Below are 56,417 nucleotides of genomic sequence, written 5' to 3'. Positions count from 1 at the left end.
TGCCATCCGCGGCGAGGACCGCGATGGCCGTGCCCGCGAGCACGACGATGGGCGTCACCAGGATGGCGACGGCGCTCATCTTCATCTCGAAGGGCTCGATCTTCTTGCCGAGGTACTCGGGCGTGCGGCCGATCATCAGGCCGGCGATGAAGACGGCCAGGATCGCGAAGACCAGCATGCCGTACAGGCCGGTGCCGACGCCGCCGAAGACGACCTCGCCGAGCTGCATCATCACCAGCGGCACGGCGCCGCCGATGGGGGTGAAGCTGTCGTGCATCGCGTTGACCGCGCCGCAGGAGGCGGCGGTGGTCACGACGGCGAACAGCGAGCTGGCCGAGATGCCGAAGCGCGTTTCCTTGCCTTCCATGTTGCCGCCGGCCTGCAGCTCGGTGGCCTGGATGTCGACGCCCTGCGCGGCGACCAGCGGGTTGCCGGCCTGCTCGGCGGGGGTGGCGACCAGCACGCCGGCGATGAACAGCACGCTCATCGCGGCGAGGATCGCGGCGCCCTGCCGGCGGTCGCCGACCAGTTGGCCGAAGCTCAGGCACAGCGCGGCCGGGATCACGAAGATCGCGACGATCTGCAGCAGGTTGGTGAACGGGGTCGGGTTCTCGTACGGATGCGCGGAGTTGGCGTTGAAGAAGCCGCCGCCGTTGGTGCCCAGCATCTTGATGGCTTCCTGCGACGCGACCGGGCCCATCGCGAGCGACTGCTCCTGCGTGTGCTGGTTCTCCATCACGGGCTCGCCCTTGGCATCCTTCAGCGGCTGGCCGTCGGCGCCGAGCTTGGGCGTCTGGTAGTCCTGCGCTTCGACCGTCTGCACGGTCTTGTAGCCGTCGAAGTTCTGGATCACGCCCTGCTGGACGAAGACGACCGCGATCACGATGGACAGCGGCAGCAGCAGCCACAGCGTGCAGCGCGTCATGTCGGCCCAGAAGTTGCCGACGTGGCCGGACAGGCGCGAGGCGAAGCCGCGGATCAGCGCGAACACGACCGCGATGCCGGTGGCGGCGGACAGGAAGTTCTGCACCGTCAGCGCGAGCATCTGCGTGAGGTAGCTCATCGTCGACTCACCGCCGTAGCCCTGCCAGTTGGTGTTGGCGACGAAGCTGATGGCCGTGTTGAAGGACGAGTCCGGGCTGATGGCGCCCATCCCCTGCGGGTTGAACGGCAGCACGCCCTGCAGGCGCTGCAGCGCGTAGACGACGATCACGCCGATGAAGTTGAAGATCAGCAGCGCGATGGCGTACTGCTTCCAGCCCATGCCTTCTTCCGGCTTGACGCCGGCGAGGCGGAAGATCGGGCGCTCGATCGCGGCGATCCAGCCGGGCATCTGCCCTTTGGCGAGCGCGGTGATCCAGCGGGCCAGCGGCCACGCGAGCAGCAGCGTCACGGCGAGGTAGAGGGCCAGGTTGGCCCAGGCGAGGTTCGTCATGTCAGAACTCCTCCGCCCGCCACAAGGCGACCAGGAGATAGACGAACAGACCGGCGGAGATCAGCCCGGTCAACCAGTAGAGCGCGCTCATGGCTTGGCCTCCAGGCGATGGCTGGCCACGGCCAGGCCCACCGCCACGAGGAACAGCACGACGCTCAATCCGAGAAAGAGTGCATCCATTTTTTTGGGGTCCCATGCCCCCTCCATGAGGGCGTGATGGGATGGATGAACTCTAGGAACGGGGGCCTCAAGGGCCTGTAGAAGCTCGGGGCGGGGGTATCAAGATTGCATAAAGATCTCCCGTCATCCCCCGCCGGCGGCGCGTCAATACCCCGCCAGGGGGCACATGTTTCAAGATGAAGCGGTTGTGACGTTGTCCACACCTGAGCGGGAAAATCCGGAGTTGCGGTTATTGCATAGCGAATCCGTCAACGCCGTCACCGAAGATCCTCGCCTTTCCAAAAGCGTCAGGAAGTCAGCCCCATGAACCGCCGCCACCTGCTTCAGAACTTCGCCGCCCTCGCCGGTGCCGGCAGCCTGCCTGCCTTCGCCGACAACTCGCGCATCGTGCTGGGCCAGTCCGCGCCCTTCAGCGGCCCGGCGAAGGAACTGGGCGAGCAGTTCAAGGAAGGCGCGATGCTGGTCTTCGACCAGGTCAACCAGCGCGGCGGCGTGAACGGCAAGCGCATCGAACTGCGCAGCATGGACGACGGCTACGAGCCCGAGCGTTGCGCCGCCAACACGCGGCGCCTGATCGAGGACGGCGTCAACGCGCTGTTCGGCTACGTGGGCACGCCCACGACGCTGGCGGCGGTGCCGCTGCTGACGGCGGCCAAGATCCCGCTGGTGGCGCCGTTCACCGGCGCGGAGGCATTGCGCACGCCGTTCAACCGCTTCCTGTTCCACATCCGCGCGTCCTACAACGACGAGGCGGCGGAGATCGTCAAGCAGCTGACCTCGGTGGGCATCACGCGCGTGGCGGTCTTCTACCAGAACGACGCCTACGGCCAGGCCGGCCTGGCGGCGGTGACCACGGCGCTCAAGCAGCACAACCTGGCCCCGGTGTCGCAAGGCACGGTGGAGCGCAACTCCGTGGACGTGGCCGCGTCGCTGACGGCGGTGATGGCGGGCAAGCCCGAGTGCATCGTGCAGGTGGCGGCCTACAAGTCCTGCGCGGCCTTCATCCGGGGCGCGCGCAAGGCCGGCTTCCTGGGCAACTTCTACAACTTCTCGTTCGTCGGCGCGCAGGCGCTGGCGTCGGAGCTGGGCAAGGACGCGCGCGGCGTCGTGGTGTCACAGGTCGTGCCCTTCCCGTTCTCGGGCCTGACGCCGATCGCCGGCGAATACCTGCAGCGCGCCAAGGCCGCGAAGGTGGACGTGAGCTACACCGGCATGGAAGGCTTCGTCGCCGCCAAGACGATGGTGGAAGGCCTCAGGCGCGCCGGGAACGACCCGACGCCGGCCAACATCATCAACGGCCTGGAAGCACAGAGCCAGCTCGACCTGGGCGGCTTCTTCATCAGCTTCTCGGGACAGCGCCACGCCGGATCGCGGTATGTGGACATGACCATCCTCACCGAGGATGGCAAGGTCCGGCGCTGACGGGAACGGCATCGTCAAGTTCGGTCGCGGGAGCGGCCAGACCCGGACGACTTCCGGGCGTGCGCAGCATCGACCCGATCCCCGGGTCGCCTTCTGCACGGCAACTGCAAGCGCGACAGCAGCGTGATCGGCATCCCGGTCGTTCGCGCTGACCATGCGTTCCCATCATCAGAAGCTCAAGTCCAGGCCGAGCATCGTGCCCAGGCTGAAGGTCAGGACCACCAGCCCGACGACCAACAGCACGAAGACAGCGGCCACGATGGCGCTCGTGCGCAGCACCGCGCGCTGCTTCTCCGCCCCCTGCTCCCTTTTCGCTTTGTCGTAGTGCCACTTGATGGCGAAAAACATGCCGATGCACAGCACGCTGGCCTTGAACGCGATGAAGACGGTGGGGACCCATTCCATGACGTCACTGTGCGCTCGGCGGCATGAAAAGTACAGATTCAGAATCCTTTAAAAACACCGGATCAGATGGACATCCGGGAGAGAACTCACGGTGAAAGGGATGTAGCCGATACAGTGCAGCCGTTCCGCGCAACGGGCCATATCAGCACCCCACCTCATGAAGCGCTACGAAGTCCTGGCCGATGACCTGGCGGCATCCATCGCCGCGGGGCAGCTGCGTCCCGGAGACCGCCTGCCCTCGGTCCGCCAAGCGAGCAAGGACCGCGGTGTCAGCCCCTCCACCGTCTTCGAGGCCTACTACCTGCTGGAGGCCCGCGGCCTGATCGAGGCGCGGCCGCGGTCCGGCTACTTCGTCAGCCAGGCGGCGATCCCGCACCCTGAGCCCCACGCGTCGGATCCGCTGGCCGAGGAGCGAAGCATCGAGGTGTCGGAGCTGGTGTTCCAGGTACTCGGGCTGTCGCGCAAACGGGCCGTCGTGCCACTGGGCTCGGCGTTTCCGAGCCCGACCCTGTTCCCGCTGGACAAGCTGGCCCTGGCGCTTGGCAAGGCCGCGCGCGGGCTGGATCCGTGGCGCACGGTCGAGGACCTGTCGCCGGGCAGCGCCGAACTGCGGCGCCAGATCGGCCTGCGCTACCTGGGCGCCGGGTGCAAGGTCGATGCGGACGAGATCGTCGTGACCAACGGCGCGATGGAGGCCCTGAACCTGTGCCTGGAGGCGGTCACGAAGCCGGGAGACCTCGTCGCCATCGAGTCGCCGACCTTCTATGGCGCCTTGCAGGCGCTGGAGCGCCGCGGGCTCAAGGCGGTCGAAGTCGCCACCCATGCGCGCACCGGCGTCGACGTGGCGGCGCTGGCGGCCGTCCTCGATCGCCACCCCGTCAAGGCGTGCTGGCTGATGCCGAATTTCCAGAACCCGTTGGGCAGCCTGATGCCCGATGCCGCCAAGGCGGCGCTGGTGGCGCTGCTCGCCGAGCGCGAGATTCCGCTCATCGAGGATGACGTCTACGGTGAGTTGTATTTCGGATCACGCCCCCGGCCCGCGAAGGGCTGGGACAAGGCTGGCCTGGTGCTGCACTGCAGTTCCTTCTCGAAATCGCTGGCGCCCGGATTCCGCGTCGGCTGGGCGGCCGCGGGCCGGTTTGCCCGGGATGTCAGCCGTCGCAAGCTCATGAGTTCATTGGCCACCCCGGTGCCGATGCAGGAGGGCTTGAGCGAATACCTCAGTCGCGGCGGCTACGACCGGCACCTGCGGCAGCTCCGGCAAGCGCTCGTCACGAACCGTCAAGCCATGCTGAGGACCATCGCCAAGTGCTTTCCTCCAGGCACCCGCGTCACGCAACCGGAGGGCGGCTACTGCGTCTGGGTCGAGTTGCCCGCCGAGATCGACGCGCTGGAATTGCACCGGGTCGCCCTGTCTCATGACATCAGCATCGCGCCGGGGCATCTGTTCTCGGCCGATCACCGTTTCACGCACCACCTGCGGCTCAACTTCGGGCATCCCGACAACGCGCAGGTCGAGGGCGCGCTGAGGACCTTGGGCCAGATTGCCAAGGCGCTCGTGCGCTAGCGCTTCTCCTGTCGGACGAGGACGTTCGGCAGGCATGCGTGCCGGGAGAGAATCCCGGCCCATGACCGACGCCCAATACACGACCCTGCCGCAGTGGCCCAACGCCTACCCGGCCAGCGGCGCCAGCGCCACGCTGAAGCTCCACAACGAGGACTTCATCGTGACCGAACTGCCGCTGCAACTGCCCTCCGGCGAGGGCGAGCACATCTGGCTGGACATCGAGAAGAACGGTGCCAACACCGCCTTCATCGCCCTGCAACTGGCCGATGCCACCGGCGTGCAGGAAAGGGACGTGGGTTATGCCGGCCTCAAGGACCGTTACGCCATCACCCGTCAGTGGTTCAGCATCTATCTGCCCAAGGGCGAGACGCCAGACCTGACCCTGCTTCAGCACCCGGAATTCAAGGTGCTGAGCCAAAGCCGCCACGTGAAGAAGCTGCGCCCCGGTGATCTGCAGGGCAACCGCTTCCGCATCGTGCTGCGTGACGTGACCGGCGACCGCGACGCCATCGAGACCAATCTCAAGTCCGTGGCGGCGCATGGCGTGCCCAACTACTTCGGCGCTCAGCGTTTCGGCCACGACGGCGGCAACGTCGAGCAGGGCCGGGCCATGCTGGCGCGCGAGATCCGCGTGCGCAACCCGAAGAAGAAAGGCATCTACCTGTCGGCGGTGCGCTCCTTCGTCTTCAATGAGGTGCTGGCGCTGCGCATCCGGCAGGGACTCTGGGGCAAGACCCTGCCCGGTGACGTGATGGACGAGGCGGGCCGGCCCACCGGACCGCTCTGGGGACGCGGCCGCGTGACGACGACCGATGAGGCGCAGGCCCTGGAGAACGGCGTGGCTGAACCTCACGCCACCCTGTGCGACGGCATGGAACACGCCGGTCTGGATCAGGAGCGCCGCTCCCTGGTGGCGAGCCCGGTGGACATGACATGGGAATGGCTGCAAGCCGATCAACTGGTGCTCACGTTCTCCTTGCCCGCGGGGAATTACGCCACGTCCGTCCTGAACGAAATCCTCCGCACCACGGAGCCTGAGCGGCATACGGAGAACGAGCCTGCGGCTGTGGAATGACGGTTGGGGGTCTTCACGCCTCGTCGATGGCCGATGAACGCTCAGACTGCATGCGCAAATATTGGGCCGAAATCGTTAACGATCCGCACTCAACACATTGAACGCTGTGAGCCGCGCCCTCGTCCTTTTTGTTTGGCTGGCCCTGGCTGGGAGCTCGCTTCTCGGCCTTGCCGTGGTCGGTACAGGAGCGCTCATGGCCGGCGATGCTGGGGCGATACGGATTGGCGTTTTCCTGTGGGTAATGGGCACGGCAGGTGCATTCGTTGGGATGTTCTTTGCCCTGCGGCGAGCTTCATGGGCCGCAGTTGTTTGTGCCTTGCCCGCGCCCTTCTGTTTGGCCCTGCTTGCCAGTCATTTCGTTCTGGGCGTAAGAACATGGTGATGCGTTCCCACTGGCCCTCGCAGCGGAGATGTACGGCGCTGATTGCATTTCAACGCTGAACGACGGCGAGGCAGCCCGACTTCTAGATGCGTTTGGCCAGTTCCACCGCGAAGAACTCCGTCACCTGCCGCACCCTCGCCGAAATGAACTTCCGGTTCGGCCAGATCAGACTGACATCTCTCTTCTCGCCGATGAATTCATCGAGGACGGTGACGACGCCCGCCGCGCGCAACTCGCGGGTCAAGGAGGCGCCATGGAACATCCCGATGCCCACGCCCGCCTGCACGGCCGAGAGGATGGTCTCGACGGTGTTCGATGAAAGATTGCCGCTCACCCGCACGTTGAATTTCCCGCCCGGTCGCTCGAAGGCCCAACTCTCGATCCCGTTGAAGACGATGCAGTTGTGGTTGACCAGATCTTCGGGCGTCATCGGCGTTCCGTGCTGCTCGAAATAGCGACGAGATCCCGCGCACACCAGTGAACTGGTGGACACGCGCTTGACCACGGCGTCCGGGCTGAAGGCGGGACTGATCCGGATGGCCAGATCGACGCTTTCCGCCAGCAGATCCTGCACACCGTCCGCCAGCTTGAGATCGAGTCTCAGTTTGGGATGACGCGCCAGCAGTTGCGGGACAAGCGGCAGAACGTGCAAACGCCCGAAGGTGACCGAGGTGGCGATCCTCACGAGCCCGGACAGCTCCAGTGTGCTGCTCATCAGCTCGCCATCCGCCTGCGCGAATTCGTCGAGGAGCGGTTTCGTCCGTTCGTAGTACTTCCGTCCGTGGTCCGTCAACGTGACGCTGCGCGTGCTGCGATTGAGCAACTGCACGCCGAGACGCTTTTCGAGGGCGCTCACGGACTTGCTGATGACGGATTGAGACTCACCGATCCGTCGCGCAGCTGCCGTGAAACCGCCGGCGTCCACCACCGCCACGAACGCAGTGAGTTCCTGAAATCTGTCCATCGGCGCCTGTCTGTCGCTGCCTGTCCTGCGGCTGGACCCAAGCGGCTCCACGCCTCGCTGATTTATTCCAATATGGAATATCAGTTAGTAATTTTCAGCCAATTATCGACGCCGATCAAGCTAATTAGCATGACGTCCATGCCGCCAAAACGCAGCGAAACGACGCTCATGGCGCGGTCGCACAGGCTCCGGCGGCATGTCTACCCCGAGGAGGCTCGACGCGATTGGCCCGGGCCCTCCCTTGACCACTGAAAGAAGAGAAATCATGACTGCAGCACATCATCATCAAGACGCCACCTTGGCCCCGTCGTCCACCCTGGCGGGAAAGAAAGTCGTCGTCGTGGGCGGCAAGACGGGCATCGGCTTGGGCGTGGCGGGTGCCGCGCACGCTGCGGGGGCGACGGTGATCGTCGCCAGTCGTCGCATCGCGTCGCCCGAAGAGCGACCCGACCTCGCCAAGTTCTCGCAGGTCAGCCTGGACATGCGCGACGAGTCGTCGGTCAAAGCGGCGTTCGACAGCATCGGACCGTTCGATCACCTGGTCGTCACCGCGGCGCCGGACCTCGGTAGCTGGGGCGCTTTCATGGATGCCGACATGCACGGCGTGCGCAGCTACATGGAGGGCAAGTTCCTGGGCAGTTGGGCGAGCGCTCGCCATGGCGCGCCGCAGCTGGGCGCCGGTGGCTCCATCACCTTCTTGACGGGCGGCATGGCCGCTCGCCCCAAGGTGGGTTTCGCGGCCGTGACCTCGGCCTTCGCCGCCGTGGAGGCGTTGTCAGGATCGCTGGCGCTGGAGCTCGCACCGACCCGCGTGAACACGATTCGTCCGGGCTTCATCGACACGGACATGTGGAGCTTCCTGCCGGCCGAGCATCGCGACGGCCTGCGCAAGAAGGTGGCAGAGACATTCCCGTCGCGGCGCGCCGGCAAGGCGCATGACATCGGCCACGCTGCGCTGTTCCTCATGACCAACCCCTATGTGACGGGCACGGTGATCGAGGTTTCCGGCGGCGAAAACCTGGTGCCCAGCGTGTCCTGAACAGGGCGCGCCGGCCACCACCAGGCAAGCCGCCGAAGCCCGGATGGCGAGTCTTCGAACTCAACCTGACACGGCAGCGCCGCCATGCCTTTCAGTAGCGAAACTACGGACAGAAACAACTCCTCAGTTTCTTTACCAGGGGCAAACGGCGCGACTTGGTAGTTTTCCTACGGAATTCTGGCGAGAGCGTGTCTAAAGTCGAGCCACTTTCCGACCCCGGAAAGCCGGCCATGGCATGCAGTCGAATGGCCCGAACCAGCCGCCCCGCGACGAGGGCGGCGGCCTATCAATAACGGAGACAACATGCCCCAGCTGCCCTTCTCGAGCCGCAGGCTCGCCCACGCCCTGACCGCCGCCGCCAGCATCGCGCTTGCCGCCTTTGCCGGCCCCGCGCAGGCGCTCAACCCGAACGCCACGTCGGTGCAGATGTTCGAATGGGCCTGGCCTGACATCGCCACCGAATGCACGCAATGGCTGGGCCCCAAAGGGTTCGGCGGCGTGCAGATCTCGCCGCCGGGCGCGTCCAAGAACGCCAACGGCTGGTGGGGCGTGTACCAGCCCGTCAACTACGCCAACCTGACCAGCCGCATGGGCACGCCCGCGCAGCTGCAGAGCATGATCAACACCTGCCACGCGGCTGGCGTGCGCGTCTATGCCGACATCGTCGTCAATCAGATGGCCGATGGCAGCGGCACGGCCACCGACGGATCGACCTGGAACGCCGCGACGCTGAGCTACCCCTTCTTCAGCGCCAGCGACTTCCACGCCAACTGCACCATCAACGACGCCGACTACAACTCGCCGGCCGGCCGCAGCAACGTGCAGAACTGCCGCCTCGGCGGCCTGCCCGACCTGGCGACCGAGAGCAGCTACGTGCAGGGCCAGATCGCCAACTACCTGAAGGCCCTGCTGGCGCTGGGCATCGACGGCTTCCGCATCGACGCGGCCAAGCACATGCCGGCCGGTGCCTGGACGTCCATCATGAGCGCCGTGAAGGCGACCTACCCCACGACGCTGCAGGGCGAGAACATCTGGGTCACGCAGGAGATCATCAACGACGGCGAAGTGGACCGGCCCAGCTACTTCCCCATCGGCACGATCAACGAGTTCCAGTTCCCGTACGCGATGCGCGACGTGTTCCGGGGCAACAACGGCAACACCCTGTCCAGCATCCCCGGCATCATGGGCACGTGGGGCAACTGGGGCGGCAGCTGGGGCTTCATCCAGCCGCAGAACGCCACGGTCTTCGTCACCAACTGGGACACCGAGCGCAACGGCAGTTCACTGAACATCAACAACGCCGCCAGCAACGACGCCGCCAACCAGCGCTACACGCTGGCCAACATCTTCATGCTGGCGCAGGGCTATGCCGAGGCGCAGCTGTACTCCGGCTTCAAGTTCAGCAACACCGACGCCGACCGCCCCACGACCAGCCCCTACAGCGGCGGCGTGCCGCAGATCAACGTGGTGTGGGACTTTGCCCACCGCTGGACGCCGCTGGCCAACATGGTGGGCTTCCGCAATGCCAGCATCGGGCAGGCGCAGCAGAACTGGATCGTCGGCGACAACGGCAACCAGGTCGCCTTCAGCCGCGGCAACGTCGGCTTCGTCGCGCTGAACAACAGCGGCAGCGCCTGGACCCGAGGCTTCGCCACCGGCCTGCCCGCCGGCACGTATTGCAACGTCATCAACGGCACCAAGAACGCCGCCGGCACCGGCTGCACGGCCGACTCGGTGACCGTGGACGGCAGCGGCAACGCCAGCTTCACGGTGCCGGCCAACAACAGCGGCAGCACGCCCGCGGTGGCGATCTACACGGGCCAGAAGATCAGCGGTGGTGGTGGCACCGGCAACTGCGCCGTGACCTTCACCATCGCCAACGCCAACACGGTGGTCGGCCAGAACCTCCGCGTGGTGGGCAACGTGACCGGCCTGGGCGCCTGGGCGCCGGGCTCGGGTTTCGCGCTGACCATCCAGGGCTCGGGCGCCAACGTGCCATGGACGGGGACCGTCAACGTGCCCGCCGGCACGGCGATCCAATACAAGTACGTGAAGTGGAACGGCTCGACCGCCGTCTGGGAAAGCAACCAGACCACCAGCAGCGGCAACCGCGAGTTCACGAGCTGCGCGAGTGGCTCCCAGGCCCGTTCTGACGGAAACTTCAAGTTCTGAGTCCGCTCGAAGGTTCCAGACAGGGAGGTCCCATGGCAGCGGGAAGTCAACGGGCGCCATGGGCGCACTGGCCAGCCGCGGCGCTGGCGCTCGTTGCCCTCCATGGCAGCGCCCAACCAGCGGCGGGCACGTCCTACCGCGGCATGGCCGAGGCCTCGGCGGCGGTCATGCTCGACGAGCGTCACTTCGCAGTGGCAGAGGACGAGTGCAACACCTTGCTCGTCTATGCGCGCGGCCAGTCCCAGCCGATCGGCTCCGGACTCGACCTTGCCGAGTTCCTGAAGACCGGGGACAAGGCCTCCGACATCGAGGGCGGAGCCATCATCGGCGACATCGTCTACTGGATCTCGTCGCACAGCCTGCCGAAGTCCGGCAAACCTCGCGACTGGCGCAAGCAGTTCTTCGCCACCCGGGTCGCCAAGGTCGACGGCACACCGTCCCTGGTCGCGCACCTGCACCCGTACACCGGCCTGCTCGACGCCATGATCCGGTCTCCCGAGTTGAGCGAGCTTCAACTCGCCGCCGCAGCGAAGGAACTGCCCGAACAGCCCGGCGGCCTCAACATCGAAGGGCTCGCGACCTGGAAGGGCGACGGCCTTCTGATCGGGTTCCGGAACCCGCTGGTCAAAGGGAAGGCGCCCCTCGTGCCGCTGAGGAACCCCGCTGAATTGATCAAGGGAGAGGGCATCCCGGCCAAGTTCGAGAGGCCCATTCTTGTCGACCTCGGTGGCCGAGGCATCCGCAGCATCGACAAGGTGGGCAACACGTACCTGATCGTCGGCGGGCCGGTCGCAGACACAGGCAGCTTCGCCCTGTTCCGCTGGTCAGGCGATCCCGCCAAGCGGCCCGAGAGGGTGCTCAAGTTGCCTGCAGGCTACTTCCCCGAGGCCCTCCTCCCGGTCCCTGGATCCAAGCAGGTCGACCTGCTCAGCGATGACGGATCAAAGCAGCCCGAGGCCACCTGCGGTTCAACCGACAAGGCGAAGCAGCAGTTCCGCACGCTGCGCGTCGCGGTGCCGTAGCCAACGAGGCTGGGGCACCGCTGATCCTCTGCGCCGCAGCGCGATCACAATGGCTGCGTTGTCCGCTCTACCGTTCCTTTCCCATGCTCAACTGGCAGCTCGACGATCCCACCGAGACCGCGGCGGCGAACAGATACACCTTCTACAAGCCGTCGCCGGAAGTCCTCGCCAAGGTCTCTGTCGGCGAGGTCGTGAAGCTGATCTTCCGAGGCCATGGTGACGACGCTGACGACGTCTATGTCGAGCGCATGTGGGTGCTCGTGGACGCTGTCCACCCTGACGCGTGTTTCGAGGGTCGGTTGGACAACGACCCGCGCCACATCCGGGGTCTCCAGGCTGGCGATCCGGTGAGCTTCGAGGCGCGACACATCATCAATACCGAGCACCGCGATCCCCACGACTTCACCGCCAGGTTCATCAAGCGCGCCTTCGTGACGAACCGGATTCTTCATGACGGCCAGGCGATCTGCTTCCTCTATCGAGAGTCACCGGACGAAGACCAGGACAGCGGCTGGCGGTTCACGGCCGGCGACGAGACGGACGAGTACATGGAGGACACCGGCAACATCGGCTACGTGTCCCTGGGCGCCGTGCTGTCGAGGGACGATTCGGTCCTTCACCTTCTGGACGAGCCGGCGGGCTCGGCGTTCAAGCGTGATGGCGCATCGGGGCTTTTCGTTCCGGATTCGCGAGGCTGATCCTTTGACCCACGCGAGGTGAATTCCCCTCACCTCGCGGCCTCTGGAACTCGCTCTCAAGACGCGACCTTCCTCCGATCCTCATCCACCGCGCGCTCCACCACGCCGAGCATTCCCAGGCCCTCGCGCAGCGACTCCTTCACTGCGTTGGCCACGTGCTTGGCCGGATCGCCCTCCGCGCAGTTGTCGGAGAGCATGGACAGCATCGACGCGCCGCTCACCAGCAGTGCGCGCAGGTTGGCCAGCGCCGAGCCCATCGTCAGATCCGCGCGCAGGCAAATCGCATCGGAGCCGAGTCGCGGTCCGAAGATCTGCGGCTCGGTCATGCCCCAGTCGTGTTGCAGGTGGATCAGCGTCTGCTGATCGCAGCCCGCGAGCGGATGGCGCTGGCGCATCGGCTTGTCGGACTCGTCGATGCGTGCTTGTTGGAAACTTCCCATGTCGTCGTACCCCGGTCAATGTTGGACACCACCGGCTCCGACGTTGAAGGCGACATGCCTTCGGATCGACCGGAGAGGTGGGCGAGATGTCAAAAGCACGGCAATGACGTGATGGCCGTCCTCGCGGAGAGGCCCATCTCGCCCATGATCGAGAGATCAGGGACGCGGACACCGATCGCAGGATCGGTGTCGGAATTGCACGGCGCTTTTGAAACACCGGAGTCCATGCTGCGACCGATCGGGACTTCGTTCTCTGATCTATATCAAAGACTTCTGGCGGTTCGTTCCATAGAGGGAATTGGGGGGATGGGCTCCTACCTTTGAGGGTCAGGACTTGTCAGTGAGGTCTGGAGGCCCACGCAACTCGTCTCAGGTTGACGTCCCCGCGGTCTCGCCGGTGCGCACTCTGGGAATCTCGTCATCCACATTCATCGCCGCATGAGCTGATACGTCCATGGTCACTAAACTTCGGCTTGCGAGCGCCTGCCCCGGGTGGCAGGCGAAACGCGACGTTCAACCGGCCGCCGCGGCCATCTCGCCGCCTGGGGTTTTCATGTCCGATGACAGCGACATCGTGCACCGAAGGGTGCGGAACCAAGTGATGTTCTGGCTCCAGAGGGTCGTCGATATCAGGCGCGACCCAACGCCTGTCGACCTCAACGAGGTGATCAACCAGTGGTACGACTGGAACGTCGAGGAGTTGACCGACGTCCAACTCTATGGCGAGCCGGCTTACACGGCCAAGGAAGCGCTGGCTGCAGGTGAGGTCCGAGAAGCGGTCGAGCGGTTCTGCGCCGCTACGCCTCAAACGATCCAGGATTCAGAGGCAGCCTTCGGCTTGCGGGAGTGGCAACACCTCGAAGCCGCGGCGACCCACGCCTTGGACGTGATGCGTGTTCGCGGGGTATTGCCCGAGTGAGGCCACGAGCGTGTGCAGGCCCGATCCGCGGGAGCGATGGTCCTGTTCATCGAAGAACAGGTGCTTGACCGAGGTAGGCCGAAGCACACAGTTGCTCATCGAAAGCGGTGCGACCTCGTGTGACCTTCGACCGCGAGGTCCACCCCCGGCCTGCTGAGCCCTCACCACTATCATTCGCCTCCTCGATTCCCCCGATCCATGCGCCTCGATCGTTTCTTCACCTGGATATGCACTGCCGGGTTTGCCGGCACTGGCGTGGTCTATGGCGTCGCCCTGCTGCTTTTGCTTGTGGACGGGCGAATGGTCGAGTTCAGCAAGCTGTCCACAGGACGCTCATATACCTGGGCCGACTCGCCAGGGATGCTGATCGTCAACACGCTGGCGCACGCCACCCTCCTGAGCGTCCTGTTCCTGTTGGCGAGAATAATCTGGCGGACACAGCCGGACGTCCATGCACGCAGGCGACGACCATCCCACGCGATGAAAGGGCGCCAGTGGGCAGCACTGTCCTTCATGGCGTTCACGCTCATCGCAACCTGCGTCGTGGCGAAGCTTGGCCTGCCAACGGGCGCGATGCGTCGCCCTGCCCTCGTTGTCATCTGGCTGCTCTGGTTAGGGACTTGTACGCTGGACCCTCTCTGGGCGCTGATGACGGGTCAGATCGGCACGGAATCGGATCGCATAGTGCGGCGATCCGACGATCCAAAAGACTTCTGGCGTCGCTGGATCAAGACCGCCGCCTGTTTCGCGTTGGTGCTGGGTATCGCCACCATGGTGTGCTGGAGCAAGTGGTAAGCGCTTGGGCCCACGTCTCCGGACGCCCCTCACATGCTCGCCAGCACGATCATCAGGCTGTAGACGAGGATCGCGCCCCCTGCGATGAAGAGCAAGGCCACCGTGCGCCAGGCCGCGCCCGCCCAGCTGAGCGCGTAAGTGCCGCGCAGCTGCGCGAACATGTGCAGCGGCGGCACCACCGTCGCGAGCAAGACCGCCATGCCGGCGAGCCCGAAGTACCCGCAGATCGCCACAGCGCTCATCAGCAGCGCCATCGCCGACAACGAATAGAGCGAGAACACGGCATGGTCGAACATGCCGAATCGGCGTCGAGTCACCAGCAGCAGCCACAGGAACGGCAGCGAGATCGGCATCAGCAGGAATGCGAACTTGGCCGCCGCGCCCTTGATCTTGTAGAGCGCGAGTTCCTTGTTCTCCAGCGCATGCTTGAGCTTGCGCTCGAAGACCGGCATCCCTGACGTGCCTTCGATCTGCAGCATCGGCCCTTGCGCCTGGCTCAGCGCGCGGTCGATCCGGCCGTCGATGCCGGGCGCGGAAAGCCACGGCAGATAACGCGCGAGCGAGGCTCGGACCTGCTGCGCGGCGGCACGCGCGGTCTCGGGATCCTTCGCGGCCTGCTGAGGGTCCAGGAACAGCTGCGCCTGCTCGATCCCGGCGACCTCCTCCCGTTGCTCGGCAATGGCCGACTCGACGCGGCGGCGCGACGTGTCCCCTGCCGGCAGTGCGGCGAGTTGCGCTTCCAGCTCGCCCAGCTTCGCGCGGCTGGCCTCCAGTGTCTGGTTCAGCTTGGCCATCTGTTCCGGGTTCAGGGTGCCCCCCAACGTCACGGTCGGGCTGGTCAGCGAGAACACGAGGAACATCAGGAAGAGCAGGAACAGCAGCAGCGCCAGCGGCGAGACGTAACGGACGCGTCGGCCGTCGATGTACTCCCGGGTCAGCTTGCCCGGCCTCAGCAGCAGCATCGGCACGGTCCGCCAGGCCTTGGTCTCGAAATGAAGAATGCCGTGCAGGAACTCCTCCGCCAGATGCGCCAGCGAGCGGTGGACATGAGCCGCCTGGCCGCAGCGGTGGCAGAACGCGCCTTGCAGCGGCGCGGTGCAGTTGGCGCAGGCCCCGTGCGCATGCCTGGAGGCCTCGGCCTCGGCCTCGACCTCGGCACCGCCGACGATCTCCCGAGCAACGGCGGCTCCCACCAGCATCTCGCCGGCCGCCTCGACTTGGATACTCATGACTCCCTACCCCGACGAGCGCCGCGACGCGCGGCTACGGCGCGGAGTATCTCCTCCGCTCCCCTTCCCGAATGGTCGGCAAAACCCGCCGTCGACGCCCCCCAACGCCCTGGCCGCACTCGTTGCCCGGCGGCGCGCGTTGAGACTAGCCAAGAGTCATTTGCGCCCACCCCGCCGAGCGGGCAACATGGGCCGCTCGCCGCCGGACTTCTCCGCGGCGCCCTGCAGGGAGCTTCACATGGCACGTGCCGTCGTTCCTGGTCCGATCGGGTTGGACGTCGCTCGACTGATGTCCGATCCGGGCACGAAGTGGATTGGCGACTCGCCCCGCCCCGGGCCGATCGGCCTGGACGCGTCCGCGGGCGACAACTGGCTGCTCGTGGCCGCGGACTTCACGCCGCCGGCCAGCGCCCCGTACGTGCCCGCGCCGCAGAAGCCCCTCGCCACGCCCGATGGCGCCGCCCGCGGGCTCACCACCGGCGAGATCGCGATGGCGCGCCTGCTCTTCAAGGATGCGCTCGACTACACCGCCATCAAGGTCCACAAGGACGAGTACCTGCCTTTCGGCCTGCAGCCCGACGACACCGCCATGACGCCCAATGGCGAGATGTACTTCAACAAGAGCTACTTCAAGGAAGACTTCTCCCAGGGCGAAGACGGCGACAAGCACTGGTTCATGCACGAGATGGTCCACGTGTGGCAACACCAGCTCGGCTATTGGGTGCGCCTGCGCGGCGCGATCCGGATCGGCCTGTCCTACCAGTACGAGTTGAAGTCCGGGCAGACCCTGGGCGACTACAACATGGAAGCCCAGGGGGACCTGCTCGCCGACTACTTCGCGCTCAAACACCTGGGTTCGTCAGATGCCATGAGCCAGAAGCAATACGCCAAGAGCCTGCCCCTTTTCGAAGAGGTGCTCCAGACCTTCATCGCCAATCCTGCCGACAAGGCCAACCTGCCCTGAGCCCATGACGTCCATGAAGTCGATGAAACCGCTGAAGCCGCTTCTGCTGCTCGCGCTGTCCGCCTGGATCTGCTCGGCCTGCGCCACGTCCCGCCGCGGTGAGGCCGAGGTCCGGATGGAAGGCGGAAAGCCCTGCTTCACGCTCACAGCCAAGGAAGCGAAGCGCGATCCCGGCGTGAGACTGCAGACGGTGATCGTCTCCGATGCCTCTTCCAAGCCGGTGGCCAAGGTCTGGTCGTTGAGCGTGGATCCTGCGCAGGGCGCACCGATGTCGAACGCCAGTTGCATCGCCTATGGCCAGGTGCCGCCCGGCGCGGAGACCAACACGCCGCCGGCCCCCTTGCAGCCCGACCGCGTCTATCTGGTCTATCTGAACGGCCGCCCGTCGGATCCGTCCGATCCGACGCATGGCTACGGCACCAAGTTCTGCCTCGCCGCCGACGGCGCGCAAGGCCAGCGGCTCGTCCCGCTGAAACCCGGCTCCCGCGAGTGGATCGACGAGGTTTGCCGCTGAGGCTTCGGAGAGCAGCTTCGCTGCATGACTGCCGAGAGCCCGCGCGCTTGGCGCGCCCCTCACCCCGACCCTCTCCCGCAAGCGGGAGAGGGAGCAAGAGGCGCAGCATGAGTTCTCAGCGCATCACCTTCGCCAGGTGACTCGCCATCATCCCCGCCGCGATGCGCGCGACCTCCTTGGGCTTCAGGCTCTCGTCGAAGAGCATCTCCACCGTCGCGTAGATCAGCTCCACGACGATGCGGCTCGCGAGCTTGAGTTCCGCGCGCTTCGCCCCCGGCAAGGCCTTCACCAGCAACCGCGTCTGCGCCTCGGTCACCGCCGCGTGCGAGGTCAGCCGCACCTCCTGCAGTGCGGGCACGGCCCGCATCGCCCGCATGATCCACACGCCCGCCGGGGTGTCGCGCGTCGCCGCGTAGGTGTCCAGCAGCAGCCCCGCCAGCGCCTCTTCCAGCGCCGGCACGCCGCGCTGGACCACCTCCACCGACATCCACTTCGCCACGCATTCGTTCTGGCGCTGCATCAGGCGCTGCCCAAGCTCGAACAGCAGCGCGTACTTGTTCGGGAAGTAGCGGTACAGCGCCGGCGGCGACAGCCCCGCCCGCATGCAGACCAGGTTGGTGGAGAGCCGCTCCACGCCCACCTCGATCAAGGTCTGCGCCGCCGCCTCCAGGATGCGCTCGTAGGTCTCCGTGGCGCGCTGCTGCGCGGGCAGCTTCTTGGCGGCCAGCGTCGGCGCCGTCACGGCATCCGGCGCGGACTCGGTGTCCGTCTCGGTGCCGGCCCCGAGCGCGATCGCCGCCCCCACCGGGAGGGCTGAAGCCGGAGCAGGTTCGGAGGTCTTGCGGCGCGAAGCAGGCATGGGCATGGGCGGGTGTGGGCTTTGCGGGATTGTTCCAGGGTTGGCGAGCACCCCGGAACGATAGCCATGACTATAAGATCTCCAGCCATCTTCCAACGCATGGTTTGCGCCGAGATGAGCACACTCCCCTTCACGGCTCCGGCCGCGGCTTCGACCAGCACCCGTGGCGCGCAGACGCTGGCGATCGCCGTCGGCTCGGTGGCGCTGCTGATGCTCGGCCTGCAGCCGCTGCTGCTGGGCGCGCTGCTGGAAGCCGGCCATGTCACCCTGGAGGGCGTCGGCCTCGTGGCCATGGGAGAGATCGTGGCCCTGGGCCTCGGCGTCCTGATCGGCGATCTGGCGCTGCCGGTGCGGTCGCTGCGCGTCATCACCGTCATCGCCGCGTTGTCCGCCGCGGCGCTGGACCTCGTGACCATGCGGGTCGCGGGCGATCTGGCGGTGGGACTGGTCCGCGCCGGCGCCGGCCTCACCGAAGGCCTCATGGTCTGGAGCACGACCGCCGTCATCGTCAGGGCCGCCGTGCCCGAGCGGCTGGCCGGGCTCTTCTTCGTCGTGCAGACGCTGGCGCAATCGCTGCTCGGCCTCGCGCTGGCGCATCTCGTCATTCCCGCGCACGGATGGCCGGGCGGCTTCGCGGTGCTCGCCGGGCTCTGCGGTCTGGCCGCCCTGCTCGCCCTGCTGTTCGCGCGGCCGCTCGGCCCGCTCACGCCCACGGTGAGCCAGGTCGGCATCGGCATGACCTGGACCCGGCCGCGCATCGGCACGCTGCTGGTCGTCTTCCTGCAGCTCGCCACGCTCGGCGCGCTGTGGGCCTATGCCGAGCCGCTCGGCACCCGCGCCGGCTTCTCCGCGCTGGCCGTCCAGACGCTCATCGCCGCGGGGCTCGGCATGCAGGTGGTCGGCGGCAGCGCCGGCACCTGGCTCGTGCGGCGCCTGCCGGTGCGGCCCGTGCTGCTGGGATGCGCCGTCGTGCTCGGGCTCTGCGCCCTCGGCATCGCGCGAACCGGGCCAGGCGGCACTGCCGTCTTCGCCGCGCTGTGCGGCCTGTTCACCTTCACCTGGCTGTTCATGCTGCCCTTCCAGATGGCGCTCGCCTTCCGGGTCGACGGCAGCGGGCGTGTCGCGTCCCTGGTGCCCGCCGCCCAGCTCTTCGGCAGCGCATTCGGGCCGCTCATGGCCTCGCTGGTCGTCACCGGCGACGAGATCGCGCCGGTGCCCTTCGTGGCGGCGGGCTTCGCGGCGCTGGCGATCCTGGCGCTGCCGCTGGCGCGCGCGCCCGCCCGGCCTTTGGCGGATTGATAGAAGGCCTCAGCACTTCCACCGCCGCTGGCCCTCACCCCCACCCTCTCCCGCAAGCGGGAGAGGGAGTCCGACCGGCTCGACTCGCGGCGCTGGCTCCTCTTGCCCCCTCTCCCGCTTGCGGGAGAGGGTGGGGGTGAGGGCCAGCAGCCTGCGCAGTCAGCAAGAAGGCTTCAGCTCTGCCACAGCGACCGACGACCGCAGTCCGCCAGGGTTTCTCCGCAAATCAAATTAGATAGTCATCGCTATACCATAGCCATCACTATCCAAATGACGCGAGGGCAAGCCCCTCCGGAGAGGACGCGATGGCATCTCGACAGGCCCCTTCTCGACGAACCGCAGTCGCGGCACTCTTTGCCGCGCTGATCCCGTGCCTGTCAATGGCCGCCGGCCCGGACGACGCCAAGGGCCGATGGCTGAGCGCCGACGGCGGCGCCGTCATCGAGTTCAAACCCTGCGACGACAAGCCGGCCGCGCTGTGCGGCCGCATCGTCTGGGACAAGGACGCGGGCAAGGCCAACGACACCTGCGGCATCCAGATCGCGCAGCTGGACCGCTACGAAAACGAGGCCTGGCGCGACGGCTGGGTCTACGACCCGCGCGACAAGAAGAAATACAAGGGCGCGCTGCGCGTGAAGAGCGGCGACCTCTACATCCGCGCCTACATCGGGACCGAGATCCTCGGCCAGACCGAGCAGATGAAGCGCGTGGCGGAACTGCCCGCCTCGCCCGTCTGCAAATCCTGAACACCTGAACGCCCGAACGCCTGAACGAGGAGACCCGAGATGACCCGCACGACCTCCGCCTTCCTGCTCGCCGCCGCCGTCGGTGCGCTCTGCCCCTTGACCGCCCGCGCCGACGAGACCGGCACCGCCACGATGGGCGTCGAGACCGAAGTGAAACTGCTCTCCGACCTGCGCAACCGCGGCGTGTCGGATTCCGGCCGCAAGCCGTCGCTGCAGCTGGGCGTGCAGCTCGCGCACGAGTCCGGGATCATCGGCCTCGCGCAACTCTCCACGGTCAGCAAGAAGGCCTTCACCGACGGCGACGGCGTCAACCTGCTGCTCGGCACCGGCTACCGCTTCGGCGATCCGGACGGCTGGCACTTCGGCGTGGGCCTGGCCAAGGAGTTCTTCCCCGGCGCGAAGTTCGACGCGCCGCACGGCATCGACATGGAAGCCGGCGTGCCGGTGGACTTCCGCCGCACCCGCTACGACACCGCCTACGCCGTGCTGGAGATCGGCTGGGGCAAGCTCGAAGGGCGCGTCCTCAACGTGCTCTCGCGCACCTACCGCGGCGCGGACACCGGCGGCGTCTGCGGCCAGATCCTCGTCGCCGCCGTCGATCCCACGCCGGCGCTCGAGTGTTATGCGCGCGGGGACCACAACTCGCGCGGCAGCCTGCTCTACGACCTCACCTACCGCCATCCGCTCACACCCACCACCACGCTGAACCTGCACGCGGGCACGCAGAAGATCCGCCACTTCAAGGAGGCGGACTTCAGCGACTACTCGATCGGCATCACCCATCAGCGCTGGGGCCTCAACTTCACCGCCGAATGGGTCGCCACCAGCACGCATCGGCCCGAACTCTTCATGATCCCCGACGGCGACGGATGGAAGCGCCAGGACAACAACACGCTGGTCGTCTCCGTGTCGCGCAAGTTCTGATGACATCGTCGGTCCCTTCGTCCCCATCGTTCACCTCGCCGAACTCGCCGCTCGTGCTGGCGGTGGACCTCGGCACCAGCGGCTGCAAATGCGCGCTGGTGAGCCTGGACGGCGAAGTGCTGGCCTGGGCCTTCCGTCCCGTTCCGTTGATCGTCGACGGCGCGCGGGCCGAGCAGGACCCGGAGGCCTGGTGGCGGGCCTTGCTCGAGGCCGCCGGCGAAGTGCTCGCGCCCGACGCGGCGCGGCGGCGGCGCGTGACGGCGGTGTGCTGCTCCACGCAGACCGAGGTCACCGTCTGCCTGGGCCACGACGGCCGCGCGATCGGTCCGGCCTTCAGCTGGCTGGACGCGCGCGGCGCCGCCGCGATCAAGCGTCGCCTGCGCGGGCGCTGGCTCAACATCGAGGGCTACGCGCCGCACAAGCTCTGGCGCTGGCTGCGGCTCACCGGCGGCGCGCCGTCGCTCAGCGGGCGCGATGCCGCCGGCCACATGGCGTTCATCCGCGATGAGATGCCCGCCGTCCACGACGCCACGCGCTGCTTCCTCAACGCGCTCGACTACCTGAACTACCGTCTCTGCGGGCGACTCTGCGCGACACAGGATTCCATCCTCACCAGCTGGGTCACGGACAACCGCGATCCCTCGCGCATCCGCTACGACGACCGGCTGATCCGCGGCCTGGGACTCGACGCCGGCAAGCTGCCGCCGATCGTGCGCTCCACCGACGTGCTGGGCCCGCTGCTCCCCGACGTCGCCGCGGCGCTGGGACTTGCCGCCTCCACGCCGGTCGTGGCCGGCGCCGTCGACACCTCCGCCGTCGCGGTCGGCGCCGCCGTGTCGGACTTCGAGACCCACCTGTACCTGGGCACCTCGTCGTGGCTGGGCGCGCACGTGCCGGAGATGCGGACCGACGTCCGCCACAAGATCGCCGCGGTGCCTTGCGCGGTCGACGACCGCTATCTCGCGCTCGCGCTGCAGTCGACGGCCGGTGCCAACCTGTCCTTCCTGCGCGACCGCATCCTGTACCACCCCGACGAGCTGGCCTCCGACGAGGAACACCCCGCCGTCTACGAGCTGCTCGACAAGATCGCGGCGCGCGTGCCGCCGGGGTCGCGCGGGCTGATCTACACGCCGTGGCTCTTCGGCGAGCGCACGCCGGTCGACGATCCGTTGCTGCGGGCGGGATTGATCAACCTCTCGCTGGAACATTCGCGGGAGGACATCTTCCGCGCCTTCCTGGAGGGCGTCGCGCTGAACACGCGCTGGATGATGGAGCCCTTCGCGCGGCTGCTGGGGCGCTCGCCCGGCACGATCGCGGCGGTGGGCGGCGGCGCGCAGAGCGACGTCTGGTGCCAGATCTTCGCGGACGTCACCGGCCAGCCGATCCGGCAGCTCGAGCATCCGATCCAGGCCAACGCGATCGGCGCGACCTTCCTCGCCGGCATCGGCACCGGCGCGCTGCGCTTCGGCGATCTGGCGACGCTGCGCCGCACGCGCCGCATCTATGAGCCGGCCACCGCGCTGAGCCGGCTCTACGGCGACAAGTTCGAAGCCTTCAAGGAAGTCCGCGTGCGCCTGGCGCCGCTGTACCACCGGCTCAACCGGGTGCCCGCGACGGACGCGGTGGCCGGCGTCAGGACCGCCCCGGCGACAGGAGCCGCGACATGAAGCACGAGGTCGAGCGACGGCACGTGGTGGACCTCTGCCTGCGCCTGTCCGAGCGCGGCTACTTCGCCGGCACGGGCGGCAACCTGATGCTGCGCATCGATGACGAGCTCGTCGCCGTCACGCCGTCGGCCACGGATTACCTCGTCATGCGGCCCGAGGACGTCTGCGTGCTGCGGCTGTCGGACCTGGCCGTGGTCGACGATGCGCGCACGACCGCGCGCATCGACGCGAGCACTGACGCGAGCACTGACGCGAGCATCGATGCGAGGAGCAGCGCCCGCAAGCCCTCCGTCGAGACCGCCCTCCATGCCCGGGTGCTGCGCGCCAGACCGGACGTCGGCTGCAGCATCCACACGCACCAGCCGCTGGCGAGCGCCTGCGCGCTGATCGGCCAGCCGCTGGTCGTGCCGGAGGCGCTGCAGCGCTGGCTGGGCGCAGAGGTGCCGGTCGTCGGTTATGCGCCGTCCGGCACCGCCTGGCTGGCGGGCAAGCTCGCCAAGGCCGTCCGCCCAGACCGCCAGGCCTACCTGCTGCGCAACCATGGCATCCTGTGCTGCGCTGCGGACAGCGCCACCGCGCTCGAAGCCGTCGAGCGCCTCGAGACGCTCGCCCGCGACCTGCTGGCGGCGCGCATCGACGAACGCGTGCGCCGCGAGCCCGGCCTGCGGGCCAGGCTCGCCCCGGTGCGCGATCTGCTGCTTCATCTCAAGGGACCGTGATGTCTACGCTTGCTTCCGCCCCCCCCACCTCGCCCACCGCCGCCGGCATCGCCGCGCCCGCGCAAGGCGAGCGACACGCCGCTTCGCCATCCGGCGCCCTGCCGCCGGACGCGCCTGCCGTGCCCACCTGGCCGGACACGCACGCGCTCTACGAGCGCTTCGCGGCGCTCGTGAACCAGCCGATGCGGCCGATCCGGCCGGACGCGATGCCCAAGGTCCTGCGCTGGTTCGACGATCACTGCGCCGGGTCGAAGCGCCTGGCGGAGCAGGCCGCCACCGTGATCCCGGGCGGCGTGCAGCACAACCTCGCCTTCAACCATCCGTTCCCGCTGGCGATCACGCGCGCCGAGGGCGCGCACCTCACCGACATCGACGGCAACCGCTACATCGACTTCCTGCAGGCCGGCGGGCCGACGCTGCTCGGCAGCAATCCGCCGGCGGTGCGCGCGGCGGTGCACGCGCTGCTCGACGACTGCGGCCCGGTCACCGGCCTGCTGCACGAGTACGAGGTCAAGCTGGCCGAGCTCGTCTGCCGCCACATGCCCGGCGTGGAGATGCTGCGCATGCTGGGCTCCGGCACCGAGGCGGTGATGGGCGCGGTGCGGCTGGCCCGCACCTTCACCCGGCGTCAGCGCGTCATCAAGATCGGCGGGGCGTATCACGGCTGGAGCGACCAGCTCGTCTACGGCATGCGGCTGCCGAAGACGGGCCGCATGGAAGCGATCGGCATCCCGCGCGGCGCCACGGCGCACACGCAGGAGTGCCTGCCCAACGATCCCGAGGCCCTGCGCCGGCTGCTGCGCTGGAACCGCCTGCGCGGCGGCACGGCGGCGGTGCTGCTGGAGCCGTTCGGGCCGGAGAGCGGCACGCGGCCCGTGCACCGCGAGTTCAATGCGCAGGTCCGCGCGCTCTGCGACGAGTTCGGGGCGCTGCTGATCTTCGACGAGGTGGTGACCGGCTTCCGCGCCGGCATGGGCGGCGCGCAGGCCTACTTCGGCGTGACGCCCGACCTGACGGTGCTGGGCAAGTGCCTGACCGGCGGCTACCCGATGGCGGGCGCGATCGGGGGGAAGCGGGAGATCATGATGTCGCTCGTCGGCGGGATCGGGACGACCTCGCGGCGCGCGTTCGTCGGCGGGACCTTGTCGGCGAATCCGCTCAGCTGCGTGGCGGGCTATCACTCGCTCCTGGAGGTGGAGCGCACCAACGCGCCGGCGGTGGCCGGTCGGGCAGGCGAGCGCCTGCGCATGGGACTGGAGGAGATCATCCAGCGGCGCGGTCTGCCGTATGTGGCCTACAACCTCGGCTCCATCGTGCATCTGCAGACCTCGGGCGTGCTGCTGCTCGACACGAGCAGCCTGTGGAAGCTCATCAAGGTCAAGGACGAGGCCAAGCGTCGCAAGCACATGATGGAGGAGATGGGTGCGGCGTTCACCGCGCACGGATTGATCTCGGTCGCGGGCAGCCGTCTCTACACGAGTCTGGCCGACACCGACGAGGTCATCGACGACGCGCTGAACCGCTTCGACGACGTGATGGCGCTGGTATGAGCGACGACGCGCTCCGCGATGCGTGGCTCAGCCTCCGGCAGCGGCTGCTGGCGCGCGGACTCATGCCGGACGCCGCGGACAGTCTCTCGCTGCGCGATCCCGCGAACGGCCAGTTGGGATGGGGAACGGCCACGGACGCCTCGATGCGGACGATGCCGCTCGCGCCGGCCGAGGGCCGCGGCACGGGCGCGCTGGCGCTTCATCGAACGGTCTACGCCGCTCGGCCCGACGTCTGCGCCGTGCTCGTGGGCGGAGGTCCGTTCTGCCGGCAGATGGCAGCCTTCGGCGGATGGATGCCGCCGGTCTTCGACGAACAGATCCGACAGCTCGGCCACATGGCGCGGCCCACCGACGACCTGGCGCAACTGCCGGCCGCGCTGACCGATGGCGGCAACGTGGCGCTGCACGCGGGTCAGGTCTTGCTGCTGGGGATGACGCCGTCGCGGCTCGCGCTCAACGCGGAGCTCTTCGAGAAATGCGCGAAGGCCTGGATCCCGGCGACGGCCAGCGGCGCCAAGCTGCGCACGCTGCCGTGGCTGGTGCGGCACGTCGCGAACGGCCGCCTGATGAAGGAAGAGGCGCGCGCCCGCGAGCAGGTGCGGCTGGGGAATCCGCCGGCGGAGACTAGTGGCTACTGACCTTCCCCAGGATCGTCACGGCTGCGCCCTCCGGATGACGATGTCGAGGCGCGCTCTGCGCGCCGGTCGCTCCGTCGCGCCGCTCCGTGCGGGCAACGCTCAAAGCCAAACGCTTGCGGCGGGTTTCCACGGACGCGAGGCGGGCGGCGGCCCGACAGACTGGCGATCCCTTCCCAACGGGCGCCGCCAGTGACTGCCAACGACCGCCTCCCCGGCGACTCGTCACGACGAGCGCCGGCGCTTGTCCCCCAGGAGTTCTTCGCCGCCGACGCGGCCGGTATCCCGCTGCGCGCGATCTTCGGCATCGCGGGGGAAACCGCCGACGGCGTGTCGACAGACCGCGCCCTGCTCATCGCGCAGGCCTGCCTCAGCGGCTGGCTGCGCCACGCCCATTTCGGCGATCTGGAGCTCGTGCCGTCGGCGGAAGAGTTCACCCGCATCGAGACGCGGCGCCGGCTCGTCTTCTTCGAGGTGGCCGCTGTGCTCGCGCGGGTGGAAGCGGCGCAAGGGCGATTGGCCTGACAGGGCCATTCTTCGGCCTTGCGTCCACGGCCATCACTGGCACCCTGATGCCCATCAGATCGCATGGCGTGAGGTAGATTCCTTCGACTTCAGCGGACCCGGACATGAAGGAACAGATACCACCGTCAGAAGAGGATCGGCAGCTCGGCAACTTGGTCAAGGCTGCACTGGCTCTGGTCCTCATGGTGCTCATCATGTTCTGGTGGTGGAACTATCCGCTTCCCAGCGGCAAGCGGCCCGACCTCTTCGGTTTCGTCCAGTTCTTCGGGCGCGAGTTGCTGTTCGTCATCCCGCTGATCCTGGTGGCGGTGATCCTTGCCGTGGTCGCAGCTTGGCGCATCTGCGCCCGAGGATTGAAACGATGGGGTCGAGCTCGAAGCGACTAGGACGAGCCCCATCCAGCCGCCTTACGCGTCGGTTCACCGGCGCCATCCGCAGGCCGTGACACGCCTTGCCGATTCAACGGACGATTCGATTACAACGCTGCAAGCGCTCTTCCCTCACGGGCAACGAGCATCCAAACCCGCAGAGCATCGGATCAAGGCGCCCCATGAAGATGTACATCCTCATACGAGACGACATTCCCCTCGGATTCGCGATGGTCGCAGCCGCGCATGCCTCCCTGGCGGGATACCTCAAGTTCCGTGACACCCCGAGGTGGCTCGCTGGCTGGATCCAGGCCCGTTCTTCAAGGCGGTCTGCAAGGTGAGCGCCAAGGAGTTCGAACAGGCCAAGCAGGTCGAGGACCATGTCGTCCTCACCGAATCAGCGCTCGGTCATCAAGAAGTCGCGATCGCCTTCAAGCCGCGCGAAGAGTGGCCGAAGATGTTCCGCTTCCTGCGGCTCTATCGCGACGCGCCGGCCCACGGCAGTGATCCAAGCCAGAGTCCCTGATGAACAAGTCCAAGCCGCCGCTCTATCGCAAGGAGAACACGACCGCGCACACGATGCGCAGCCGGCATCGGGCTCGCGATTTCGGTGATGCGCGGAACACCAAGGCGGAGCAGACATCCGAAGCCAATCGCCGCCCCATGCATGGCAAGAAGCAGCGTGGCCGCGACTACACGCCGCTCTATCGGTTCCTGCTGTCCAAGGTGGGCCAACCCTGGTCGGCCGTCCATTCGGAGGCCCTCGGACGACTCGATCGCGCCGATCCGATCTTCTGGATGGTCGCGTTGCGCGAGGAAGATCGGGAGGACTATGTCTGCACCGGCGAATCGACCTACTTCAGCGGCCTCTACGTCGATGACGACGGTGTCCTGCGCATCGTGAATCCCGAGTTCGGTCCGTCCACGCTGTCGCCGACCTGCCGCTGCTGCACGCACACGTTCAACGGCGTTCCGTTCACGAAGCAATACCGCTATCTGGGCGAGTGAACACCGCCCGCTTACCCCTTTCTGGGTAGCTCCGCCACGCAGTCGTTTCACCCTTCGCATCTCATTACCCACCGTCACATCCCTCAGGATTTCAGGTTCGTAAAGTCGCCTCGCCCTCATCAGCGGAGCTTCACGAACATGATCGGACTGGACACTTCCAAGCGCCACGCACGCTCGCCACAAGCGACCTTGGCCCGACGTTTCCGATGGACGCTCACGCCCATCCTGCTGGCCGCGTTGACGGCCTGTGGCGGTGGCGAGGGACTCGACCCGCGCGTCGCCGCACAGGACGCGGCGCCCGCGCCCGACGCGCAGGACGACGGCGATCGCGCCACGATCCAGGCCAAGGCCCCCGCGAAGTTCCGGCACCCGGGCATCTTCATGAGCCAGGCGCGGTTGGACACGTTCAAGGCCTCGGCCAACTCCCCGTCCGGAAGCGGCATCAAGACGGGTTATGCCGTGGTCCTCGCCGACTCGCGCAGCAACTACACGTATGCGCATCAGGCCCTGACCACCGTGGAGGTCGTCGGCAGCGCCCGCGGTCCGCAGGAATCGCGCTTCAAGAACGATGCGATGGCTGCCTACCTCAACACCCTGCGATGGGTGAAGACCAACGACGTGCGTCATCGCGACAAGGCCGTCGCCATCCTCAACGACTGGGCCACGACCTTCCGCGGCTTCACCGTCGCCTCCGGCACCAACGCCGCGCAGGTCCAGCTGGAAGCGGCGTGGATGCTGCCGGTCTGGATCAGTGCCGCCGAGATCCTGCGGCATCACGGCGGCGGCCTGGGCAACTGGCCGGCCGCCGAAGTCACGCGCTTCAACGGCTTCGTCGACCGCCTCTACACCGAGACCGCCAAGGCGCAATCGCGCGTCAACAACTGGGCCGTCTCGGCCGCGCTCGGCATGATGGCCACCGGCGTCTTCCAGGACAACCCGACCCGTTATGCCGCCGGCTTGACCCGGCTGATCGAGATGATCCCGGTGTCGATCTACGGCAACGGCGAGATCAACGAGCTGAAGGCCCGCGACTGCTGGCACCCGCAGTACAACCTGATCGGCATCGCGCAAGCCGCCGAGATGGCCGCGAACCAGGGCGACAACTCGGTCTGGATGCACAAGCCCAATGCCAAGGACGCGCTCCCGCGCCTGGCCATGGGCCTGGAGTACATGGCCAGGTCGCTGAACAACGGATCGGGCGTGCGCGACTGCCGCAGCTATCACACCGAATCGGGCTACACCGAACTGGCGCTCAACGGCTACGTCAGCCGCGGCGTCGCCATCCCCAACTTCCAGTCGTACGTGCGCTCGCACGGCCCCGACCAGGGCGGGTTCGAGTTCCTCGGCTGGACCACCGCCACCCACGGCACCGACACCAGCGGGGCCACGCCGCCACCGCCGCCGCCTGCGCCCGCCCCTTCTCCTGCGCCGTCCCCAGCGCCGTCTCCTGCTCCGGCTCCCTCTCCAGCGCCCTCACCGGCCCCGGCACCGTCGCCCGCACCGGCCCCTTCGCCCGCGCCCGCGCCGAGTTGCCCCGCATGGAGCGAAGGCAAGACCTTCAACGTCGGCACCGTCGTCAGCTACCAGGGCAAGACCTACAAGGCCCTGGTCACGCACACCGCGTGGGCCGGCGCCGGCTGGAACCCGGCCTCGACGCCGACCCTGTGGACGCCGACGGCGGCCGGTTGCGCGACCTCGACGTAGGTCGGACGGCGTCGCTCCATCCGCACAAACCTCCCCCCTCAGGGTGACCAAGGTCGCCCCGCCGCTGAGGGATACTCCCTCGCGACGGTCGACTTGGACCGTGCCTTTCGTGGAGCAGCGCCATGGGCCTGATGGACTTCATCAAGAAACAGTTCATTGACATCATCCAGTGGACGGAGGACGACAACGGCGTCCTCGCGGTCCGCTACCCGATGCAGGACTTCGAGATCCAGTACGGCGCCTCCCTCACCGTCCGCGAGTCGCAGATGGCCGTCTTCGTCAACGAAGGCAAGGTCGCCGACGTGTTCGGCCCCGGCATGTACAAGCTGACCACGCAGACGCTGCCGGTCCTCACCTACCTCAAGAACTGGGACAAGCTCTTCGAGTCCCCCTTCAAGAGCGACGTCTACTTCTTCTCCACCCGCCAGCAGGTGGACCAGCGCTGGGGCACCACCCAGCCCGTCACCATCCGCGACAAGGACTTCGGTGCCGTGCGCCTGCGCGCGTTCGGCAACTACTCGTATCGCATCGTCGATCCGAAGAAGTTCCACACCGAGATCTCCGGCACCCGCGAGCGCTACACCGTCACCGAGCTCGACGGCCAGCTCCGCGGCCTGATGCTGCAGCACATCTCCGACGCGGTCGCCCAGTCCGGCATCCCCTTCCTGGACCTTGCCGCGAACCAGGTCGAGTTCGCGAAGGCGCTGATGGAAGCCACCGCGCCGTCCTTCGACGCGCTCGGCCTCAAGCTCGAGATGGTCACCCTGCAGAACGTCTCCCTGCCCGAGGAGCTGCAGAAGATCCTCGACCAGAAGATCGGCATGGGCATGATCGGCCAGAACATGGGCCAGTTCATGCAGTACCAGACCGCGCAGGCCATCCCCAAGCTCGCCGAAGGCGTGGGCTCGGGCGGCGGCGGCATCGCGGGCGATGCGATGGGCCTCGGCGCCGGGCTGGCGCTCGGCCAGACCATGGCGCAACAGTTGCAGCAGGGCCTGACCGGCGCCAACCAGGCGGCCGCTCAAGCCGCCGCTCCCGTGCAGCCGCAACCCGTCAGCGCCAGCGCCGATGAGGTGCTCCTGCTGCTGGAAAAACTCGGCGACCTCAAGGCCAAGGGCATCCTCACCGACGAGGAGTTCGCGACCAAGAAGGCCGAGCTGCTCAAGAAGCTCAGCTGACGCCACCCGGCGCGTCTCGTTCCGGGTCCTGATTGGCTACCGCTTCCCCCCAGCGCCGCTGGCAGGCGCACTGCCCGAACTGCGGGGCGCCGGTCGAGTTCGCCTCGGCCGCGTCCGCCAGCGCGGTCTGCAGCTATTGCCGCTCCACGCTGCTGCGTGAGGGCGACGCGCTGCGCAAGATCGGCACCAGTTCGGAACTGTTCGAGGACTACTCGCCGCTGCAGCTCGGCGCCGCCGGGCGCTACGCGGGCGCGGGCTTCGTCGTGGCCGGCCGGCTGCAGATGGTCTATGCCGACGGCAGCTGGAACGAGTGGCACATCCTCTTCGACGCCAGCGCCGACCAGCCGCCCCGCAGCGGCTGGCTGGCCGAGGACAACGGCAGCTTCGTCATCAGCTTCGAGGCGCCGCTGCAGGAGCGCGCGCCCGATCCCGCCACGCTGCGGCCCGGCGGGCTGCAGATGCTGGCCGGCACGGCGTGGCAGGTCGCGTCCATCGTCGATGCGACGCTGGCCGCCGCCGAAGGCGAACTGCCGCACCCGCCGCAGCTCGCGAAGAGCTACCCCGTCGTCGACCTGCGCAACACCGCCGATGAGGTCGCGACACTCGAGTACGGCGATCCGGCCCAGCCCACCTGGTCGATCGGACGCGCGGTCCAGCTCGCCGATCTCGCGCTGACCGGTCTGCGCCAGGAAAGCGGCGCCACGCTGCAATCCAAGGCGCTGCCCTGCCCCAACTGCGGCGCGGCGCTCGAACCGAAACTCGGCACGACGCAGTCCATCGTCTGCGGCCAGTGCAAGTCCGTCGTCGATGTTTCGACAGGCGCCGGCGCCGACCTGGCCGCCTATCGCCAGAACACCGGCGGCGAGCCGCAGATCCCGCTCGGCACGACCGGCATGCTCGCCATCGAGGGCGGCACGCCCAAGCCCTGGCAGGTCGTCGGTTACCTGGAGCGCTGCGACCTCCCCGAGTCCAGCGAGGACGAACAAACCTTCTGGCGCGAGTACCTGCTGTTCAGCCGCATGGAGGGCTTCGCCTTCCTCGTCGACACCGAGGACGGCTGGAGCGTCGTGCGCCCGATCACCGGCGCGCCGTCGAACGCGGGAGCGAAATCCGTCCGCTACAAGGACAAGGACTTCAAGCACAAGTGGACCTACACCGCGAAGGTCACCTATGTGCTCGGCGAGTTCTACTGGCGCGTCAAGCGCGAGGAACGCGCCCTCGTCCGCGACTACGAATGGCGCAACGGCACCCGGCTGGAGCTGCTCAGCAGCGAGCAGGCCGGCAACGAGGTCACCTGGAGCCACGGCCGCGCCGTGGACGCCGCCGAGGTGCGCCGCTTCTCCGCGCTGCCCGAGGACAAGATGCCGGCGCTGCGCCGCGACGTGACGTCGGGCATGGACCAGGGCAAGCTGCTGCGCAACATCATCATCGGGATCTTCATCATCGCGGTGCTGTTCGCGATGCTGCGCGCCTGCAGCAAGGATGATTGCGACCGCTACAAGGACACCTACGGCGAGACCAGCGCCGAGTACCAGCAGTGCAAGCGCAGCAGCCGCGGCTCCGGCGTGGGCTACGTGGGCTCCAGCGGCGGCTCGTACGGCGGTTACAGCAGCGGCGGCGGCGGCCACAAGTAGTCACCAGTCTCACCCAGAGTCACCCAGAGTCACCACGACGACGACGGCAATCGCGGAGACACTCCGGCAGCTCGGATCTCCGCCCGCCGTTCCCCACCGACTTCACGTCCGACATCACGACCGATCAGGAGAACGACATGGAAGGTTTCGAATGGCTCAAGCCCGCGATCGTGCTGGGCTCCATCCTGTACGCCCTCATCGGCGTGCTGGTGTTCTGGATCAGCTTCGTCGTCATCGACAAGCTGACCCCGTACAAGCTGTGGGAAGAGATCGTCGAGCACAAGAACATGGCCCTGGCCGTCGTGGTCGCGGCGATGTGCATCTCCATCGGCCAGATCGTCGCCGCGGCGATCCACGGTTGAACTGAACAGACCTTCATGCGCTCCTTCGTCCGATCCGTTGCCCGCTCCGCCGCCCCGCGCGCGTCGACTGTGTCGACCGCGCTGGCCGCGCTCGCCGTCCTGGTGGCGGCGACCGCCGGTCCCGCGTCGGCGCAGCAGCAGACCTACAAGCCGCCCCCGCTGCCGAAGCCGTCCGGCATCGCGCCCAAGGGCGACTTCACGAAGGACCTGCAGCGCGCGCGGCCGGAGGCGGACCCGGGCCAGGCCGCCGGCAATGAAGGCTCCGACGAGGCCTTCCGCGCCAAGGCCGAGGCCGACGCGATCCGCAAGGCCAACGCGGCGGGCCGGCACGACCTCATCAAGCGCACCGGCTCGCGGCTGGTGCTGCCGACCGTGTCGGGCCGGCCGGAGATCTTCGACAGCGTCTGGCCCAACGCCAGCGGTCACAGCGAGGCCGCCTACGAGGACTACCGCTTCGACGGCCTGTCGCCGGATCGCGAGTTCTTCGTCGTGCGCGCGACCTACTACGAGAGCAGCGACGTCATCTGGGTCTCGCGCCAGGACGGCGAGCGCTATCGGCTGCGCGCCACGCCCAAGCCCTCGCCGGACGGCAGCCTGCTCGCGGTCGTCAGCGCCTCCGAGCTGATGGACTTCAACGGCATCCTGATCTGGGAGCGCGCCTCGAGCCGGCTGGTCGAGAAGTTCCGGCACGAACCCGGCGATCGCTACGCGCTCTACCGCTTCATGCGCTGGAAGGACAACCGGACCATCGAGCTCGAACGGACCACGCAGGGTGATCCCCTCACCTGCCGCGACGCGATGGAGGAGACGCTGGTCGTGCTCACCCGCGAGGGCGACAACTGGTCGCTCAAGGACGTCACGGCGCCGCGCTGCAAGCGCTGACCTGCCCGTTCGGGGGGGTCGACCTCACGACCTGACCCCGCCCGGGGGCAGGTCTTGTCACCATGCGTAACGTGTGTGGGCCAGCGCACGGAGGCCCTTTTAGACTGCGGCGCCTGGTCACCCCGTCCCCCCGTTCCGCCCGCGCCCGCGCCTTCGTCCGATGTTGTCCGCCTCGCCCGCCGTTCCGGCTGCCCTGCCAGCCGTTCTCCCGGCCGCCGCTTCCGCCATGGTTCCCGCCGTCCGCGTCGGCCGCGCGTTTCGTGCCGCCATCGCAGTCGCGCTGATGCTCACGGGCGTCGCCGCCGAAGCCTCCTCCAACGCCTGGCCCGCGCCGCCCCGCCCAGTCGGTTCGGTGGGACTCGCGCCGCGCGGCATGCTGTTCGCGCCCTCGACCGCGACCGCTGGCGGAGTCGTCGCCGAGGAAGGCTCCGACGAACAGTTCCGCGCCCAGGCCGAGGCCGAGGTGCTGCGCCGGCTCGGCGTGGCGGCACGCCGCGATGACCTGCGCCTGTGGCTGCCCATCGTCAAGGGCCGCCCGGTGGTCCTCGACAGCCAGCGATCCGATCCCGCCGATCCGGCGCTGCCTTCCGTGGACTTCCGCCTCGACGGCCTGTCGCCCGACGGCCAGTTCTACGTCGTGCGCGCGACGCTGCCGGCCGGCAGTGAACTGCTGTGGATCTCCCGCGCCGACGGCACGCGCTACGAGATGCATGGCAACGTCAACCCGTCGCCGGACGGTCGCTTCCTGGTGGTGACGCACGCGTCGCCGGGCCAGGAGTTCAACGGCGTGGTCCTCTGGAGCCGCGAGGACGGCCGCCTCGTCGAGCGCTACCGCTTCCAGCCCACGCCGGAGCAGACCGCGATCAGCTTCCGCTTCATGCGCTGGCGCGACGCGGACACCGTCGAGCTGGCGCAGTTCGCCGAAGTCGATGCGACGACCTGCGACCTCGGCACGCTCAGTTCCACCGCGCTGCTGTCCCGCAAGGGCGAGCGCTGGATCCTGCGCAGCGCCAGCGGCCAACGCTGTGATCGATGAAGCGCTGAAGTACAGCGCCACTGAGCCACTGAAGCCCGATGGGCGCATCAGCGCGCGGAGCGTGACCCGCGTTGGCGCGGCATCGCCTTATCACGTTCTTCAAGCCTGTCCTGACACCCGATCACCCGGGAATTGCATCCGATGTGACGCCCGGTAATCGAACTTGTAACAGCATCGGGCGCGGACCTAGGATTTCTCCATCCTCCCTCCAGGTCCGACCATGAACCGACAAGAACAAGCTTCCCAAGCCGCCTGCTCCGGCGCCATCGCCACCGTGACCGCTTCGCGCCCCTCGCTGGCCAAGCGCGCGATCGCGTCCACGCTGATCGCCTCCTGCACGCTGATGGCGTTGCCGATGCACGCGAGCGCGCAGGTCGTGCCGACCGACGCGCTGGTGCAGCCCGCCGCGCCCACCGGCACAGCCGCCGACAGCCGCGTCCGCGTCAACGCCTTCTTCGCCCGCGAGGACGTGCGTCAGGCCATGGTCAAGGAGGGCGTCGATGCCGCTGCCGCGCAGGCGCGCGTGGACGCGATGTCCGACGACGAGATCCGCGCGCTCGACGGCCGCATCGCCGAAGCCCCCGCCGGCGGCGAGGTGCTGGGCCTGATCTTCACCGTGTTCGTGATCCTGCTGATCACCGACATCCTGGGCTTCACCAAGGTCTTCCCGTTCACGCGATCGATCCGCTGAGGTCTTCATGTCGATCACGCGGCCCGTCCGGCTCGTCCGCTCCGCGCGGACTTCCCGCTCGCTGATTCCGCTGGCCGCGCCGATGCTGGCGCTGGCGCTGCTGCTGGGCGGCTGCGCGAGCACGCCGCCGCAGCTGCAGGCGCTGGAACGGCAATGGCCCGCCGACCTGCCGGCGCGCGTGGACCTGTCCGCGAAGACGCCGTTCATCGCGCAGGACGACTACGAATGCGGCCCGGCCGCGCTCGCGATGCTGCTGCGCACGGCGGGCAAGTCCACGACGGTCGAGCAGTTGAAGCCGCAGGTCTTCCTGCCGGGCCGCAAGGGCTCGCTGCAGACGGAGATGCTGGTCGCGACGCGCCGCCAGGGCTTGCCGGCCTATGTGCTGCCGCCGCGGCTGGACGCGCTGCTGGCCGAGGTCGCCGCCGGGCATCCGGTGATCGTGTTCCAGAACCTGTCGCTGGACGTCGCGCCGGTGTGGCATTACGCCGTCGCCGTCGGCTACGACAAGCAGCGCCGGACGATCCTGCTGCACAGCGGCAAGACCGCGCGGCAGGAGATCGAGCTGCCGGTCTTCGAACGCACCTGGGCCCGTGGCGACTACTGGGCGATGACGACGCTCCCGCCCGACCTGCTGCCGGCCTCGCTGGACGGTGCGGGAACCGGCGCCGCGCTGGCGGCGCTTGAACGTCTGGACGCGCCGGCCGCGCGCAAGGGCTACACGGCCGCGCTGACGCGCTGGCCCGGCGAGCCCGTGCTGCTGCTGGGCGCCGGCAACACCGCCTACGCGGCCAAAGACCGCCGCACTGCCGCCCGGCACTATGCGCGGCTCACGGACGTGCGACCCGACCTGCCCGAAGGCTGGAACAACCTGGCGCAGGTGCTGATGGAACAGGGTGAGCGCTACAAGGCCTCGCTCGCGATCGAGCGCGCGGTCGCGCTCGGCGGCCCGCGCCTGGAGCAGTACAAGGCGCTGCAGAAGAAGATCACCGCGGGCATGTGACCCGCCCTTTCCGGCTGGCAGAATCCGCGCGCCCGGCACAAGGGCCGGATGAACAACACCCCGGAGGGAGAGAACACATGAACCCGTGGATCAAATCGGCAGCCACGCTGGCCGCTTCCTGCGCGATGGCCCCGTCCGCGCTGGCCGCAGCCATGACCGGTCAGATCGTTGAAATGGCGATCGACAAGGACATCGGCGGCAACCTGGTCTTCATCAAGCTGGCTGGATCCAAATCCAACCTCCCGGCCTGCCACATCAATGCCAGCTGGGACTTCGTGCTGCCCATCGTCGACGCAGCCGACAAGAACATGTTCGCCATGCTGGTAGCCGCGAAGGCCGCTGGACAGCCCGTCACGGTGCGGGGCAACAACTCCTGCGCGCCCCAGTTCTCCAGCATCGAGCAGGCGCTCGGCGCGCGGATGATCCAACCCTGAGGCCTCCGCGCTCCGCGGATCAAGGCCTGAAATCGATCGTCCGCTGCGCGGCCTCCAAGGCCGCGTCGGCCGCATAGCTCCAGGTGTCGAAGCTGCGTTCGAGCTCGTGCCAGTAGCCGTTGAGTTCCGGCTTGCCGCCGTTCGCGGCGTGCGCGGCAATCACCAGGTAACGGGCCCGGAACGGCGGTGCCTCGCCGACGACTTCGCGGACGAACCAGCGTCCGTTGTGACTCTCGACGCCCCCGACGGCGTCGGTGTGGTCTGGCTTGGCTGACATGAGGACTCCTTTTGCGTTGTGATCGCGGTGTGATCAGGATCGCGCCCCGCTGACAAGCAGGTTGCACCTTCACGCCTGGGCAAGTTTCCCTCCAACCGTCGCCCGGCGCCACGCGCGCCGACGGTGTTTTACCCCCGCATTACAAGGGAGGCCGGCAAGCGCCCGGCCGGGCGCTCCGCGAAGCAACTTCCACGCCGGAAGTGTCGGGATTCATTACACCCGCTGACCCCTGCTCCAGGGACAACCGGCGCAAGTGCTTGAGGCACCGGGAATTCGCACCCAATGGCTTGGATGTTGCTTTAGCCTCCCGTTTCCGTGGCCTCCCGCCAACGACCACAAGAACGACCGTCCGAGAGAGAACCCCCGATGAAGCGCTCGACCCTCCTTCCCCCTCTCCGCGCCACCCTGGCCGCGACCCTGCTGTGCGCGACCGCCGCGGCCGCGCAGGCCTCGGTGCTGATCCTCGGTGCGCCCGTGCAGGCGGGCAGCCTGACCGATGTGCGGTCGAAGATCGCCGCCACCGGCGTGGTCAGCGGCGTGGTCGACGTCTTCAACGTCGCCACGGGCACCCCCACGCTCGCCATGCTGACGGCCTACGACGCCGTGCTGGTCTACAACGAAAGCGCCACCGTGCCCTTCGCCAGCGCCCTGCAGCTGGGCAACGTGCTGGCGGACTACGTGGACCTCGGCGGCGGCGTCGTGGAAGCCGGCCTGTCGCACGCGACCTCCGGATTCAAGGGCATGCAAGGCCGCTTCGTCTCCGCCAACTACGACGTCTTCAACACCAGCAACAACCAGAACTCCTGCGGCGGCCTGGGCCAGGTGGTCCGGTCCGACAGCCCGCTGATGCGCGACATCACCAGCTTCAACGGCGGCGCGTCCGCGCTGTGCTACCGCCTCACGGCCAAGGCCGGCACCGAGATCGTCGCCGACTGGAGCAACGGACAGGCGCTGGCCGGCTACCGCATGGACCACAAGGGCGTGGTCGTCGGGCTGAACATGTTCCCCACCTCCAGCGAAGTGTCGCCCGGCGGCTGGGTCCCGTCGAGCGACGGCGCGCTGCTGATGGCCAATTCGCTGGCCTTCGCCGCGGGTGAGCTGCCGGAGCCGGGTTCGCTGGCGCTGCTGGGCATCGCCGCCCTGGCGGCGGGCCTCGCGGGCCGTCGCCGGACCCGCGCGATCAAGGCCGCGGCCACGGCCTGAACGGAGCCCGACCCTGAGGGATACTGCGGCGCATGTCCACGCCGCCGACCTTCAGCTTCCCCGTCCCGCCCCCCGACCTGGTAATCACCGAGGACGAGCGCGCCGCGCTGTACTTCCTCCCCCAATCGCCCGGCGGCATGCCGGTCAGCGAGGAGATGCAGCAGCGGCTGCAGGACAAGGGCCTGGCGACGGCCATCCGCGAGGACGGCCGCCGCTGGCTCACCGAGCTCGGCGACCGCGCGCGGCTGGGCAAGATCTGACCCCGTCGACGAAGCGGGGCGGCCTCGGTCGATCCGGCCACATCAGCGTGCGCCGGCGCCCGGCCGGACCGGGTCTGCGGTCCTCAACGCCGCTCGTACTGGGTCTTGCCGAAGAGCACTTCGCGCGCCTTGTCGTCGACCAGCGGACGGCGCTTCTCGGCCAGCACCTCGACGGCGCGGACCACCGCGGGCCGCTTCGCGATCTCGTCGAACCAGCCCTTCAGGTGCGGGTGGTCCGCCATCTCCACGCCCTGGTTCTTCGCGCCGCGCAGCCACGGGAAGATCGCCATGTCGGCGATGCCGTACGCGGGCCCCGCGATGTACTTGCTGCGCGCCAGCCGCCGGTCGATCACACCGTAGAGGCGTTTGGCCTCGTTGGTGTAGCGGTCGATGGCGTACTCGATCTTCTCGGGGGCGTACATCCGGAAGTGATGCGTCTGGCCCAGCATCGGCCCCACGCCGCCCATCTGGAACATCAGCCACTGCAGCGCCTCGTAGCGGCCGCGCGTGTCCGGCGGCAGGAACTGCCCCGTCTTGCCGGCGAGGTACAGCAGGATCGCGCCGGACTCGAACAGCGAGATCGGCTGCCCGTCCGGCCCGTCGGGCCCGTCGGGATCGACGATCGCGGGGATCTTGTTGTTGGGGCTGATGGCGAGGAATTTCGCATCGAACTGGTCGCCGGCGCCGATGTCCACGGGAATCACCCGGTAAGGCAGGCGGCACTCTTCCAGCATGATGTGCACCTTGTGGCCATTGGGCGTGGGCCATGAATACACTTCGATCATCAAGCGTTCTCCGTTCGGGCGCGAAGCCCTGTTCGTCCACATGTCGATCGACCACTCCGTCGACGCTTCAATGCACGGACCCCGGGCCCCACGCGCATCGTCCCGCCTCATGGTAATCAAACAAATCAAACAGTGGTTCGCCGCCCGTGCCAACGCGGCCCGGTGGCGTCCCTTGAGCGAGTGGGCCTCGGAACGCGGCGGCCAGTTGCGCCACGCCCGCGACGGGCGCGGGTTCGTCATCGACCTGCCCCGCACGCTGCCCGGCCTGACCCGCATCGAGTGGGGGCCCTCGCAGCGCAGCTACATCGACGGCTTCGAGCTGCGCATGCGCTGCGAGCTCAAGATCAATCCCGACATGCAGATGATGCTCATCGAGCGCAAGCTGATGGAGCGTCTGGAGAGCAGCGTCTTCGAGGCCTACACCGACACGCTGCGCACGCGCGTGGACACGGACACGCCCGAGGAGATGCGCTGGCTGGTGATGTTCCCGAAGCACGCGCAGATGGAGTCCAAGCTCGTGCGGCAGCGCTTCGGCGCGGTGGGCATCAACCGCGAGCTGGTCATGGCCTGGCTCGACAAGGACCTGTCCGAGCGGCTGGCCCAGGCGACGCAGGACATCCTCGTGGAGGGACGTCCGTTCGTGCTGCTGAGCCTGCGCGGCAACGTCTATCTGCGCACGTCGATGGCGGAGCCGGCGATGGCGGAGCTCCAGGCGCTGACGCGCGTGCTGGAGGCCGCGGCGCTGAGCGCGCAGGCGGTGCATCAGCGTCTGGGCGACGGCGGACCGTGGCCGACGACGACGTCGGTGGCCTGGCACAGCCGGCCGTCCGAAGGGGATTACGGCTCGCCGGCCTGAGAGTCGCCGCGCCCTCCTACTTCCTCTCCCGCAAGCGGGAGAGGAAGCAAGAAGGTATCGAATCTAGGCGAAGAGATCGGCCGCGCCGGCCACCGCCTCGGTGCAATCGATCAACCGGCCATGCCCCGTGATGAAGGCGCAGCGCACCGGCTCGCCGGGCTGCAGCGCCATCACGGCCTCGCGGTAGCGCCACAGCTGCTGGATGTACTCGGGATTGCGCTGCGGCGCCGGGTGGAGCTTGTAGTCGAGCACCCACCACGTGCGCACGCCCGCGCCGTCGCGGCGGCTGACGAGCCGGTCCAGCCGCATGTCATGGCCGTTCCAGCTGAGCGGCACCTCGTTGCCGTGCCAGTCGAGCGCGGCGGCATCGAAGAACGGCGCGCAGTCCCCGCTGCCGAGGATCGCCCGCACGCTGCGCTCGAGGCGCTCCGTGCGGCGCGCGTCGAGGCCGTACATCTGCGCCGCGGCCGCCATCAGCCGGTCCAGCGCATGCGCGCCGCCCTGCGGCCCGCTGTGCCATTCGAGCACGCGATGCAGCGCCTCGCCGAGCGCGGCGCTGTCGTCGACCTCGTCGGGACTCTGGCCGACGTCCGCGCCGGCGTCCGCCACCTCCGCCGGCAGCGGCTCGACGCGCGGCAGCATCTTGAGACACGCGACGTCCTCGTCCGGCACGCGCTGGCCGTCAGCGACCTCCGGCACCGCCATCGCCTCGGCCTGCGGCTGCACCCGCGTCCACCACGTCCCCGATGAGCTCTGGCGCTTCGCCGGCGTGCGGCTGAGCAGCAGCCGGTGCCGCGCGCGCGTCATCGCGACATACAGCGCGTTGAGCTCCTCGCGCTGGCGTTGGTCCTTCTCGTCGTCGAGCAGGGCCTGCAGCGACGGCGGCGGCTTCGCCTCCGACACGAGGAAGGCCACCGTCCGCGGCACGGCCTCCTGCACCGGCCAGGAGATCGCCAGCGCCATGCTCTCCGAGCGCGCCGGGCCGGCCTCCGCATCCATCAGGATCACGACCTTCGCCTCCAGCCCCTTGGCGCCGTGCACCGTCAGCAGTTGCACGGCATCGGGCTCGGCGGGGGCCGCCAGCTTCAGCGCGCGGCTCTTCAGCGCGCGGACGAAGCCGTACAGGCCGGCGTACCGGCCACCATCCAGCTCCAGGGCCAGCGCGAGCAGCGCCTCCACCGCATGCAGCCGCGCGCGGCGCTCACTGGCCGGCACGGCAGCCGCCAGGCGCGCCATCAGGTCGCCCTCATGGACGATTGCGTCGAGCAGATCGTGCGGGCTGCGCAGCACCGCCGTCGACGCCCAGCGCGACAGCAACCCCTGCGCGCGGCGCAGTGGCTCGCTCAGGGCCTCAGGATCGGCTTGGAGGAGCGTCTCCCACCAGGAGCGGGTCGTCGGACCTTCCTGCTGCGGCGCCTCCGGACGTGGGTCCGCAGGCGGGAGATCGCCCACCTGCTCCGGCTCAGCGGGCCCTCCACGGGGCATGGGGGATCCCTCCAGGCCCCCCAAGCCCCATGCCGGTCCTGCAGCACCCGCTGCCTGCGTTGGTTCTCTGTCCGTGGGAGGCTGCTCCTGCTGCTCCTGCTGCTCTTGACCGAGCCACTTCACGGAACGTGATTCGGCGGCGAGCCACAGCAGGTCCGCCTCGCTCGCGCCGAACAGCGGGCTGCGCAGCGCGTGCGCCAGCGACAGCTGATGGCCGCTCGACGCCAAGGCATCCAGCAGCGCCAGCAGATCGCGGACGTCCGGCGCGTCGAGCAGCGCCATGTCCTCCGGCGCCGCATGCGCGATCCCCTGGCCCTTGAGGATCTGCGCGAGCACGCGCAGGCCCTCGCGCTTGCGCGCCAGCACGAAGATCTCGCCCGGCTGCGCCTCGCGCTTGGCCAGCAGATCACCGATGCAGGCGGCAATCCGCCCGGCCTCGGCCTCGCGGCGATGCAGCTCCGGCTCGCGCCGCGCTTCGGTCAGACTCGGGCGCCAGGTGCCCTCCTCCCGCGTCGTTTCGGTCGCTTCGTCATCGGAGGTCTGGTCGCCGGCGATGAAGAAGACCCCGTCCAGCGGATCGCCACTGCCCGACTCCGTCGTGTGCGGGCGGAAACCGCTGTACTGCTGCGCCAGGCTCGCCGATTCGAAGACGGCGTTCACCGCCGCCAGCACCGGGCCCGAGTTGCGCCGCGTGTGGTCGCACGCGAGCAGCACGCCATCCAGGCCTTCGCGCACGAAATCGCGCGCCGCCGCGAAGACGCGGGGCTCGGCGCGGCGGAAGCGGTAGATGCTCTGCTTCGGGTCGCCGACGATGAAGACCGACGGCGGCCGCTGTCCGCTGGCGCCGCCGCCCGCGCCGACATAGCCGGACAGCCATGCGTGCAGCGCGTGCCATTGCAGCGGGCTGGTGTCCTGGAATTCGTCGATCAGCAGGTGCCGGACCTGGCTGTCGAGCCGCTCCTGCACCCAGCCCGACAGGTCCGCGTCCCCGAGCAGGGCCAGGGCGCCGCGCTCCAGGTCGTTCATGTCGACGATGCCGCGCTCGCGCTTGAGGCGGTCGAACGCATCCAGCAGCGTCAAGGCCAGCGCGCACATCTGCTGGTGCCACAGGCGCGCGCGGTCCTGCTCGATCGCGAGCAGCAGCCGCTGGAGGCGGTCCATCGCCGCCGACAACGCAGGCGAGTCGCCGAGGTTCTTGCGCGGCGCGCCTTCCGCCGTGAACAGCGCCTGGCGCACGCCGGCGAGCGCCTCCTCGTCGGGCAGCTGCAGCGCCTGCTCGAGCGCGGTCGCACATTTCTTCGGCGTGACCTTGGTCGACTGGCCGAGCTCGATCGCGAGCGCCTGCAACTCGGCGCGCAGGGGCGCGAAGGCCTCGATCGGCGCGGCGAATGCGGCGAGCTCGGGCACGGCCTCGGCCGCCGTCGGCATGCTGTCCATCAGCCGGCCGTGCGCGTGGGCGAGGCGCAGTTCCACCCGCTTCTCGAAGGCCGACGTCAGCCAGTCCAGCAGCTTGTTGCGGCCGTGGATCAGGCTCAGGTCGCGGTAGATCGTCAGCAGCGCGTCGTCCTCGAGCACCGCGGCGTGGAAACGCTGCCAGAGCTCGGGCATCAGGTCGCTTTCGTCCTCCAGCAGCTGCAGTTCCGGCGACAGGCCCTGCGCGCGCAGCAGTTCCAGCGGCGCGGCGCGCAGCAGCTGCGAGAACCAGGCGTGGAAGGTGCGGATCTCCACTGGCCGCGCGTCCTGCAGCAGCCGTTGCTGCAGCGTGGCCAGGCGCGGCGCGAGGTCGACGGCCTGCGCCTGCGGCAGCCCGCGCTGGCGCAGGGCGAGCACGCGACCCGCGTCGTCGCAGTGGGCGAACTCGTGCAGCCATTCGTTCAGGCGCGCGCGCATCTCGCCGGCGGCCTTGCGGGTGAAGGTGATCGCGACGATGTCCTGCGGTCGCGCGCCGTCCAGCAGCGCGCGCAGGATGCGCGAGACCAGCATCCAGGTCTTGCCCGCGCCGGCGCAGGCTTCGACGACGACGCTGCGCGCCGGGTCGCAGGCCAGCTCGTAGAAGCGCTCGCGCGCGACCGGCGCACCGTCGAGCGTGTAGGCGGCCGCGCCCAGCGGATCCGCCGTGGCGGCGTTCGACGTGGCGGCGTTCGTCATCGGCGCGTTCATCGGGGCATTCGTCGGGGCGGTCACGGCGCGGCTCCATCCCAATCGTCGCGACGGCACAGGCCGCGCATCTCGCAGTAGGCACAGGCAACGCCCTCGCCCAATGCCGGCAGCGGATCGCCGGCGTGGATGGCCATCAGGTCCCGGCGCAAGCCGTCCAGCATCACGGCCGCCGTCTCTTCCACGTGGTCGTGCTCGATCTCGGCGATGCCCTTGGCGTCGTCCAGGGCCAGGTATTGCGCACGCAGCGGGCCGAGGTCGTGCAACTGGCCGACTCCCATGAGCACGGCGTAGACGGCGAGCTGTGTGTCTTCGAGCGGATTGGCGACCTTGTCCTTCAACCCCTTCACGCTACCGGTCTTGTAGTCGACGAGCAGCCGGCCATCGGGCGCGTCGTCGATCCGGTCGATGCGCCCGAGCAGCGCGAGTTCCGCGAGCGCAGGCTCGATCTCCGCCCAGGGACGCACGCGGCGGTCGACCTCGCCGCGTTCGAAGCGCTGGCCCTCGGCCTCGCGCTCCGCGAGCCAGCCGAGGTAGGCCGGCACGAAACGCGCGAAGCTCGCCGAGTACGGCAGGAACTCCGCCGGCGCCAGGCCCAGCTCGCGCATCTGGTCCTGCGCGGCGCGCTGCAGGCGGGCGTCGTCGTCGAGATGGGGATCGCGGCACTCCACGCGCTCGGTGTGGAACTGGTGCAGCACCGCGTGCAGCCAGGTGCCGTAGTCGCGCTTGTCGGCCTGGACATCGAGCTCGCCCGCTTCGCGCATGCCCAGCAGCACGCGGGCAAAGAACTGGTACGGGCATTGGCGCAGCGACTCCACCGCGCTCGCGCTCAGCGCGGCAGGCAGCCGACCTTCCGCCTGCGCGGCGGCGCGGTCGACCTGCGCGGCCGGCACGGTCGCGTCGAGGCGCGGATCGTGCCAATGCGGCAGCACGTGGCCGGCCGCCTGCAGTGCGAGGTCGAGCCGGTCCAGCAAGGGGCTCGCCGCCAGCGGCTCGCTGCCGAGATGCCCGCGCCGCAGCAGCGTGACCGCCGGCGCGCGCAGCAGCTGCGCGAACTGCCAGGCCAGCGCATGACGCTTGCCTTCGACGGTCGGCAGGCCGAGCTCGCGCGCGAACGTGTCGCCGATCAGCACCGGCCCCGGCGGCACCGGCCCCAGCGTCGCGGCGTCCGCGCCCGGCAGCACGATGGCGCCGAACGGGCGCAGCATCGTCCGCGCCAGCGGCGTGATCATGATCTGCAGTCCACCTTCGAGCGGCGGCTTGTATTCGCCGGCCTCGAGCGTCTGCGACACCCAGTCGACGAACTCGGAGGCGGTCAGCTGCGCGCCTCGCAGGACCGCTTCGTGGCCGGAACCCGGCCAGGGCGTCTTGCTCAGCCACAGGGCTTCCAACACCTGCGGACCGCCGGCGGGCTGGCGCTTGAGCTGCTCGTCGGCACCGAGCTGCTGGAGCGTCTGCCCCAGCGCGGCAATCCAGGCGTCGAGCGCCTGCGCGCCGCGCAGTTGCAGCGGCACCAGCGCCTCGCGCGCGGCCTCCCAGAGCCGCTCGCTGCCCGGAGGGAGACGATCGGCGCGCACCGCCTGCGGCGTGGACCAGCCACGCTTGCGGCAGTGCGCCTCCAGCGCGCTCAGCGAGGCACTGCCGCCGCGCTCGCGCAGCGACGAGGCCAGCGGTGTCTTCAACCAGGCGAGCCAATCGTCGACGGTCGCCTCGCGGCGCGCGGCGCGCAGCATCGCCATCAGCTGGGCTGCCGGCGCGGTCGTCGCGAGGGTCCAGCCGGTCTCGTCCTGGATGCCCAGGCCCTGGCGCTCCAGCAGCGCGCGCACGCGCCGCAGCAGCACGCGGTCCTGCGCGATCAGCGCGACCGGCGCGCGGCCCGCCTGCAGGTGATCGAGCACCGACGCGGCGCTGCATTGCGCCAGGTCCTCGAAGTCGTCGCACACGGCCTGTTCGATGCGCCCGACCGGCGCGCCGCCGTCGAACGCGGCGTCCAGCGGCAGATCGGCGTTCAGGCGCAGGCAGGGAACGCCGGCGGCCTCCGCGCTCGCGAGCAGCGCCTGCGCGAGCGGATCCGGCCCACCGCACTGCAGGTGCAGCCAGGCGCTCGGACGCAGCGTGAAAAGCGCGTCGGTGGCCGGCGCGCGGGGGTCGGCCGCGGCCCATTCGAGCGCCACCGCCAGCAGCGCGCGCTCCAGGTGCCCGACGCCGCTCTGCAGCGCCAGCGCCGCCCGGCCTTGTTCCCAGAACTCATGGCGATGCACCGGATCGCGCAGCGCGGCGGCCCGCGCCAGCGCATGCGCGGCTTCGACCAGCCGCTGCACCGCGGCGTCATAGGCACGGGGATCTTCCTTGCGCAGCGCCTCGGCCCAGCTCTGGCCGCGCATCAGGGCGCGGGCGGCCAGCGCATCGATCGCGGCGTCGCCGGTCAACTGGTCCGCCTGCGGCAGCGCGCTCGGCCCCAGCGCCGACGCGAGGCTGTGCGTCGTCTCGATGCGGGGCTGCCAGCGCGACAGCTTCATCCAGGCGCGCCGCGCCGGTGCCAGATGTTGCGCGAAGGGCAGCAACAGCACGGCGTCCCGCGCGGACAGCCCGTTGGCCTCCAGCCATTCGGCCGCGCGGCGTGCGACGCCATCCCAGATCGCGGCGCTGGTGTGGGCCGGCGACAACGGAAAGTCGACCGGCGACTGCGGAAAGTCGACCGGCGACTGGGGAAAGTCGACCGGCGGCAGAGACGTCATCGTGGGCGGCGGCGTGGTCGACAAGGCGGTGGGACTGGCGGTGACGATGGTGGCGGTGGCGGCAGGCAACAGCGGCAATGGCGGCAATGGCAGCAACGGCGGCGGGCCCGGAGGCGCCGCCGAAGATTCCGCGCATCGCGACGATAGCGAAAACCAGGCGCCCGGCGGCTTGAGATCCGCCCGCGCACCTGCATGTCGGATGAGCGCCTACTCGGGCCGAGGTTTCCGGGCTTGTGTGAGAATCGTCTCACCCTGCAACCCTGGGGCCCCCGAGGCGGTACACATTGTCGCCCGGCTGGCCGCCCGTCCGTGGCATCCGCCCGGCAGGGACATCACGCAAGGACCATTCCCATGAGCAGCGAACAGATCAAACACATCTCCGACGCCTCGTTCGACAGCGACGTCATCCAGTCCGACAAACCCGTGCTGGTCGACTACTGGGCCGAGTGGTGCGGCCCCTGCAAGATGATCGCCCCCATCCTGGACGAAGTCGCCAAGGACTACGGCGACCGCCTGCAGATCGCCAAGCTGAACGTCGACGACAACCGCGAAGTGCCCGCCAAGTTCGGCATCCGCGGCATCCCGACCCTGATGCTGTTCAAGGGCGGCCAGCTCGCCGCGACCAAGGTCGGCGCGTTGTCCAAGGCCCAGTTGACGTCCTTCCTCGACGCCAACCTATAATGATTCCATTCGCCGGGGCCCAAGCGGTCCTGGCGAACAACTTGCCACCACGCCCTCCCGGGCCCAACGGCGTCTTCCGGACGCCGTCGATCTTCCGGGTGAGCGCGTGGACTCGGCGCCCAAGTCTCCACGCTTTCCTCAAGTCCGCCGCAACGCGGATGCGCGTCCCTTGGGCTCGCCGTTGTTTGTGTCTCTGGCCTTGGCAGGCCCTGGACGACAGACCGGGTCAAACCCCCCATGCATCTTTCTGAACTGAAGGCGCTTCACGTCTCCGCCCTGATCCAGATGGGCGAAGAGCTGGAGATCGACAACGTCGCCCGCCTGCGCAAGCAGGAGCTGATGTTCGCGATCATGAAAAAGCGCGCCAAGGCCGGCGAGCAGGTGTTCGGCGACGGCGTGCTGGAAGTCCTTCCAGACGGCTTCGGCTTCCTGCGCTCGCCCGAGGCCAGCTACATGGCCTCGACGGACGACATCTACCTGTCGCCCAGCCAGATCCGCCGCTTCAACCTGCACACCGGCGACATGGTCGAAGGCGAAGTGCGCGTGCCCAAGGACGGCGAGCGCTACTTCGCGCTGGTCAAGGTGGACCGCGTCAACGGCCTGACGCCGGAGGAGTCCAAGCACAAGATCATGTTCGAGAACTTGACGCCGCTCTTCCCGAAGGAGCAGTTCAAGCTCGAACGCGACATCCGCGGCGACGACAACATCACCAGCCGGATCATCGACCTGATCGCCCCGCTGGGCAAAGGCCAGCGCGCGCTGCTCGTCGCCCCGCCCAAGTCGGGCAAGACGATGATGATGCAGCATCTGGCGCACTCGATCGCGGCCAACTATCCCGACGCCCACCTGATGGTGCTGCTGGTGGACGAACGCCCCGAGGAAGTGACCGAGATGCAGCGCACCGTGCGCGGCGAGGTCATCAGCTCCACCTTCGACGAACCGGCCGCGCGCCACGTGCAGGTCGCGGAAATGGTCATCGAGCGCGCCAAGCGCCTGGTGGAACTGCGCAAGGACGTGATCATCCTGCTGGACTCGATCACCCGCCTGGCCCGCGCCTACAACAACGTGCTGCCCAGCTCCGGCAAGGTGCTGACCGGTGGTGTGGACGCGAACGCGCTGCAGCGCCCCAAGCGCTTCTTCGGCGCCGCGCGCAACATCGAGGAAGGCGGCTCGCTGACCATCATCGGCACCGCGCTGGTGGACACCGGCTCCAAGATGGACGAGGTGATCTACGAAGAGTTCAAGGGCACCGGCAACTGCGAAATCCATCTGGACCGTCGCATGGCCGAGAAGCGCGTCTATCCGTCGATCCTGCTGAACAAGTCGGGCACCCGCCGCGAGGAGCTGCTGCTCAAGCCCGAGATCCTCCAGAAGGCCTGGATCCTGCGCAAGCTGCTGTACCCGATGGACGAGATCGAGGCGATGGAGTTCATCCTCGACAAGATGAAGTCCTCGAAGAACAACCACGATTTCTTCGACATGATGAGACGCGGGGGCTGATTCAGCCCGGTCTCCGGACTTCACGGAAGCCGCCCCTGGGCGGCTTCTCTCATTTCAGCTATACTCCGCGTTTTTCCGCTGTCGACAAGTGCGCTGCAAGGGGCAGTGTGGCTGGCGGCACTGCAGCGAGGATTTTCAAATGGCCAAAGAAGGCATTCACCCCAACTATCGCGACGTGGTCTTCCTGGACCAGTCCAATGGTTCCCAGTTCGTGATCCGCTCGACGGTGCAGACGAAGGAATCGATCAAGCTGGACGACGGCCGCGAACTGCCGCTGGTCAAGCTGGAAACCTCCAGCGAATCCCACCCGTTCTACACGGGCACCCAGAAGAGCGTCGACAGCCTGGGCGGTCGCGTCGAGAAGTTCCGCAACAAGTTTGCGAACCTGCGCAAGAAGGCCTGATCGGCCCTCCCCGACCGGATCTGATCCGGTCACCGCAAAAAGGCAGCCCCACCGGCTGCCTTTTTTCATGGCCGCTCCGGAGCCCGCCTCCGCCACGCCGGACTGAGGGGCGCGATACGTCGTCGCGTCCCGGGACATGGCTTCGCCCCGCCTTTACCGCAGGGTGTCAGGAGACTCGTCCTGAGCCCGGCGAAGCTGCGGCATGATGCGCACCGGCATCCACAACGACAACGAGACAGACGCGCATGAATCTGCCCACCCCGGCCGTCGTGGCCGAGCGCAGCACGCACCCGATCCCGCGCTGGGCCCTGCTGCTGCTGTGCGCCGCCTACGTGCTGCCCGGCCTGTTCGGCCGCGATCCCTGGCGCAATGCCGACCTCACCGCCTTCGGCTTCATCGCCAGCATCGCGCAAGGCCACGCCCCGTGGCTGCAGCCCGCGATCGCCGGCCTGCCCGCGGATGGCGGCCTCCTGCCGTACTGGGTCGGCGCGCTCGGCGTCAAGTTGCTGCCCTTCCTCGATCCCTCCGTCGCGGCGCGCATCCCCTTCGGACTGATGCTGGCCGCCGTGCTGGCGCTGGCCTGGTACAGCTGCCTGCACCTGGCGCGCACCGAGGCCGCGCAACCGGTGGCCTTCGCCTTCGGCGGCGAGGCCCACGCGGTCGACTACGCCCGCGCCATGGCCGACGGCTGCCTGCTCGCGCTGATCGCCAGCCTGGGGCTGCTGCGCCTGGGGCATGAGATCACGCCGGAGATCCTCCAGCTGCTCGGCATCACGCTGTTCGTCTACAGCCTTGCGGCGCTGCCCTTCCGGGCCTGGAAGGCCCGCACGGCGATGCTCGTGGCGCTGCCGGTGCTCGCCACCAGCGGCGCGCCCGTCGTCGCGCTGGCGCTGGCCGTCGGCGCCCTGTGGCTGTGCTTCCGTTCCACCTACGAGGACGCCCGCAAGTTCCTGCCCTGGATCCTCGCCGCGATGGTGCTGGCCGCGCTGGTCGCATGGCCGATGCACGGCTGGGCCTGGCGCGTGAAGGCCAGCGAACGCAGCGTACTGGACTGGTTGCGGCTCCTGGGCTGGTTCTGCTGGCCGGCCTGGCCCCTGGCGGCCTGGTCGCTGTGGCGCTGGCGCGCCCACCTGATGCGCCGCCACCTGTCGGTGCCGCTGCTGGCCTCGCTGGTGCCCTTGCTGACCAGCCTGCTGATGGGGGCCGACGACCGCGCGATGCTGCTCGCACTGCCGCCGCTCGCGGTGCTGGCCAGCTTCGCGCTGCCGACCTTCCAGCGCAGCGCGAGTGCCCTCCTCGACTGGTTCTCGGTCTTCTTCTTCACCGTCGGCGCCATCTTCCTGTGGCTGTACTACATGGCCCTGCAGATCGGCTGGCCGGCGAAGCTCCTTGCCAACGTCCGCAAGCTGGCGCAGGGCTACGAGCCGCAGTTCAGCCTGCTGACCTTCGTGGTGGCCGTGCTGGGCACGCTGGCCTGGCTGTGGCTGGTGCGCTGGCGCACTGCGCGACACCGTCACGCGCTCTGGAAGAGCCTCGCGCTGCCGGCCGGCGGCGTGGCGCTGGCCTGGCTGCTGGCGATGACACTGGGACTGCACACGCTGAACTACGCGCGCAGCAACAAGCCGCTGATCGACCGCATCGCCGCGCATGTGCCGGCGAACGTCGAGTGCATCGCCGCTCCCGGCCTTCCGACCCATGCCTTGGCGGCCCTGGAGTTCCAAGGCCACTGGAAGGTCGACGCGACACAGGGCCTCGACCGCACGACCTGCCCCCTTGCGATCACCGTGCAGGCGGAGAGCACCCCGATGCCGCCGAGCGGCTGGCGCGTACTCGGCGTGGTCCGCCGCCCGACCGACCGTTTCGGCACCTACCTGATCATGCAGAAGGATCGCTGATCAGCGCCCCGCGCGCAGTCCTCGATCCAACATCGAGCCATCCCTCGGTCCCAGACCGTGAAAGTCCTCGGTGGTTCGGGGACGGGGATGCATGGGGTTTGGACGCTTGCCGTCCGGGCCCCATGCATCCGCGGCCAAGCGCGCCGACCTCCCGAAAGCAGAATGGCTCCGAGCGGAGCCATTCTTTCGTGGACGCTCAAAAGCGACCTCAGAGATCGTCGCCCCCCGCCAGTGCGGCCGGCGCCGCTTCATCGCCCATGGCCGACGCATCGACGAGACGCACACGCGCCGCCGGGAACAGCAACCTGAACCTGGAGCCCTTCCCGGGCTCGCTCTCGATGCGCAGCTCACCGCCATGGCGCTGCACGACGTGCTTGACGATCGACAGTCCCAGACCGGTGCCGCCGGTGTCCCGCGAGCGGCTGCCATCGACGCGATAGAAGCGCTCGGTCAGTCGCGGCAGGTGTTCGCGCGCGATGCCGGGCCCGTTGTCGATGACCGAGATCTCGCCGCCGTTGTCCGGCAGCCATCGCCACTGCAGTTCGATGCGCCCGCCCTCGGGGGTGTAGCGCACCGCGTTGCTCACCAGGTTGGCGATCGCGCTGAGGATTTCCGTCTCGACGCCCGCGAGCTCGACGCCCGTATGACGTTCGCAGACGAGCTCGTGCCGCCCGTTCGACAGCGCCTGCGCGTCCGCGCCGACGCGCTGCAACAGCGGATCCAGCGAGATCCAGTGATCCGCGCCCGGCCGCGGACTGCCCTCGAGTTGCGCCAGCGTCAGCAGGTCGCCGACCAGCGTCTGCATCCGCGTCGTCTGCTGCTGCATCAGATGCAGCACCCGCTTACGCTCGGCCTCGGTCAACTGCAGGCTGGCCATCGTCTCGATGAAGCCCGCCAGCACCGTCAGCGGCGTGCGGATCTCATGCGAGACATTCGCGACGAAATCGCGCCGCATCGCTTCATTGCGTTCGCGGTCGGTGACGTCCAGCGACAGGACCAGTTTGCGCGACTCCCCGCCGACGCCGTAATCGCGGACCAGCACCTGCAGCGTCGACTTCGCGCGGGTGTTGGTCAGTGTCAGCGGCTGCTGGAAGTTGCCGTTCTGCAGATAGGACACGAAGGCCGGATAACGGACCAGGTTGGTGATGCGCTGCAGCTTGTCGCGTTGCGGATCCAGCGAGAAATGATCGCCCGCCACGACGTTGCACCACTGGATGTGGTCCTGCCCGTCGAGCAGGATCACGCCGTTGGGCGAAGCCTCGATCGCGAGCAGGAACTGCTCGAGCTGCTGGCGTTCGCGCTCATAACGGCGCTCGCGGTCGCGCAGGCCGCGCTCGACGCGGTAGGCCATCTCGCCCCACAGGCCGCCGAGGCGCGGCGCATCGTCGTCCTGATCGCCGCGCAGCCAGTGCACGAGCCGGTGCGCCCGGGCCGCGTCCCAGACCGCCATCAGGATGACGGCCGTCGCCGCGGCCAGCGCCGCGGCCAGATGCGGCATCCCCGTCCACTCGCCCAACCAGTACCCCAGGCCGCCCGCGACGCTGGTGCCCAGCACCAGCATCAGGACGCGAGAGAACATCCATGCCATGGATGCGCCCTCAGGCCGACAGGGCGCTGCTGCTCTGCTGGGTCAGCCGGTAGCCGGCGCCACGGACCGTTTCGATCATGCGCGCGCAACTGACCTTCTCGAGCGCCTCGCGCAGGCGCTTGACGTGGACGTCCACGGTGCGTTCCTCGATGAACACATGGTCGCCCCAGACACGGTCCAGCAGCTGCGAGCGGCTGTGCACGCGCTCCGGATGCGTCATGAAGAAGTGCAGCAGGCGGAACTCGGTCGGACCGAGCTTCACCTCGACGCCTTCGCGGCTGACGCGGCGCGTGCCGGGATCGAGCACCAGGCCGCCGACCTCGACGGCCGTGTCCAGCGCCTCGGGCGCCTTGCGGCGCAGCACCGCGCGGATGCGCGCCAGCAGTTCGTTCGTCGAGAACGGCTTGGTCAGGTAGTCGTCCGCGCCGGCGTCCAGGCCGGACACCTTGTCGACCTCTTCCGCGCGCGCCGTCAGCAGGATGATGGGCAGCTCGCGGGTGCGGGTGGCGCCGCGCCACTGGCGCGCCAGCGCCAGGCCCGTCTGGCCCGGCAGCATCCAGTCGAGCACGACCAGATCGGGCAGCACGCGGTCCACTTCCAGCTGGGCCTGTTCGGCATTGCCGGCCAATGTGACCTCGTAACCGGCGTGGCGCAGGTTGATGGAGATCAGCTCGGCGATGGCGGATTCGTCCTCGACGACCAGGATGCGACTCATGCGGGGTAACTCCTCTTATTGGGTCCCGCCGGCGTGCCCGTGGCGGGCGGGCCGGACGGGTGATCGCTTGTCGGTGCTCAGCGCACCATGTTCTCGACGGCGTCCGGCGAGTTGTGGCGGACGTCGGTGCCCTTGACCACGTAGATGATGACTTCGGCCAGGTTCTTGGCGTGATCGCCGACGCGCTCGATCGCCTTGGCGACGAACACCAGGTCGATCGACGACGAGATGGTGCGCGGGTCTTCCATCATGTAGGTGATGAGCTTGCGCATCAGGCCGTCGAACTCCTTGTCGATCTGGTCGTCGGCCTTCAGCACTTCCAGCGCGCGATCGACGTCCAGGCGCGCGAACGCGTCCAGCGCCTTGCGCAGCTGCGCGGTGGCCAGCTCCGCCTCGTACGAGAGGTCCGACATCGGCAGGCGCAGCCGGCTCGACACGCCGGTGTTGATCAGGCGCTGCACGGTGCGGGCGATGCGGGCCGCCTCGTCGCCGACGCGCTCGAGGTTGGCGATCGTCTTGGACACGGCGATCAGCAGGCGCAGGTCGCGCGCGGTCGGCTGGCGGCGGGCGATGATCGTCGACAGGTCGCGATCGATCTCGATCTCCATCGTGTTGACGATCTCTTCCTGCTTGAGCACGTGGCTGGCGATGTCGCCGCTGAAGCTGCCCAGCGCCTCGACGGCCTGCGCCACCTGCGATTCGACCAGGCCGCCCATCTCGAGGACGCGCGTGGAGATGCCGCTCAGCTCGGCGTCGAATTGGGTAGAGAGATGCTTGTCGGTCATGGTGTGTGCTCCCTGTTGATCAGCCGAAACGACCCGTGATGTAGTCTTCGGTGTCCTTGCGCTTGGGCTTCATGAAGAGCTCCGCGGTCGGTCCGAATTCGATCAGGTCGCCCAGGTACATGTAGGCCGTGTAGTCCGAGCAGCGCGCCGCCTGCTGCATGTTGTGGGTCACGATCGCGACGGTGTAGTCGTGCTTGAGCTCGTGGATCAGCTCCTCGATCTTGCCGGTCGAGATCGGGTCCAGCGCCGAGCACGGCTCGTCCAGCAGCAGGACTTCCGGCTTGATCGCGATGCCGCGCGCGATGCACAGGCGCTGCTGCTGGCCGCCCGACAGGCCCGAACCGCTCTGGTTGAGCTTGTCCTTGACCTCGTTCCACAGCGCGGCCTTCTTCAGCGCCCATTCGACGCGCTCGTCCATCTCGACGCGCGACAGCGTCTCGAACAGCCGCACGCCGAAGGCGATGTTGTCGTAGATCGACATCGGGAACGGCGTCGGCTTCTGGAACACCATGCCGACCTTGGCGCGGATCAGCGACACGTCTTCCTTGCTGGTGAGGATGTCCTCGCCGTCCAGCAGGATCTGGCCTTCGGCGCGCTGTTCCGGATAGAGCTGGAACATGCGGTTCAGCGTGCGCAGCAGCGTGGACTTGCCGCAGCCCGACGGGCCGATGAACGCGGTCACCTTGTTCTCGGGGATGTCCAGGTTGATGTTCTTCAGCGCGTGGAAGCTGCCGTAGTAGAAGTTCAGGTTCTTCACCGAGAGCTTCGCCTTCTCGGTCACCGGCATGTCGACTTTGACGTCCATGTTGTTTCTCGATTCGTTGGATTCGTGGACCGGGTTCGGATCAATGCTTCTGCTTGAAGGCGAAGCGCGCGAGGATGTTCAGGAGCAGCACGCCGATGGTGATGATGAACACCGCCGCCCAGGCCAGTTTCTGCCAGTTCTGGTACGGGCTCATGGCGAAGTCGAAGATCACCTTCGGCAGGTTGGCCATCGGACCCGACAGGTTGGTCGACCAGAAGCGGTTGTTGAACGCCGTCAGCAGCAGCGGCGCGGTCTCGCCGGAGACGCGGGCCAGGGCCAGCAGCACGCCGGTCAGGACACCGGCGCGGGCGGCCTTCAGCGTCACCGTCATGATGACCTTCCACTTCGGCGTGCCGAGCGCATAGGCGGCCTCGCGCAATGCGCTCGGCACCAGGTTCAGCATGTTCTCCGTCGTACGGATCACCACCGGGATCACGATCAGCGCCAGCGCCATCACGCCGGCCCAACCCGAGAAGCCCTTGAACCGCAGCACGATCAGGCTGTACACGAACAGGCCGATCACGATCGACGGGGCCGACAGCAGGATGTCGTTGATGAAGCGCACGCAGCTGCCCAGCCAGGTCTTCTGGCCGTACTCGGCCAGGTAGACCCCCGCCAGCACCCCGATGGGCGTGCCCACGAGGGTGGCCAGGGCCACCATCAGCGCGGACCCGAAGATCGCGTTGGCCAGGCCGCCGTCGTCGGTGTTCGGCGGCGGCGTCATCTGGGTGAAGGTGGCCCAGTTCAGGCCGCCGATGCCCTGCGTGATGGTTTCGAAGAGGATCCAGATCAGCCAGACCAGGCCCATCGACATCGCCGCGAGCGACAGCGTCAGCGCGATGATGTTGACCCGGCGGCGCTTGTGGTACATCGCCATGCGGTCGGCGGTGGTGGCGCTCATGTGCGGGCTCCTTCGTTCTTCTTGAGCTTGTTGAGCAGGACCTTGGAGAACGCCAGCACCACGAAGGTGATGAAGAACAGGACCAGGGCCAGGTACAGCAGCGAGGCCTGATGCAGGCTGCCGGGACCGGATTCGCCGAATTCGTTGGCCAGCACCGAGGTGATCGTGTTGGCGGCCTCGAACAGCGACAGCGAACTCAGCTGGTTCATGTTGCCGATCACGAAGGTGACCGCCATGGTCTCGCCCAGCGCGCGACCCAGGCCCAGCATGATGCCGCCGATCACACCGGTCTTGGTGTACGGCAGCACGACTTTCCAGACCACCTCCCAGGTGGTGGAGCCCAGGCCGTAGGCGGACTCCTTGAGCATCGCGGGGGTGACCTCGAAGACGTCACGCATCACCGAGGCGATGAACGGGATGATCATGATGGCCAGGATGATGCCGGCCGAGAGGATGCCCAGACCCACCGGCGGGCCCGAGACCAGTCCGCCCAGGACCGGCACGCCGCCGAGCAGGCTCTGCAGCGGCGCCTGGACGTAGGTGGCCAGCAGCGGGCCGAACACGAACAGGCCCCACATGCCGTAGACGATGGACGGCACGGCGGCCAGCAGCTCGATCGCGATGCCCAGCGGGCGGCGCAGCCAGCCCGGGGCCAGTTCCGTCAGGAACAGCGCGATGCCGAAGCTGACCGGGACGGCGATCAGCAGCGCGATGAACGAGGTCATCAGCGTGCCGTAGATCATCACGAGTCCGCCGAACTTCTCCTGCACCGGATCCCAGTCCGTGGACACGAGGAAGCCCAGGCCGAACTGCTTGATCGCGGGCGCGGCGCCCACCAGCAGCGAGCCGATGATGCCGACCAGCAGCGCCAGCGTGATCCAGGCCGCGGCATGCGTCAGCAGCGAGAACACGGTGTCGGCCCAGGGAGCGACGCGGCGGC

At 68.3% G+C, this 56,417-nt stretch carries 55 protein-coding genes (2 of these 55 cut by a window edge); 38 read left to right on the top strand and 17 right to left on the bottom strand.

Features of this window, described 5'->3' with window-relative positions:
• A protein-coding gene (kdpA, locus tag AC07PR_RS09930; RefSeq protein WP_495135173.1) for a potassium-transporting ATPase subunit KdpA crosses the window boundary here: on the bottom strand, window positions 1-1,435 show its 5' portion. 359 nt of this gene lie to the left of the window's left edge; only the first 1,435 of its 1,794 coding nucleotides appear in the window; the start codon lies at window positions 1,433-1,435; its stop codon lies beyond the left edge, outside the window.
• Between the two features lies 1 nt (window position 1,436).
• Complete coding sequence (gene kdpF / locus AC07PR_RS09925; protein ID WP_297525706.1) at window positions 1,437-1,526, bottom strand: K(+)-transporting ATPase subunit F; 90 nt, start codon at window positions 1,524-1,526, stop codon at window positions 1,437-1,439.
• 392 nt (window positions 1,527-1,918) lie between these two features.
• On the opposite strand from kdpF, the gene AC07PR_RS09920 reads away from it, so the two are divergent.
• A complete protein-coding gene (locus AC07PR_RS09920; protein ID WP_495135172.1) occupies window positions 1,919-3,037 on the top strand; it encodes an ABC transporter substrate-binding protein in 1,119 nt (372 codons plus the stop codon).
• A gap of 168 nt (window positions 3,038-3,205) precedes the next feature.
• Here AC07PR_RS09920 and AC07PR_RS09915 read toward each other — a convergent pair whose 3' ends face one another.
• Entirely contained in the window at window positions 3,206-3,442 is a 237-nt protein-coding gene (locus tag AC07PR_RS09915) for a hypothetical protein (RefSeq protein WP_495135171.1), read from the bottom strand.
• A 157-nt stretch (window positions 3,443-3,599) separates the two neighbouring features.
• Here AC07PR_RS09915 and AC07PR_RS09910 point away from each other — a divergent pair, with 157 nt between their 5' ends.
• Together AC07PR_RS09910 and truD are read left to right on the top strand one after the other, a co-directional pair.
• Entirely contained in the window at window positions 3,600-5,009 is a 1,410-nt protein-coding gene (locus AC07PR_RS09910) for an aminotransferase-like domain-containing protein (RefSeq protein ID WP_495135170.1), read from the top strand.
• Between the two features lie 61 nt (window positions 5,010-5,070).
• The gene (gene truD / locus AC07PR_RS09905; protein ID WP_495135169.1) at window positions 5,071-6,084 is read left to right on the top strand and encodes a tRNA pseudouridine(13) synthase TruD; all 1,014 of its coding nucleotides are present in this window, start codon (window positions 5,071-5,073) and stop codon (window positions 6,082-6,084) included.
• A gap of 464 nt (window positions 6,085-6,548) precedes the next feature.
• Here truD and AC07PR_RS09900 read toward each other — a convergent pair whose 3' ends face one another.
• Window positions 6,549-7,430, bottom strand: coding sequence for a LysR family transcriptional regulator (locus AC07PR_RS09900; RefSeq protein ID WP_495135168.1), 882 nt, complete (start codon window positions 7,428-7,430; stop codon window positions 6,549-6,551).
• Window positions 7,431-7,671: 241 nt separating this feature from the next.
• On the opposite strand from AC07PR_RS09900, the gene AC07PR_RS09895 reads away from it, so the two are divergent.
• The 4 genes from AC07PR_RS09895 to AC07PR_RS09880 all read left to right on the top strand — a co-directional run bounded on the left by AC07PR_RS09895 (window position 7,672) and on the right by AC07PR_RS09880 (window position 12,361).
• Window positions 7,672-8,469 (top strand): SDR family oxidoreductase, encoded by a 798-nt coding sequence (locus tag AC07PR_RS09895; RefSeq protein WP_495135167.1) that lies wholly within the window; start codon window positions 7,672-7,674, stop codon window positions 8,467-8,469.
• Window positions 8,470-8,772: 303 nt separating this feature from the next.
• Window positions 8,773-10,641, top strand: a complete 1,869-nt coding sequence (locus AC07PR_RS09890; RefSeq protein ID WP_495135166.1) for a carbohydrate-binding module family 20 domain-containing protein — start codon at window positions 8,773-8,775, stop codon at window positions 10,639-10,641.
• A gap of 143 nt (window positions 10,642-10,784) precedes the next feature.
• Window positions 10,785-11,663, top strand: a complete 879-nt coding sequence (locus tag AC07PR_RS09885) for a DUF3616 domain-containing protein (RefSeq protein ID WP_495135165.1) — start codon at window positions 10,785-10,787, stop codon at window positions 11,661-11,663.
• 191 nt (window positions 11,664-11,854) lie between these two features.
• Entirely contained in the window at window positions 11,855-12,361 is a 507-nt protein-coding gene (locus tag AC07PR_RS09880; protein ID WP_495135164.1) for a DUF2185 domain-containing protein, read from the top strand.
• A 56-nt stretch (window positions 12,362-12,417) separates the two neighbouring features.
• On the opposite strand, the gene AC07PR_RS09875 is transcribed toward AC07PR_RS09880, so the two are convergent.
• The gene (locus AC07PR_RS09875; protein ID WP_495135163.1) at window positions 12,418-12,801 is read right to left on the bottom strand and encodes a hypothetical protein; all 384 of its coding nucleotides are present in this window, start codon (window positions 12,799-12,801) and stop codon (window positions 12,418-12,420) included.
• Window positions 12,802-13,255: 454 nt separating this feature from the next.
• On the opposite strand from AC07PR_RS09875, the gene AC07PR_RS09870 reads away from it, so the two are divergent.
• Both AC07PR_RS09870 and AC07PR_RS09865 read left to right on the top strand, forming a co-directional pair.
• A complete protein-coding gene (locus AC07PR_RS09870) occupies window positions 13,256-13,720 on the top strand; it encodes a hypothetical protein (protein WP_495135162.1) in 465 nt (154 codons plus the stop codon).
• Window positions 13,721-13,918: 198 nt separating this feature from the next.
• Window positions 13,919-14,515, top strand: coding sequence for a hypothetical protein (locus AC07PR_RS09865; protein WP_495135161.1), 597 nt, complete (start codon window positions 13,919-13,921; stop codon window positions 14,513-14,515).
• Window positions 14,516-14,544: 29 nt separating this feature from the next.
• Here the strand turns inward: AC07PR_RS09865 and AC07PR_RS09860 are convergent, their stop codons facing one another.
• Window positions 14,545-15,744, bottom strand: coding sequence for a DUF3667 domain-containing protein (locus tag AC07PR_RS09860; protein ID WP_495135160.1), 1,200 nt, complete (start codon window positions 15,742-15,744; stop codon window positions 14,545-14,547).
• Window positions 15,745-15,982: 238 nt separating this feature from the next.
• On the opposite strand from AC07PR_RS09860, the gene AC07PR_RS09855 reads away from it, so the two are divergent.
• Together AC07PR_RS09855 and AC07PR_RS09850 are read left to right on the top strand one after the other, a co-directional pair.
• Entirely contained in the window at window positions 15,983-16,708 is a 726-nt protein-coding gene (locus tag AC07PR_RS09855) for a hypothetical protein (protein ID WP_495135159.1), read from the top strand.
• A 13-nt stretch (window positions 16,709-16,721) separates the two neighbouring features.
• Entirely contained in the window at window positions 16,722-17,222 is a 501-nt protein-coding gene (locus tag AC07PR_RS09850; protein ID WP_495135158.1) for a hypothetical protein, read from the top strand.
• Between the two features lie 115 nt (window positions 17,223-17,337).
• Here AC07PR_RS09850 and AC07PR_RS09845 read toward each other — a convergent pair whose 3' ends face one another.
• Window positions 17,338-18,087, bottom strand: coding sequence for a TetR/AcrR family transcriptional regulator (locus AC07PR_RS09845; RefSeq protein ID WP_495135157.1), 750 nt, complete (start codon window positions 18,085-18,087; stop codon window positions 17,338-17,340).
• Between the two features lie 108 nt (window positions 18,088-18,195).
• Here AC07PR_RS09845 and AC07PR_RS09840 point away from each other — a divergent pair, with 108 nt between their 5' ends.
• From AC07PR_RS09840 to AC07PR_RS09745, 20 genes are all read left to right on the top strand, one after another.
• Window positions 18,196-19,380: an MFS transporter gene (locus AC07PR_RS09840; protein ID WP_495135156.1), complete on the top strand. Its 1,185-nt coding sequence runs from the start codon at window positions 18,196-18,198 to the stop codon at window positions 19,378-19,380.
• 380 nt (window positions 19,381-19,760) lie between these two features.
• Window positions 19,761-20,126, top strand: coding sequence for a DUF2147 domain-containing protein (locus AC07PR_RS09835; RefSeq protein ID WP_495135155.1), 366 nt, complete (start codon window positions 19,761-19,763; stop codon window positions 20,124-20,126).
• 39 nt (window positions 20,127-20,165) lie between these two features.
• Window positions 20,166-21,050 (top strand): TorF family putative porin, encoded by an 885-nt coding sequence (locus AC07PR_RS09830; RefSeq protein WP_495135154.1) that lies wholly within the window; start codon window positions 20,166-20,168, stop codon window positions 21,048-21,050.
• On the top strand, window positions 21,050-22,717 hold the full coding sequence (locus AC07PR_RS09825) for a xylulokinase (RefSeq protein WP_495135153.1): 1,668 nt from the start codon (window positions 21,050-21,052) through the stop codon (window positions 22,715-22,717). Before AC07PR_RS09830 ends, AC07PR_RS09825 begins: the two co-directional genes overlap by 1 nt.
• Entirely contained in the window at window positions 22,714-23,436 is a 723-nt protein-coding gene (locus AC07PR_RS09820; RefSeq protein ID WP_495135152.1) for a class II aldolase/adducin family protein, read from the top strand. The genes AC07PR_RS09825 and AC07PR_RS09820 overlap by 4 nt, the downstream gene beginning before the upstream one ends.
• Window positions 23,436-24,986: an aspartate aminotransferase family protein gene (locus tag AC07PR_RS09815; RefSeq protein ID WP_495135151.1), complete on the top strand. Its 1,551-nt coding sequence runs from the start codon at window positions 23,436-23,438 to the stop codon at window positions 24,984-24,986. Before AC07PR_RS09820 ends, AC07PR_RS09815 begins: the two co-directional genes overlap by 1 nt.
• A complete protein-coding gene (locus tag AC07PR_RS09810; RefSeq protein WP_495135150.1) occupies window positions 24,983-25,624 on the top strand; it encodes a class II aldolase/adducin head domain-containing protein in 642 nt (213 codons plus the stop codon). Before AC07PR_RS09815 ends, AC07PR_RS09810 begins: the two co-directional genes overlap by 4 nt.
• 189 nt (window positions 25,625-25,813) lie before the next feature.
• Window positions 25,814-26,146 (top strand): hypothetical protein, encoded by a 333-nt coding sequence (locus tag AC07PR_RS09805; RefSeq protein ID WP_495135149.1) that lies wholly within the window; start codon window positions 25,814-25,816, stop codon window positions 26,144-26,146.
• 104 nt (window positions 26,147-26,250) lie between these two features.
• The gene (locus tag AC07PR_RS09800) at window positions 26,251-26,532 is read left to right on the top strand and encodes a hypothetical protein (protein WP_377154103.1); all 282 of its coding nucleotides are present in this window, start codon (window positions 26,251-26,253) and stop codon (window positions 26,530-26,532) included.
• A gap of 319 nt (window positions 26,533-26,851) precedes the next feature.
• Window positions 26,852-27,040 (top strand): hypothetical protein, encoded by a 189-nt coding sequence (locus AC07PR_RS09795; RefSeq protein ID WP_495135148.1) that lies wholly within the window; start codon window positions 26,852-26,854, stop codon window positions 27,038-27,040.
• Entirely contained in the window at window positions 27,040-27,522 is a 483-nt protein-coding gene (locus AC07PR_RS09790; RefSeq protein ID WP_495135147.1) for a hypothetical protein, read from the top strand. Before AC07PR_RS09795 ends, AC07PR_RS09790 begins: the two co-directional genes overlap by 1 nt.
• 189 nt (window positions 27,523-27,711) lie before the next feature.
• Window positions 27,712-29,226, top strand: a complete 1,515-nt coding sequence (locus tag AC07PR_RS09785) for a carbohydrate-binding protein (protein ID WP_495135146.1) — start codon at window positions 27,712-27,714, stop codon at window positions 29,224-29,226.
• Window positions 29,227-29,348: 122 nt separating this feature from the next.
• On the top strand, window positions 29,349-30,404 hold the full coding sequence (locus tag AC07PR_RS09780; protein WP_377154095.1) for an SPFH domain-containing protein: 1,056 nt from the start codon (window positions 29,349-29,351) through the stop codon (window positions 30,402-30,404).
• A 32-nt stretch (window positions 30,405-30,436) separates the two neighbouring features.
• Entirely contained in the window at window positions 30,437-32,038 is a 1,602-nt protein-coding gene (locus AC07PR_RS09775; RefSeq protein WP_495135145.1) for a DUF4178 domain-containing protein, read from the top strand.
• Window positions 32,039-32,175: 137 nt separating this feature from the next.
• On the top strand, window positions 32,176-32,400 hold the full coding sequence (locus tag AC07PR_RS09770) for a DUF350 domain-containing protein (protein WP_297525741.1): 225 nt from the start codon (window positions 32,176-32,178) through the stop codon (window positions 32,398-32,400).
• A gap of 15 nt (window positions 32,401-32,415) precedes the next feature.
• Window positions 32,416-33,282, top strand: a complete 867-nt coding sequence (locus AC07PR_RS09765; protein ID WP_495135144.1) for a hypothetical protein — start codon at window positions 32,416-32,418, stop codon at window positions 33,280-33,282.
• A 226-nt stretch (window positions 33,283-33,508) separates the two neighbouring features.
• Window positions 33,509-34,318, top strand: a complete 810-nt coding sequence (locus AC07PR_RS09760; protein ID WP_495135143.1) for a hypothetical protein — start codon at window positions 33,509-33,511, stop codon at window positions 34,316-34,318.
• Between the two features lie 220 nt (window positions 34,319-34,538).
• Window positions 34,539-35,009 carry a PA2779 family protein gene (locus AC07PR_RS09755; RefSeq protein ID WP_495135142.1) on the top strand — a complete coding sequence of 157 codons (471 nt, stop codon included), beginning with the start codon at window positions 34,539-34,541 and terminating at the stop codon, window positions 35,007-35,009.
• Window positions 35,010-35,016: 7 nt separating this feature from the next.
• Window positions 35,017-36,009, top strand: a complete 993-nt coding sequence (locus tag AC07PR_RS09750; RefSeq protein ID WP_495135141.1) for a PA2778 family cysteine peptidase — start codon at window positions 35,017-35,019, stop codon at window positions 36,007-36,009.
• Between the two features lie 77 nt (window positions 36,010-36,086).
• Entirely contained in the window at window positions 36,087-36,443 is a 357-nt protein-coding gene (locus AC07PR_RS09745; protein ID WP_495135140.1) for a hypothetical protein, read from the top strand.
• Between the two features lie 19 nt (window positions 36,444-36,462).
• Here AC07PR_RS09745 and AC07PR_RS09740 read toward each other — a convergent pair whose 3' ends face one another.
• Window positions 36,463-36,720, bottom strand: coding sequence for a hypothetical protein (locus AC07PR_RS09740; protein WP_377154082.1), 258 nt, complete (start codon window positions 36,718-36,720; stop codon window positions 36,463-36,465).
• A gap of 366 nt (window positions 36,721-37,086) precedes the next feature.
• On the opposite strand from AC07PR_RS09740, the gene AC07PR_RS09735 reads away from it, so the two are divergent.
• Both AC07PR_RS09735 and AC07PR_RS09730 read left to right on the top strand, forming a co-directional pair.
• Entirely contained in the window at window positions 37,087-37,923 is an 837-nt protein-coding gene (locus tag AC07PR_RS09735) for a PEP-CTERM sorting domain-containing protein (protein ID WP_495135139.1), read from the top strand.
• Between the two features lie 32 nt (window positions 37,924-37,955).
• On the top strand, window positions 37,956-38,183 hold the full coding sequence (locus tag AC07PR_RS09730) for a hypothetical protein (protein WP_377154078.1): 228 nt from the start codon (window positions 37,956-37,958) through the stop codon (window positions 38,181-38,183).
• An 83-nt stretch (window positions 38,184-38,266) separates the two neighbouring features.
• On the opposite strand, the gene AC07PR_RS09725 is transcribed toward AC07PR_RS09730, so the two are convergent.
• Window positions 38,267-38,968, bottom strand: coding sequence for a glutathione S-transferase N-terminal domain-containing protein (locus AC07PR_RS09725; protein WP_495135138.1), 702 nt, complete (start codon window positions 38,966-38,968; stop codon window positions 38,267-38,269).
• 172 nt (window positions 38,969-39,140) lie between these two features.
• Here AC07PR_RS09725 and AC07PR_RS09720 point away from each other — a divergent pair, with 172 nt between their 5' ends.
• Window positions 39,141-39,824, top strand: coding sequence for a hypothetical protein (locus tag AC07PR_RS09720; RefSeq protein WP_495135137.1), 684 nt, complete (start codon window positions 39,141-39,143; stop codon window positions 39,822-39,824).
• A 63-nt stretch (window positions 39,825-39,887) separates the two neighbouring features.
• On the opposite strand, the gene AC07PR_RS09715 is transcribed toward AC07PR_RS09720, so the two are convergent.
• Window positions 39,888-43,493: a UvrD-helicase domain-containing protein gene (locus tag AC07PR_RS09715; RefSeq protein ID WP_495135136.1), complete on the bottom strand. Its 3,606-nt coding sequence runs from the start codon at window positions 43,491-43,493 to the stop codon at window positions 39,888-39,890.
• Window positions 43,490-46,273: a PD-(D/E)XK nuclease family protein gene (locus tag AC07PR_RS09710; RefSeq protein WP_495135135.1), complete on the bottom strand. Its 2,784-nt coding sequence runs from the start codon at window positions 46,271-46,273 to the stop codon at window positions 43,490-43,492. Before AC07PR_RS09710 ends, AC07PR_RS09715 begins: the two co-directional genes overlap by 4 nt.
• 282 nt (window positions 46,274-46,555) lie before the next feature.
• Between AC07PR_RS09710 and trxA the strand changes: the two genes are divergently transcribed.
• The 4 genes from trxA (at window position 46,556) to AC07PR_RS09690 (ending at window position 50,683) form a co-directional block, all read left to right on the top strand.
• Entirely contained in the window at window positions 46,556-46,885 is a 330-nt protein-coding gene (gene trxA, locus AC07PR_RS09705) for a thioredoxin TrxA (protein ID WP_088406647.1), read from the top strand.
• Between the two features lie 237 nt (window positions 46,886-47,122).
• Window positions 47,123-48,385, top strand: a complete 1,263-nt coding sequence (gene rho / locus AC07PR_RS09700; protein WP_067270357.1) for a transcription termination factor Rho — start codon at window positions 47,123-47,125, stop codon at window positions 48,383-48,385.
• Window positions 48,386-48,524: 139 nt separating this feature from the next.
• Window positions 48,525-48,788, top strand: coding sequence for a type B 50S ribosomal protein L31 (locus AC07PR_RS09695; protein ID WP_431104186.1), 264 nt, complete (start codon window positions 48,525-48,527; stop codon window positions 48,786-48,788).
• A gap of 245 nt (window positions 48,789-49,033) precedes the next feature.
• Window positions 49,034-50,683 (top strand): hypothetical protein, encoded by a 1,650-nt coding sequence (locus AC07PR_RS09690; protein ID WP_495135134.1) that lies wholly within the window; start codon window positions 49,034-49,036, stop codon window positions 50,681-50,683.
• Between the two features lie 208 nt (window positions 50,684-50,891).
• Here the strand turns inward: AC07PR_RS09690 and phoR are convergent, their stop codons facing one another.
• The 6 genes from phoR to pstC all read right to left on the bottom strand — a co-directional run.
• The gene (gene phoR, locus AC07PR_RS09685; RefSeq protein ID WP_483106916.1) at window positions 50,892-52,271 is read right to left on the bottom strand and encodes a phosphate regulon sensor histidine kinase PhoR; all 1,380 of its coding nucleotides are present in this window, start codon (window positions 52,269-52,271) and stop codon (window positions 50,892-50,894) included.
• Window positions 52,272-52,281: 10 nt separating this feature from the next.
• A complete protein-coding gene (phoB, locus tag AC07PR_RS09680) occupies window positions 52,282-52,986 on the bottom strand; it encodes a phosphate regulon transcriptional regulator PhoB (protein WP_067270346.1) in 705 nt (234 codons plus the stop codon).
• Window positions 52,987-53,063: 77 nt separating this feature from the next.
• Window positions 53,064-53,771, bottom strand: a complete 708-nt coding sequence (gene phoU / locus AC07PR_RS09675; RefSeq protein ID WP_067270342.1) for a phosphate signaling complex protein PhoU — start codon at window positions 53,769-53,771, stop codon at window positions 53,064-53,066.
• 19 nt (window positions 53,772-53,790) lie between these two features.
• Window positions 53,791-54,576, bottom strand: coding sequence for a phosphate ABC transporter ATP-binding protein PstB (pstB, locus tag AC07PR_RS09670; RefSeq protein ID WP_067270340.1), 786 nt, complete (start codon window positions 54,574-54,576; stop codon window positions 53,791-53,793).
• Window positions 54,577-54,616: 40 nt separating this feature from the next.
• Window positions 54,617-55,477: a phosphate ABC transporter permease PstA gene (gene pstA / locus AC07PR_RS09665; protein ID WP_377154057.1), complete on the bottom strand. Its 861-nt coding sequence runs from the start codon at window positions 55,475-55,477 to the stop codon at window positions 54,617-54,619.
• Window positions 55,474-56,417, bottom strand: the 3' portion of a protein-coding gene (gene pstC, locus AC07PR_RS09660) for a phosphate ABC transporter permease subunit PstC (RefSeq protein ID WP_431104190.1). 76 nt of this gene lie beyond the right edge of the window; only the last 944 of its 1,020 coding nucleotides appear in the window; the start codon falls outside the window, past its right edge; the stop codon is at window positions 55,474-55,476. The genes pstA and pstC overlap by 4 nt, the downstream gene beginning before the upstream one ends.

It is taken from the genome of Roseateles sp. GW821-FHT09H11 (genome assembly GCF_059415845.1).
The sequence above is the reverse complement of the archived record's forward strand: the minus strand, read 5'-3'. Positions and strand labels throughout refer to the sequence as shown.

Coding starts and splice junctions, on each gene's coding strand:
- phoB (WP_067270346.1), bottom strand. CDS start 52,986: ATGAGTCGCATCCTGGTCGTCGAGGACGAATCCGCCATCGCCGAGCTG.
- AC07PR_RS09825 (WP_495135153.1), top strand. CDS start 21,050: ATGACATCGTCGGTCCCTTCGTCCCCATCGTTCACCTCGCCGAACTCG.
- AC07PR_RS09865 (WP_495135161.1), top strand. CDS start 13,919: ATGCGCCTCGATCGTTTCTTCACCTGGATATGCACTGCCGGGTTTGCC.
- AC07PR_RS09830 (WP_495135154.1), top strand. CDS start 20,166: ATGACCCGCACGACCTCCGCCTTCCTGCTCGCCGCCGCCGTCGGTGCG.
- AC07PR_RS09915 (WP_495135171.1), bottom strand. CDS start 3,442: ATGGAATGGGTCCCCACCGTCTTCATCGCGTTCAAGGCCAGCGTGCTG.
- rho (WP_067270357.1), top strand. CDS start 47,123: ATGCATCTTTCTGAACTGAAGGCGCTTCACGTCTCCGCCCTGATCCAG.
- phoR (WP_483106916.1), bottom strand. CDS start 52,271: ATGGCATGGATGTTCTCTCGCGTCCTGATGCTGGTGCTGGGCACCAGC.
- pstB (WP_067270340.1), bottom strand. CDS start 54,576: ATGGACGTCAAAGTCGACATGCCGGTGACCGAGAAGGCGAAGCTCTCG.
- AC07PR_RS09790 (WP_495135147.1), top strand. CDS start 27,040: ATGAACAAGTCCAAGCCGCCGCTCTATCGCAAGGAGAACACGACCGCG.
- truD (WP_495135169.1), top strand. CDS start 5,071: ATGACCGACGCCCAATACACGACCCTGCCGCAGTGGCCCAACGCCTAC.
- AC07PR_RS09885 (WP_495135165.1), top strand. CDS start 10,785: ATGGCCGAGGCCTCGGCGGCGGTCATGCTCGACGAGCGTCACTTCGCA.
- AC07PR_RS09765 (WP_495135144.1), top strand. CDS start 32,416: ATGCGCTCCTTCGTCCGATCCGTTGCCCGCTCCGCCGCCCCGCGCGCG.
- AC07PR_RS09875 (WP_495135163.1), bottom strand. CDS start 12,801: ATGGGAAGTTTCCAACAAGCACGCATCGACGAGTCCGACAAGCCGATG.
- AC07PR_RS09810 (WP_495135150.1), top strand. CDS start 24,983: ATGAGCGACGACGCGCTCCGCGATGCGTGGCTCAGCCTCCGGCAGCGG.
- AC07PR_RS09835 (WP_495135155.1), top strand. CDS start 19,761: ATGGCCGCCGGCCCGGACGACGCCAAGGGCCGATGGCTGAGCGCCGAC.
- AC07PR_RS09870 (WP_495135162.1), top strand. CDS start 13,256: ATGGTCACTAAACTTCGGCTTGCGAGCGCCTGCCCCGGGTGGCAGGCG.
- trxA (WP_088406647.1), top strand. CDS start 46,556: ATGAGCAGCGAACAGATCAAACACATCTCCGACGCCTCGTTCGACAGC.
- kdpF (WP_297525706.1), bottom strand. CDS start 1,526: ATGAGCGCGCTCTACTGGTTGACCGGGCTGATCTCCGCCGGTCTGTTC.
- AC07PR_RS09725 (WP_495135138.1), bottom strand. CDS start 38,968: ATGATCGAAGTGTATTCATGGCCCACGCCCAATGGCCACAAGGTGCAC.
- AC07PR_RS09740 (WP_377154082.1), bottom strand. CDS start 36,720: ATGTCAGCCAAGCCAGACCACACCGACGCCGTCGGGGGCGTCGAGAGT.
- AC07PR_RS09920 (WP_495135172.1), top strand. CDS start 1,919: ATGAACCGCCGCCACCTGCTTCAGAACTTCGCCGCCCTCGCCGGTGCC.
- AC07PR_RS09890 (WP_495135166.1), top strand. CDS start 8,773: ATGCCCCAGCTGCCCTTCTCGAGCCGCAGGCTCGCCCACGCCCTGACC.
- AC07PR_RS09845 (WP_495135157.1), bottom strand. CDS start 18,087: ATGCCCATGCCTGCTTCGCGCCGCAAGACCTCCGAACCTGCTCCGGCT.
- AC07PR_RS09840 (WP_495135156.1), top strand. CDS start 18,196: ATGAGCACACTCCCCTTCACGGCTCCGGCCGCGGCTTCGACCAGCACC.
- AC07PR_RS09760 (WP_495135143.1), top strand. CDS start 33,509: ATGGTTCCCGCCGTCCGCGTCGGCCGCGCGTTTCGTGCCGCCATCGCA.
- AC07PR_RS09900 (WP_495135168.1), bottom strand. CDS start 7,430: ATGGACAGATTTCAGGAACTCACTGCGTTCGTGGCGGTGGTGGACGCC.
- AC07PR_RS09850 (WP_495135158.1), top strand. CDS start 16,722: ATGAAGTCGATGAAACCGCTGAAGCCGCTTCTGCTGCTCGCGCTGTCC.
- AC07PR_RS09855 (WP_495135159.1), top strand. CDS start 15,983: ATGGCACGTGCCGTCGTTCCTGGTCCGATCGGGTTGGACGTCGCTCGA.
- AC07PR_RS09860 (WP_495135160.1), bottom strand. CDS start 15,744: ATGAGTATCCAAGTCGAGGCGGCCGGCGAGATGCTGGTGGGAGCCGCC.
- AC07PR_RS09770 (WP_297525741.1), top strand. CDS start 32,176: ATGGAAGGTTTCGAATGGCTCAAGCCCGCGATCGTGCTGGGCTCCATC.
- AC07PR_RS09695 (WP_431104186.1), top strand. CDS start 48,525: ATGGCCAAAGAAGGCATTCACCCCAACTATCGCGACGTGGTCTTCCTG.
- phoU (WP_067270342.1), bottom strand. CDS start 53,771: ATGACCGACAAGCATCTCTCTACCCAATTCGACGCCGAGCTGAGCGGC.
- AC07PR_RS09780 (WP_377154095.1), top strand. CDS start 29,349: ATGGGCCTGATGGACTTCATCAAGAAACAGTTCATTGACATCATCCAG.
- AC07PR_RS09750 (WP_495135141.1), top strand. CDS start 35,017: ATGTCGATCACGCGGCCCGTCCGGCTCGTCCGCTCCGCGCGGACTTCC.
- AC07PR_RS09690 (WP_495135134.1), top strand. CDS start 49,034: ATGAATCTGCCCACCCCGGCCGTCGTGGCCGAGCGCAGCACGCACCCG.
- AC07PR_RS09755 (WP_495135142.1), top strand. CDS start 34,539: ATGAACCGACAAGAACAAGCTTCCCAAGCCGCCTGCTCCGGCGCCATC.
- pstA (WP_377154057.1), bottom strand. CDS start 55,477: ATGAGCGCCACCACCGCCGACCGCATGGCGATGTACCACAAGCGCCGC.
- AC07PR_RS09815 (WP_495135151.1), top strand. CDS start 23,436: ATGTCTACGCTTGCTTCCGCCCCCCCCACCTCGCCCACCGCCGCCGGC.
- AC07PR_RS09820 (WP_495135152.1), top strand. CDS start 22,714: ATGAAGCACGAGGTCGAGCGACGGCACGTGGTGGACCTCTGCCTGCGC.
- AC07PR_RS09730 (WP_377154078.1), top strand. CDS start 37,956: ATGTCCACGCCGCCGACCTTCAGCTTCCCCGTCCCGCCCCCCGACCTG.
- AC07PR_RS09745 (WP_495135140.1), top strand. CDS start 36,087: ATGAACCCGTGGATCAAATCGGCAGCCACGCTGGCCGCTTCCTGCGCG.
- AC07PR_RS09735 (WP_495135139.1), top strand. CDS start 37,087: ATGAAGCGCTCGACCCTCCTTCCCCCTCTCCGCGCCACCCTGGCCGCG.
- AC07PR_RS09800 (WP_377154103.1), top strand. CDS start 26,251: ATGAAGGAACAGATACCACCGTCAGAAGAGGATCGGCAGCTCGGCAAC.
- AC07PR_RS09910 (WP_495135170.1), top strand. CDS start 3,600: ATGAAGCGCTACGAAGTCCTGGCCGATGACCTGGCGGCATCCATCGCC.